Origin of the sequence: Flavobacterium sp. ABG (genome assembly GCF_001027725.1) — a bacterium.
In the GTDB taxonomy this organism is placed as follows: domain Bacteria; phylum Bacteroidota; class Bacteroidia; order Flavobacteriales; family Flavobacteriaceae; genus Flavobacterium; species Flavobacterium cupriresistens.
Map to the genome: position 1 here is coordinate 1 of NZ_LEKS01000030.1, position 40,750 is coordinate 40,750.

Consider the following 40,750-nt stretch of genomic DNA (forward strand, 5'->3'; position numbering starts at 1 on the left):
TCAAAGCGAGAAGTTGGAAAATTAGGTACTTAAAAAGCTGTGGCGAAAAAGTATAAGATCTGCTACTGCTAGCAAAAGAAATCTAAAAATTATTCCACAACTTTTGAACTTGATTCGAAATTACAGAACTACAAGATATTTGTTCCTCCACAACAATATGTCTTGATCCTTTTTGAAGTCCTTAACTTTTTGACTTAAAAAAAAAGGACTCGTAAAAACGGGTCCTTTTTTTATGAAATCAATTAATTAACTGATTGTTCTTCTTTCTTTTTTGCTCTCATTTCTTTGAACATTTCCCAGCTAGCACCCGTAACCCAATAAGATACGAATCCAACTAAGAAAAACATCAACCAAAACCCTATAGTTAGTATGGTTAAGAAAAGTAAAAAGCCTAAGTACTGTGAAAATTCAAACATGTTTTCCGGAATTTTTGAATGTAGGCACAAATGTAACTCTAATATTTTTCGTTGCCAATAAAAACCAAATCATTTTTTATAAAATAAGAATAATTAGTGTATTTAAAATCATTTTAAATAAGGATTTTTTTTTAAGTTTACAGACGCGGGAGTACGGGGTGGTTTTTAGTCTCAGTCTCGGTCTCAGTCTCAGACTACAGTTTACAAATGACATTTTACAAATACTGATATTACAATAAATAATTTTTTACATCAAGCAAATGAAATACAGAATAGAAAAAGACACCATGGGGGAAGTTCAAGTCCCAGCCGATAAATATTGGGGTGCTCAAACAGAACGTTCCAGAAATAATTTCAAAATCGGACCATCGGCCTCTATGCCAAAAGAAATTATAGAAGGTTTTGCTTACTTGAAAAAAGCTGCGGCTTATGCCAATCACGATTTAGGTGTTTTACCAATAGAAAAAAGAGATGCCATCGCAGCAGTTTGTGACGAAATCTTAGCCGGAAAGTTAGACGATCAGTTTCCGTTAGTAATCTGGCAAACAGGTTCCGGTACACAAAGTAACATGAACGTAAACGAAGTAATCGCTAACCGTGCTCAGGTACTCAAAGGTTTTGAAATTGGAGAAGGTGAGCAATTCATAAAAGCCAATGATGATGTCAATAAATCGCAATCATCAAACGATACTTTTCCAACCGGAATGCACATTGCAGCTTATAAAATGATTGTAGAAACGACAATTCCCGGTGTTGAGAAATTAAGAGATACATTGCACGCAAAAGCTGTAGCATATAAAGATGTCGTAAAAATTGGCCGTACCCACCTTATGGATGCTACCCCGCTTACTTTAGGACAGGAAATTTCCGGTTACGCTGCTCAATTAACATTCGGATTGAAAGCTTTAAAAAATACTTTAGCACACTTAGCTGAAATTGCTTTGGGCGGAACTGCAGTAGGAACAGGTCTTAACACTCCAAAAGGATACGATGTAAAAGTGGCTGCATACATTGCAGAATTCACCAATCACCCTTTTATAACTGCTGAGAACAAATTTGAAGCTTTGGCTGCGCATGATGCTATTGTTGAAACGCACGGAGCGCTAAAACAACTGGCTGTTTCTTTAAATAAAATTGCGAATGATATCAGAATGTTAGCTTCAGGACCTCGTTCGGGAATTGGAGAAATTCACATCCCTGAAAACGAACCGGGATCTTCTATTATGCCAGGAAAAGTAAATCCTACGCAATGTGAAGCCTTGACGATGGTTTGCGCACAAGTTATAGGAAATGATATGGCAATTGCTGTTGGTGGCATGCAAGGACATTACGAATTGAATGTTTTCAAACCCGTTATGGCCGCGAACTTCCTTCAATCTGCTCATTTATTAGGTGACGCTTGTATTTCTTTTGATGAACATTGCGCACAAGGCATCGAACCGAATCACAAACGTATCAAAGAACTGGTTGACAACTCCTTGATGTTGGTTACCGCTCTAAATACTAAAATCGGATACTACAAAGCTGCCGAAATCGCTCAAACCGCACACAAAAACGGAACAACTCTTAAAGACGAAGCCGTTCGTTTAGGCTATGTAACTCCTGAAGATTTTGACGCCTGGGTTAAGCCTGAGGAAATGGTATAAACTATAGGCTTGTTTCAGGTTTCAGGTTTCAGGTTTCAGGTTTCAGGTTTCAGGTTTCAGGTTTCAGGTTTCAGGTTTCAGGTTTCAGGTTTCAGGTTTCAGGTTTCAGGTTTCAGGTTTCAGGTTATAAAAAAAGGGAAAAGCTTAAAAGCTTTTCCCTTTTTTTATCTTTTTAATTATAGGCCTTGTTTTAAACTTGAAACCTGAAACTTAAACTCCCCCTACTTCCCATCTACATAATCTTGTAAATAACTAAATCTTGGTGTTAGTTTTCCGTTTTCCGTCATTTTTGCACGTTCTAAAATTCCGTCTTTATCTCCGTTGAAAAAAGCAGGAATTACGTATTCCATAAACTGTTCTCCAAAACCTTCACTGGCATCTTTTGGGATTTCGCATGGCAAATTATCAACTGCCATCACTACAATGGCACCGGGATGAAACACATCTACTTCTTTATCTTCACTTGGCCAATATCCGTAAATAGGTTCAGCAATCGTAGAAGAACGCAAGGTACACGCAATCGGCCCGTTCACATCACAAGAAATATCCGCAACTACTTTTATCTTGCAGTCACTTGCATTTAACATTTCTCTTGTCAAAATAGCCGGAGCTTCACTGGCATAAAAATGACCTGTAAAATAGATATCGGTCACTTTTGTAAATTTTTCGAAGTCCGAAACATAAGCTTCAGGATGTGCTACAAAATCATTAAAATCAAGGAGCTGACCGTCAATGCGTTTGTTATATTCTAAAACATCCAGTTGTACATAAACCGGTTGTGTGTAATTTTTAGTCAAATAATTCTCTACTGCTATTTCCTTTACTTTTATGGCATCCAGAATTTCTTTGGCTCCACTCCCAACCTTACCGGTTCCGGTGATTACAAATTTTAAAGGAGGTAAAGTAATGCGTTTTAAGTGCATAATTAACGCCTCTTTACCCGCAAGTGTTTCTGCTTTTGGCAATTTGAACAATTCGAATTTAATTCCGAATGCACGAATTCCGTTATACACACCAACCATTCCGGCATATTTTCCAAAACCGATTAGTCTGCGATTGTGACTGTCAACTATGGTCTCATGATCATACAGATCAATCTTCTTTTCCAAAATAGCTTGCAACAACTTTTTATTATAAGGTTGCTTTTTTATGGTATGTGAGAAAAAGAAGTACGCTTTATTTGGAATTAAATTCTCGACAGGAACTTCTTTTACGCCAAATAAAACATCACAGTCAGAAACATCCTCTGTAACCGTTATTCCCATACTTTTATATTGAACGTCAGAAAATATTCTAATATCTGAACTTTCAACCTCAACAGTAGCTTCATGATAAAGCTGTTTCAGTTTAGCCAATTCATTAGGAGCAAACACAACGCGTCTGTCCGGTGGGTTTTTTCGTTCTTTTATAATACCAAATTTCATTTATATCGGATTAAAGTGAATATTAATATAACTTTTTTGATTGAATTTGTTTCAAATATAACAAAATAAGTTAAATTTTTGTTGTAATTCTTTAATTTTAAACAAAATTATAACGCTAAAAGCTGATGTACAATCAACTAGAAAAAAAAGACGTTAAAAAAAAGTTAAAAACCAGATGTTGTAGATTTAAAAATGCTCAAACAAAAGTATTGAATTCTATATATTTGTTTTCAAAGAATGATGAAAATGAGCTTCCTTAAAAAAACAAATATAGCACAAATACTTCTCCTAATTTTAGTTTTAGGGTCGTGCGGAAAAAATAAAAACAATACAGATAAAGAGGTTACAACGGTCGAGGATACCTTGCCTAAAATGAAACCTTTAGGTCCTGAAAAAAAAATAAGTCAAGCTTATATAAATTCTGTTGCAGGAAGGATAAATCATTTTTACAACAAAAACTGGCCAAATAATAGCATGAATGGTAGCTTTTTGGTTGCCCGAAATGGTCAGATTATCTTTGAACGCTACAATGGATTTGCTAATAAAAATGAAGGCACTAAAATAACAGCAGATACTCCGGTACAAATTGCTTCTGTCAGTAAAGTTTTGACTGCTACTGCGGTTTTAAAATTGGTCAATGCCGGAAAATTAGATTTGGATCAAAAGGTAAATACGATTTTAAAAACATTTCCTTATCCGGAATGTACGGTTCGAATGTTATTAAGTCATCGTAGCGGAATGCGCAACTATGCTTATTTTACAGACCGAGACAAATCGGTTTGGGACCGACACAATCAGTTGACCAATAAAGACATACTCGAAATTCTTGCCACTAAAAATATTGGATTAGAGGCTACAACGGGTACGCGATTTGCTTATTGCAATACCAATTATGCCATGTTGGCGCTTATTATCGAAAAAATCACGGGTTTAACTTATAAGGAGGCAATGTCTCAAATGATTTTCAAACCGTTAGGAATGACCCATACGTATATTTTTGACGATGATAAAGAAAGAAAAACAATTGTCCCTTCCTATAAAGGTAATGGTGTAGAAATTGGTTTTGACTATTTAGATAATGTTTACGGGGACAAAAATGTATTTTCAACGGTACGAGATCTTTTAAAATTCGACAGAGCCAGAAATTCACCTGATTTTTTAAAGCCCGATTTATTGAAACAGGTATATACCGGTTACAGCAATGAGCGCAAAGGAACTAAAAACTATGGTTTGGGTATACGAATGATCAATTGGGAAACGGGACAGAATTTTTATTTCCACAATGGCTGGTGGCATGGTAATACCTCTTCTTATATTACTTTAAAGAAAGAAAATGTAACTATTATTGCCTTGTCGAACAAAATGACACGAAACACTTATGCGGTTCGTAAATTGGCTCCGATTTTTGGAGATTACCCGTTTAATTTTAAAGACGAAGAATAAAATCATTTTTCTGCAAAATTTATTACAGAAGTAACTTCAAATAGTATAAATTTGCAAACTCATTTTTGGGGTCGACTGGTTTTGACAGCAAGTCGAATTGAACAGTAAGCACGTCGAGCATTGAGACCTTGCTCGTAAATATAAGATCTTACAATTTTACACGGCGAAAATAACTACGCTTTAGCTGCATAATCTGAATTATAGTAAGATTAGCCACGTCCCTATCAGATAGGGAAGCTGGATTCTCCTTGAAAGCCTTGGTTTGTGGCGGTCAGTTTAGGGGAACCGTAAAAATAAACCTAGATATCCATGAGCTTCGGGTGGATTTCGAAATTAAGAAGATAAGTGTTGAGTGGTTGTTCCTGACCTAGCTTAACAACGAAAATCCAATCAGGAAATAAACGTGTAGAAAGCTCTTTAGTTGCTTGTTTGGACCCGGGTTCGATTCCCGGCGACTCCACAAAAAGCCTGTAAGCTATTTGTTTACAGGTTTTTTGTTTTTTAGTTAACAATTTCGTTGACACAAATCATACTAATAAAAACTTCGTACTCTACTACAAAGATTGAACAAAACAGGTAATTCTACCTAGTTGTTATTTTTTTTGAATCAATAGATTTGTCTTTGTTATTTTTTAAATTCGCTTATGGTTTTCCGTAAAATTAAAACTAAAGAAGCAATTACATTTGTGCATCAAATAAATTTCATTTCTAATAATACAATTCATTAAATCATTAATTAATGTTATAAAAAAACAGAATAACAAAAAAATCTAGCACACTATGGCAAACCCAAGAGCATTTATAAGTTTCGATTTTGATAATAATAGTTCGGAAAAATTATTATTTGTAGGACAAACAAAAAATTCAAAGACACCCTTTGATATCGAAGACTGGAGTTCTAAAACACATTTACCTCAAAATGAATGGGAGAAGATTATTCATGGGAAAATTAATAAATGTAATATTCTCATTGTTTTAATTGGAAAAAACATGTCATCTGCTACTGGTGTTAAGAAGGAAATTGATTTCGCCAGAGAGCATAATGTTCCAGTATTTGGAATTTATGTCGGAGGAGCTGATGAAAAATCAAACTTACCTTCAAATCTGCAAAGAAATAGAGTTATTCCTTGGGAATGGAACAGAATAAGTTCAGCAATCGATCAATTAATGAAAGAAGGTAAAAACAGTTAATAATGAGAAAAGCCTTAATAGTAGGAATTAACGATTATCCTACATCCCCTCTACATGGTTGCGAAAACGACGCATATGCTATTGGAAACGCATTAGAAACTAATGGGGATGGGTCTCCTAATTTTGCGGTTAAAATAGAAACAAATGTCACAAAAAGATCGAAGCTTAAAAAATTAATTGTTGATCTGTTTTCTGGAAATCCAGATACAGCTCTTTTATATTTTTCTGGACATGGTTTTCTAAATGAACTTGGAGGATACATAGTAACTCCTGATTATGAAAAATATGATGAAGGAATTCCCATGGATGATATACTTAAAATAGCAAATCAATCTAAAGCAGTAGACAAAATAATTATTCTAGATTGCTGTCACTCAGGAGCAATGGGCACACCTACACTTACTGATGGTTCTTCACATTTAAAAGAGGGTGTAACTATATTGACAGCAAGCAGAGGCAATGAAACATCCTTGGAAGTTAATGGACACGGTGTCTTTACCACGCTCTTAATAAGCGCATTACAAGGTGGCGCATCAGATTTGAGAGGACATATTTCTCCAGGAGGAGTATATGCTTACATTGATCAGGCACTTGGTCCGTGGAAACAAAGACCAGTTTTTAAAACGAACGTAACCAAATTTACATCTTTAAGGACTGTCAACCCACAAGTCTCTTCGGAAAACTTACGTAAAATTATTGATTATTTTCCTGAACCTCAAGAAACTTTTTCATTAGATCCTTCATTTGAATTCACAAATAGTAATGACATTGAGCACAATGTTATTGAACCGTACTCAAATACAGAAAATGTTGCAATATTTAAAAATTTACAAAAACTTCACAGTATTGGATTAATTGTTCCTGTCGATGCTGAGCATATGTATTTTGCTGCAATGAACTCAAAATCATGCAAACTTACTGCATTAGGATACCATTACTGGAGGCTCGTTAATGAAAAATTAATATAATTATGGCATTATTTACAAGTGAATATTTAAAAAGAAAATCGTCAATAACATCACTTAACGAAAGTGTCAAAATGTTTTCTGCCAAAAACACAAAAAATATGACTTTTGATATTTTTTTATCTCATAGCTTTTTGGACAAACAAGAAGTTTTTGGTCTATATAAAGAATTAACAGCATTAGGTTACACGGTTTATGTCGATTGGATAGTTGACTCAGATTTAGACAGAAGTAAGGTTACTAAACAAACTGCTGAACTAATTAAAGAAAGACTTAAAAATTCAAAAAGTTTGCTTTTGGCAATTTCAACAAATGCAACAATGTCAAAATGGATGCCTTGGGAATTAGGAATTGTTGATGGCAATACTGATAGATGTGCAATAGTACCTATCTCTCAAGATAATTCAAATTTATATACGTTTGATAGAGTTGAATATTTAAAATTATATCCATATTTGGATATCGCAACAGATAATTCCGGAGCAATGAGATTATGGATTAATGAAGATTCTACTACATATACGCAATTTGAAAGTTGGATAAATGGAAATAATCCAACGAAAAGAAGTTAATTAAAATTTGAAAACTTAAACAAATGAGACCACTTATTTTAGATTACGCCACTAACAGAACAGGAGAATATAATCCGATTTTTAAATATGATCATTTATTATCATTAAATGTTATAAAAACTGAAAAAGGTACAATACCATTTATGGACATTGAAAGTTCTGATTTAAGCTTAACAACAAAAACCCGAGTACTTGGAGAAGCCGATGATTATAATATTTGTTCTTTAGAATTAGAAACTAAAACAAAAGTATTACAAGAAAGAGATGATGATGATATTATGCAATTGTTACAACTAGAAACAAAAACCTTTACAAAACAAGAGACAGATGATTGATGTTTTATTGATTACAAATAAGGGAGATATCACAACCGATTTTGTGATAAAACAATTAACAACTTCTAAAGCAAAATTTTACAGGCTAAATACAGAAGACATTTTGACAAAAGTCTCACTCTCTTTTAACTTTCACAAAAACGAGTTTATTTTATCCGATAATGAACGACAAATAAAAATTGATTTACTCAAAATAAAGTCAGTATATTATAGACGTCCCAAATTACCGAATATTGACCATAATGATCTCACAAATGGAGAAAAAAAATTCATTTTGAACGAAATAAGCAATTATCTAGAAGGTCTATATAAAATTTTAAAGAATGCTTTTTGGATAAGTTCAGTTTTTTCAATAAGAGAAGCAGAGTCTAAAATTCATCAATTACAAGTTGCAAAAGAATTAGGCCTAAATATACCTCCCAGTTTAATTACAAATGAAAAAGATTTCGCAATTGAATTCGTTAATGAATTTGAATGCATAATAAAGCCCATTAAAACAGGTTTTATTGAAGATCAAGGAAACGAGAAAATAATTTTCACAACATTATTTACTGATAAGAAAGAGTTAGAAAGGGTAAAACATTGCCCTACTTACTTTCAGAAATTTGTAAATAAAACTACTGATATAAGGGTTACAGTAATTGGAAATAAAGTTTTTTCTGCACAAATATTATCACAAGAACATGCTGAAACTAAAGTTGATTGGAGAAAAGCAGAAACTATAAAGTTAAAGTACGAAAAAATAGAATTACCTGAGACATTAATAAATTTGTGTATTAAATTAACAAAAAGATTAAATCTTAATTTTGGTGCAATTGATTTTGTTAGAGATGAAGTTGGGAACTTTATCTTTTTAGAAATAAATCCAAATGGGCAGTGGGCTTGGATTGAAAAACAATTAAATTACAATCTTTCATATGAAATATCTAAACTTTTAATAGATGGAAAAATTTAGGGAGCTAATTTGGCCTTTATTAGAAAGAGCTGAAGTTCAAAATGCAATACCTTTAACTGTAGAAGAAATTACTATTAACGACGATAACATTTCAAAAGTTTTAGATTATGCTATGAAAATTTATGAATCTGAATTGAGTAGAAATTCGGCAATTGAAACAAAAGCTTCATTATTTATAAGTTCTTTGGCAATTATAACTTCTGTTGTTTTGGCCATCACAACTACTTTAATTGGACAAAACGGTTTTAGTTCAATATTATTTTTATTAATCTGTATGTTGTTCTTTTTAACAATATATGTTCTAAGAACAGTTTGGTTTGCTGTAAAAGTACATGAACGCAAACCTTTTAGTACATTCTATCATAATGATATACTCAAAGATGGCGATGAAAAAGAATTTTCTATACAATTAATATTATCAATTATAAATAAGACAAAAAAGAATTCTATAGTTATTAATTCAAAAATCGACAATATGGTTATGGCTCAAGAATATTTTAAAAGAGCCATAATTACACTTTCAATTTATTCATTTTTGTTAATATTTTTTTTCATAGATAAATGCAAATTTGGTATTAAAACTTCGGTGTTCAGAATCGTAAAAATTTTTAATGAAATTAGTCTAAGTACTTGGTTAGTTGCACTACTTATTTTAATAGCTATATCTTCAGTGATTATTAACTTCATCTTAATTAAAAGATTGGATAAAAAATCAACTGAGACGGTATAAATATTTAATTAATTACATTCCAATACTTTAGAGGCTTATTATTTCTACAATAATTTAGTGTGATTAAAGTCAGATGTTACTTTTTATAATTCTTGATTTAAAAAAGTTTTATACAAATCATTATACCTATAATCTGTCAGATATTGATCTTCTAATTCTTTCTCAAATTCAATGGCAAACCTTTCTAAAGTATTTTCAAAAAATATAGATTGATATTGCATTTTATAACGTTCATAATCTTCAGCTAAGCTTAGGTATATTTGAGTTAAAGATTGTTCATTCAATTGATTATCTCGTTTCAACTCCGACACAAAATTAGATATATTCAAAGAGACTGTTCTTGAAAATAACATTTTCAATTATGTAATTGACGGTTATCTTTTACAGAAGGAGTATTAAATATTATAATGATTTTGAAACTTTGTACAATGTTTTGAGCATTATTGGCAAAGTTTCTGTTAAAATATTATATATATCAGGTCATTATAGCGCCTGTTTATCGTCAGATAAGCAGGCGCTAATTATCAACTTTATTAAAGACTATCCAGAAGTGCAATATTTTACGTTTCAATATCAATCGGTAAAGTTTCTACCTACATATATCTTCGTTTTAAAATTTCAATATTTTATCCAATTTCATACAATCAATATTATAATTGTACCAGCAGTGGCATTTTACAATTATAGGGCTAGTATAAGCAGTTAATTATAAATTAAGAACAAATAAGATTTCTTTATTTAGATACTGTGGCTGTAGGCAGTGTACCAAATAAGGTTGCAAGCTGCTCAAAATCGATAGTTTTTGTAAGCGTTACGTTATAGAGAGGATCCGACCCACCCCTTAGAAAAGTTTCAAAACCAAGAGAAATTCCAGGATTAAGCACTGTTCCCTCAAAGCGGAAACGGAGGAAAGCAGTAGGATCACTTATATAACGTTCTCGGACTACAGCATCTCCATTGTACACTATATAATTGGGATAAATAAAATTATTCAACCCCACAATCATAGAAGTCTTTACATTAATTTTCTCTTCATCCAAAATATAAACGAATCCAACTCCTATACTCTTATTATTTTGTCTTAAATTAGTATTTCGATACATTGTCCCAAATCTAGAAGGTACATTAGTTCCTGCGGGATAAGTAATCGTGTCAGAAACAGTTACTGAATTCTTATAGGTAGTTTTAATACTCTGGGAATTCAGTGAAAACCCGGCAGTAACGAAAAGCTTAGAAGTCTCTGATGAAAAATCCGTAGCGTTCCACAAATAATAAATATCAACAAATGTATTATTTGTTTCTACTTTTTTTACCGTTTTGTATTCACCTACTACCTGACGAAGAGTGTCAGGATTCACAATAGGTAATCTTTGACTGAAACTCATTCCACTTAGAGAATCAATGTCATTAAAATACCGATTACGGCCGAAATCAATATTAATCCAGCTGCGGGTGCTTTTATTTCCCTTTGTTTTTATATTTGCCAAATAATTTGCCTTAAAATAAAGATCTTCTGCTTTTATTCCGTCTATTAAATCAAGGTTAGTTCCAGTATATAGCCAAAGTTCATATCCTTTCTTTTTTTTTAATGCGGAATCTTCAGAGGAAGGTTTAACAAATATTATGTATTCACTTGTAAGAGCCGGATCAATAGGAATCTCCGTACTTTCTTTTTTAGCAGTCAATTTTATTTTAATAATCCGGTCTCGAGTGTTTTTTCGTTGAAACTTGATGCTAAAAGGTATATCAAGATCTTTATCTTTTAAGACTATAATTTCCCTCTTTAAAGGAAAAAATATTTCAGTTTCATTAATGTAGGATCTACCGACCAAGTAACCTTTGTTCCTTCAAAAGCTGGCTGTTTAGGTACTTTAACATTAAAAGTGACTAAAATTTCCTTCTTATTGTCCGATTGAACAGTGTCAATTTTTTTTTCGAATTCAGCTTTTAACTGCTGTCCGAAAAATGTTGCTGAAGACAATAATAATGCAAAAATGAGCAATTTACTTTTCATAACTTTTTAATTTAATTGGTTGAACATAAAATATTTAATAGAATTATAATTTAATCATCTATATCACATGTCATAATCCTCTATATGGGGCAGAAAATACCCAATGGAAAATAACGTGCCCTATTTTAATATTTAACAGAGAATTATTTAAGTCTATGCTGCATGTATAGATTCACAGATTGAAATCTTATTACCGTTAGTAAAATACGTTTTACTATTTTTAACACGTAAGAATTATATATGTTCTTCCGCTTGTGTATGTTTATAAATGCTGAAGTAAATAGTTTGCATAATCGTTTTTAGACAATAGAGCTCTAAGATTATTGAACTAAATAATTTAATACGAAAACTTTACTTATAAATTTAGCGGGGCAGTTTTTTAAATATAATCTAGATATTTTTTAAAGCTGAAAACTACAATGAATAATACCGATCACTGATAAAATTAAAAAAGTTAAATGTAAAAAAAAACAAGACGTATAATTACCTGAAATTATTTTCGGTTAAAATTTGAGTTAAGAGTTACCTTATTGTTGCTTTGCTTATTTCTTTAAATATGGCTCCCAATGTTTTCCCTTCCTTTCAATGCAAGTGGTAGAGCATTTATTTTTACATTAATTCCTACCTGTATATCATAGATAAATTATTCAATTAATTCTAAATGACGGAGTTCAACTCTCGAACACCTTGAAATAATAATTTTGGATATTTTCAATTAAAAAAACAGCTACTATCTAGAAAGAATCCTAAATTAAACAAAACAGAAATGGGGCTTAAAAAAATATCAAAATAGAAAATATTCCATATTAAAAGGAGTTCAAGGCTTTTTTTCAAGCTTATCAATAAACATTAAAACAGGAATTAGGTGTTCGATTGTAATCCCGTCAAGTCCACAAAAAAAACCTGTAACCATTTAATTTACAGGTTTTTTTTATTTTTTTTTTATTGCCGTTTATTATATACTGTTAACTTTTTTTTCGTAAAAAATTATTACTGGCTTTTCATCCGGATTGCAATTTTAACGGAATTTTAATTTAGATAAATTTAAAAGGCAACCACATAGGTTGCCTTTTAAACTAAACTTACTTTTCAGTATCTTCTGATTCTTCATCAGGAATTAAACTTTTGATTGTTTCAATTGGCAGAAACATTTTTCCAGTACTTGGTATCAATATAAAACCATAGCCATTATAGAAATCAATTGCATCTTGGTCTAATGGGTCAACTACTACTGCTCGAATTGCCAAGATCTTTGAATGTACCACACATTTTTTTAATGCATCAAATAAAAGAATTTCTCCTAATCCTTTTCCCTGTTCCCTCTTATCCATAGCTATCCTGCCCAGTAAGGCTATAGGTATGCTATATGTTTTAGGCACTCTTTTAGTTAACTCAGCTGGAAAATCATCTAATGGAATTGAACTACTTGACAGCGTATAATATCCAAGTACCTTAGTTGCATCTGTATCTTTGTCTGTTAATACATGACAGACGGATAATAATTTTTGGGCATCCTGCCCCGCTTGTTTGTGAAAATAATCATCTAATAATTCTTTGCCACATTTAAACTCTTTCCTCTTGTGCTCCTTTGAAAGGATTTCAATCTTTAAATTCATTGTTACTGATAAATTTAGTATGGTTCGCTTGAGCCCTCTTAAGTTTATCATTAGCCTTCGGTGGATTTATAATCGCATCTATAAATATCTTTTTGTCCTCTATGGTCTTTAAAACGGTTTCATTGTCTTTAATGATCTTGTTTGCTTCTGTGTTTACACAATAGATTACAAATTCTGATAGATTTTTAAATCCTCTCAGGACTGATGCGTGCTTAATCAACTCCTTATGTTCTTTACTGATACGAACATCGATTCGGTCGTTAATGGTTACCGACATAATCATTCATGTTAAATATGGTTCTACAATTTTGCTATTTTCTTGGTTTAATTTGATTTGGATATTTAATAGTATCTGTTTCTTTATTATTCTTTTTAAAGTTAATTATTCTTTTAATGATAAGTTTTAAATTTGTCTAATGATGCTGTCTTTATTTCTCTTATGAATTTATAGTAATTTCTTTTTATACTACTTCTTTGTTATTTCCTGAGTTGATATTATTGACATTCATTAGACTTGTTTCCGAACCTCTTTAGTCTTTTAAAGAGTTAGAGTTCGTATCAGTTTTACAAATGTACGCTTTTTATACGTACAACGCAAGTACTGCAATTATTATTTATTCTTCATCTATTACTTTTCATGCTTTTTGCATCTATTCTATTGTTTGTTGTTATTATGTTCATTGTGTAATTTTTAATGCTATAAAAAAGTACAATAAGTTTAATTTAACTCTTAACTTCAGCTAAAAAATATCGATGAGCAAGCTTTATCTTAAGTAGCAACAACAATTACAAAGGTGTTCAACTGTGGAGCTCCTTGAATATTCTTAGACGGAAACTTTTAAAAAAAAGGTTAGTTTTCTTAAAAAAATATTCGAAATAGAAAAATGAGTACAAATTCCAAAACAACGTCAATTTCTAAAAAAGCCTTTAAACCTAGGGATTCAAGTTTTTTTTCAAGCTTATCTATAAACATTAATATAGGAGTTAGGTGTTCGATTGTAATCCCGGCGACTCCACAAGAAGCCTGTAAACATAAAATAGTTTACAGGCTTTTTTCTTGCTCTTACACCGCTCTCCGAGGAATTCTGCTGAAAAACTCGCGAATACCTCTGACTTTGCGCATTTTTTGCTAAGAACATAAATATCTCAAAAGCCCTAACTCTTCTAAATATCCGGCAGACACTACACAAATACGGACACACTTTCTCAATTTTTATCAGAAATCCTTCAAAAAGCAGCAAAGTAATTCACTATCTAAAAATATTCATTTTCTCATCATAAATTGGGCTCTGGACGTTTAGAAAATTTAAAACGCTATGAAATACATAATTTTGAGATACTGTTTTATTAGATTTGAGTTGCTTTTTACTATCAGATAACCAAACAATAAAAGGGATTTCGTATTGTTCTTTAGGTGCAATGCTTATCGGCAGTCCGTGCATATACAGATTTTTTTCTCCTAATGATTCTCCGTGATCTGAAACATAAATCATGGTGCTATTGTACTCTTTTAATTGTTTTAAGTCTTCAATTACTTTAGATAAGATGTAATCAGTATAAACAATGGTATTGTCGTAGGCATTAATCAATTCGTTATGAGAGCAATTTCCTAACTCAACACTCTTGCAAACCGGTTTAAATTTCTCAAATTCAATTGGGTATTTCTTGCTATATGTTGGTCCATGACTCGTACTGGTATGCAGTACTATCAATATTTTATTTTTGTTACTTGATACTATTTGTCCTTTTAGTCCGGTTAAAAGAATTTCATCGTAATTACAGCCTTCGCCTTTACAATTTAACTTTAAAGATTCTCTGTTTTGATAATTTTTAACATGAATTGGCGGTTCTCCCCAGTTTGTGGTTCTCCAAATTACTTCTACATTATTTCGATACAAATAATTGGGCAGAACTTCATAGAGATCGTCCGTTCTTTTATGTTCCAGAATAGATTTCACACCTGCAGTGGTATAAGTGGCTAAAGAAGTAGCGTTAAAATGATGTAAATTTGGTGTCTTAGAAAGTAAAGGATTGGTGTTTTTCGCATATCCGTATAAAGAAAAATTCTGGCTTCTTGCCGATTCTCCAATTACTAAAACCACGATTGCCTTTTTAGTATCTTTTATCGTCGCATTGGGCAATAAAATTTCTTTTTCGTTCTTTTTATGTTTATGAATATAAAAAAGCGAAACATTTACTGAATACGACCAAGGCATTACCAGTCCGCCTAATTTTTTTGAATTTTTATCAATCCACAACCAGTTGCTTGCGTTGACAAATACTAAAATTAATACCAACAGTAAGCTAAGTGAAGAAGTGATTAAAAATTTATTAAACGTTTCGTTTATAATTTTTGCTTTTACAATGTAAACACCGGGAATAACTCCAAGCACAATTACATAGAATACTAATTTTATTGAAAAAAAACTACCGGATTCTTCAAGATTGGTATTCAACACATTGCCAATCATACTTTCGTCAATTATTACACTGTACGTATTAACAAAATAAATGGCAATTGCATTGATAAAGAAAAACAACACCAAAAGGAGCTTTCCAACAAAATGTGACAAAAAAAGCAGTATATAAAAAATCATGAAGTTTACAAGTAAAACGGACAGTATTAAACTAATAATAATTATACTACCGTTAAAACTTTTAGAATCAAGATTATCAACAACAAAGGAAAAAAATGAAAAATGAAAGAATAAAAAGTTGATAAAACTCATTAACATGGCAAAATGAGACAGTCTTAAATTACTTTTTAGCATAGACAGTAGTAATTTTACAAATTGAAATAATTAAGCAAACTAAAGATAGACTAAAAATCATTAAATTTTCACGAATCTCTTTATATACAATTAAAAAACAGAAAGTTATAAACATTAAAATAAAAACAGGATAGTATTTTTTATTGTTAATCCAGGTCCAAATATTATATTTTTGGTTAATAAAAATTCCCAGAAGTCCCGAGATATAACCAATAATACTTCCCACAATAATATCAAGCGGATAATGTGCCCCAACCGCTACTCTGGCAAGGACGAGAATTAATCCCAACACAAGCACAAAACTGCACAATACAATTTTATGAATTGTTTTTTTCGGCATAAACGTAAGTAACAAAACCGTCAGTGTTGTAAAAACTGTTATGGAATGTCCCGAAGGTAAACTATTACAGCCACACAATGTTTTTCCAATGATTACAAAATTATCTGTATTAAATACCGCTGCGGGCCTTGGCACAGCAAATATCTTTTTTAATACTATCGAAAATAATAGCCCAACAAGCGACGCTGACAATAAATCTTCCCATACTTTTGGGGCGTATAGAACAAATAAACTTAAAAATGAAAAAGCAACCAACGTATCCCCTGTTTCGCTAAGGTTACTTTGAAGATCCGGATACTGAGATAACTTGCTATTAAGATAAAAGAAAGTATTCTTTTGGATTTGAGCATAAGAGTAGGCATCGAGACTATCTTGCGTGTAAAGATAGAGCGTAATACTAATTAACAGAAATAATGGTAAATAAAAAAAAGTCCCTTTGACTTTTGTATAATTGTAAATAATGCTACTATTCATCATTTTTTGCATCAATAGATTAATTCAACTTGTATCACTCTATTTCAAACAAAAAGTAAAAACGTTTCTCTTGCTTTAATTGTAATGCGATGTAAGTAATCAAGAAGAGTTTAATATTAAATACTTCCATTCATATTTACACTTTAAAAAGACCTATCACTGCTCCTAAAAACACCTATTCTCCTATTCAAAATATTTGACAAAAGAAGCCAGATGTATAGAAGTTTTATTAATCAGTTTACAATTGGTTTAATCTAATTAATATTTGAATGCTTAAATTCAAAATATCAATGATCTCGATGATCAGACTTTAAAAATTTAAAAGACATCTAATTTAATAAGGCATAAAAAAATGCGCAAAGTCAGAGACAGTTGCGCATTTTTTTTATTCCCCTCTTCAAAGTGAGGCAGAGTTAGCCTATAGAAAACTCCTTTCGTTCTTTGTTTGTCCCCGGGTTCGATTCCCGGCGACTCGGGCTGATTATGCTAAACCACTACCCAATTTTTATTGACATCATATTAAGTGATCCTGCAATGAGATAATCGTTAAAAAGACTTACCTCTTCATTTTTCTCTTGCAATGCAAGTGTATAAAGCAACGGAAGATAATGTTCCGGAGTGGGTATCGCTAAATCGAATGCTTTACCTTGCGAACGGTAATCAATCAGAGGCTGATGATCGCCATCTAAGATTAGTTTTTTCATTTTCTCATTCGCTTCGGTTGCCCAATCATAGGCGTATCCGGGTGCTTTCATCTGATCCCATGCCGCCATTCGGAGATTGTGAACCATATTACCACTACCGATAATTAAAATTCCTTTTCTTCTTAATGCGGCCAGTTCTTTTGCAAGTTCATAATGATAAGATGCCGGCTGTGAGTAATCGATACTCATCTGAATAATAGGAATATCCGCATTTGGATACAAATGTTTGACAACACTCCAGGAACCATGATCAAGTCCCCATTCGTAATCCAGTTCAATTTGAGTTTTAGTAATTAGCTGTTGGGTTCCCTTAGCCAATTCAAAACTCCCTTTGGCCGGATATTGTACATCAAATAAGGCCTGTGGAAAACCACCAAAATCATGAATGGTACGTGGCATCTCCATAGCGGTTACAAATGTGCCTTTTGTTTCCCAATGCGCCGATATACAAAGAATCGCTTTGGGATTGGCCAATGTTTTTGCGACATTTTTAAATCCTTCCACAAATACATTATCCTCGATAGCGTTCATCGGATTGCCATGCCCTAAAAATAATAGGGGCATTTTTTCGGTACTCTCTAATTGATCCGACAATTTACTTAATACATTTAGTTTGAGAGCGACTCCTGTAAGTGGTACTATTGCCATTGTTTTTAAAAATTTTTTCCTGTCCATTCCTTAGGTCAGATTATTTAAAATAAATAGAATTATATGTCCTTTTGTTGTAATTATTTACCAAGTCCAATTTGGTCCATATAGGATTTATTATCCCAAAAAAGATATTCTTCGGTCATGATTCCGTCTTTCCAGATTCCTATGGTCGCCATTGGTAATTTAAATTTCTTACCTGTTGGAGGTATAAACTTACCACCTCCTATTGGCATCGGTACGGTAAAAGTTCCTTCCATGGTACCAATAACAGCTGTTGTATTACCGGAGCCAATTCGGATAGGGTGCTCTTTGATTCGGGTGTCGGGCGCATACACAAACATGGCACTTAGTGTTTTGATGTGCTGCTCCAACCCTTTTTCGGTATGTCCGTCAGGAAAATGAACAAGGATGTCTTTTGCATGGCTTTCATGTAGTCGTTCCCATTGTTGATTACTGAATACCGTATAATCTAAGGTGTCAAATTTTGCGAGATTCTCAGTAATAACCTCGTTTGCGGCAGTTAATTCTTTTAGTTGCTTTAATGCTGTAGCGCTTTCTTCAGTTGGAAGCTCTTTTTTCTGTTCACAACTAACCATTGTGATGGCTATAATTAATACTGCTGCCGGAATAATTTTTCTTGAAATTGTTTTCATTGTATCTATAATTTTGGTTATTAAAAAATGATAGTACAAAGTTGTAAATTATCTAAAGGCCGGATATAACACTATTAGGAAGAAGTATGGTGTTTTTAGGAAATGAGTTTTTTCATTTCGCTTCTGAACTCGCTTGGAGTAAGTCCCGATTTTTTCTTAAAAACATGCGCGAAATAAGTGTTTTCGCTAAATCCTAATACAAAACCAATTTCGGAAATGGTCATATCTGTAGTCGTTAGCAGATTTTTGGCTTGTATCAGTTTTCTGGTTTCAATGATTTCCGAGACGCTTTGCTGTAATATCCGCTGACTGATCAGATTAAGATTTCTGCTGCTCATCGACAATTTGTCTGCATAAAAACTGGCACCTTCGGGTTTCGTATAATGTTGCTCCAATAATATCAAAAAGTTCTTAAAAGTCAGACTTTTTGTTTTTTCAATACTTTCATTTTCCAATTTTGATTTTCGTCTTTCCGATTCTATCATCGTAAATAAAGCGCCAAGCAATTGTCGTATAATTCCCAAATCAGGTTCTTCCTGAATACTTTCCATGTGCATCATTTCGCAGAGTGACAACAATCTCGAGAAACACATATCTCTTTGAAGCGAAATATTGGCCTCATTATGATAATAGGAATAAAGTTGAAAAACGGTTTCGGGTATAAACTCACTACTAAACCGAATGACCCATAAATCACATTTTCCGTCTTTTAAACCCGGTTTGGCTCTGTGTACTTTGCCTTTGGTCACAAAAGAAATAAAAGGGGCATTAAAAACAGTAGATTTAAAATCTATAAAATGATCAATCTGCCCTTCAATGCCAATAATTAACTCTTCGTAATTGTGACTGTGCGGCTCATTAAGCAATACTTCATTTTTTTCGACATCTTCGACTCCAAATTTGTATATTTTGAAAATTTCTGTCATTTTATTGTGTGTTACTTATCGGGATGGATGTCTAAATTTAGAAATAGTAAACGGTCTTTTTACTAGTATAAATATATAAAAATCCACGAAGACAAACCCCGAAATGGATGAAAATGTTAAAAAAGAAAAAGCCTATTCCTTTAGGTTTGGCCTTTATTGCGTTTGAATTTTTGCCTTATAACCAACCGCTATATTACGTCAATACTTCAATTTATTTTTTATCTTTGAAAAGCGAAAAAATGCCTTTTAATGTGATTTTAGGTGTATTTTATAGATAGCTAAGTTCCTGTATTTATTGATTTAAGATACGTTTAGATTACTATCCTTTTGGAATGCTAGTGCCGAATAGACATAAAAGCATTGATGATTATCGTTATGGGTTCCAAGGGCAGGAGAAAGATGATGAGATTAAGGGTGGTGAAGGGAATTCGTTGAATTATACTTTTAGGATGCATGACCCGAGGATTGGTAGGTTTTTTGCGGTGGATCCGTTATATAGAAATTATGCATGGAACAGCCCATATTCTTTTAGTTCGAATAGAGTAATCGATGCAACTGAACTAGAAGGTTTAGAAATGTTTAGGGGTGTTACTTTTTCTCCTGTAACTTATTATTGGTTGGGGAAAATTTTCAAAAACTCTAATCAAGTAGCTCTTGCACATCCAAAAGATAGCAATAAGCCAGTAAAACAGTTTATGCGTGTACTTGGATATTCTTCTATTGATGTAGCTGGTGATGTATTGCAGTTTACTGATGTTGATGATGCGATTGTACTTGTAACTTGGGGTACTAGAGGCGATAAAGCAATTAATACCAAAGGGAATAAAGCATCAAGTTTAGATAAAGGGTTTGCCGTAGCTGGAATTCTCTTACCAGTAATAAGCGGTTCATCTGTTGGCAAAGTATGGAAATTTGCAAGAAAAGGTGAAATGGAAGCTACTAAGGGAGTAATAAATATTACAGAAGATGCTCTTGAATTTGCGAATAAAAGTAAGAATGAATTAAAATCTTTAGAGCGATTGAAAGCTACTGCCGGAGAATTAAGTGAAAGAGGATTTGATGTTATAATAAAAGGAGAAGGTATAGCTAATGGAGGTGGCGAAATAACACTTAATGTATTAGGTAGAGAAGTTGCTGCAGAGAGCAAAAGATTATCGGTTAATACTCTTAATTCAATAAAACAGAATATAGGAGACGGAACAAAACAAGCTGGTACAAATGGATATACAATAATTGATGCAACCGGTGTTGGGACATCATTAGATGAGTTTATGGCAGGATTTAAGAATTTTACAAATTCGTCATTGAAAAGTAGAAAAGCTGAAGGTAAAGCTGGTACATCCGGTACAATTATGTTTTTGAGCGGTAACAACGAAACACATATAATAACATTTTAATTATATATTTATGCATTTAATTGTTTATGTAATAAAAAAAAAAAATTATGACTTATATGATATAATTCTTAAAAATTCAGATAAATTCAGTAGTCATAGTTTATATTACAATGATATGGGAGCTGATCCCGGATATTCTACCTTTGAAGGAGTTTTTAATGGAGAAGAAATAACGATTGATTTTGATGGTGAAATTAATTTCATAAAGCTTTTCATCAAGTACGGGCAATTTTTAAACCATAAATCCTATTATGAGAAAGTCATAAATTTTGAAAAAAAATTCGTCACTATTTTTGATGATCAAGTTGATTTATACAGAATAGATGAAATATTATTAGATGAAGTGGTAATTGATTATGGAGAATTTTGGTACAGAAAAGAAAATGCTTGTAAAATTTTTGAAAGTTGTATTTTAAATGAAGAAAAGCTGCACTGGTTAAAATTAGATAGACCGTATGTAACTATTAGTTATGAAGATTTTTTAAGAAGATAAACGGTAATGTGGTAATGTATCGGTAGTGTTTCAGAGTTAGTGATATAAGATTTTATATTTATAACGTATTGAAAAAGAATGATAATTAAAAATAATTTAGGAAAGGATGAGCAATAATTACTCATCCCCAGCTCTCCAAAGAGTTCTAATGAAAAGCTGCGCAAATGTCTCCGACTTTGCGCAATTTTTTTGTTAAGAACATAAATCTCTTAGGAGTCTCCAGGCTTTTTTTATTTATTTCATAGAAATATATTAAACATAAGTTAAATCTTATATTTTTGTTTGAAAAAATAATGAAAGAAGGATACATAATAAGAGATCAAACACTTCCACATTTTATAACGCCAACAGTTGTAGACTGGATAGATGTTTTTACACGCCAAAGTTATAGAGATATTGTAATTGAATCTTTAGATTATTGCATTGCAAATAAAGGAATGATTTTATACGGTTACGTTATTATGAGTAATCACATTCACATGATCGTACAATCTGAAGAGGGTAAATTATCTGATTTAATCAGAGATTTTAAAAAATATACAGCAAAAAGAATTCTTGAAAGTATTCAAGTCAATCCGGAAAGCAGAAGAGAATGGATTTTGGAACGATTTAAATTGGCTGCAAAAAAAACATACCAGAAATAAAATGTATCAGTTTTGGCAATACGGAAATCACGCAGAAGAAATTTATAGCAATAAATTTATGTGGACAAAATTAGATTATATCCATTTAAATCCCGTGAGAGCAGGTTATGTCAACAAAGCACCAGATTATGTTTATTCCAGTGCCAGTAATTATACAAATGATTCCGGATTACTAACTATTGAGAAAGCGGATAATCCAATAATTGATGTTTTGAATTTAAAATCTGTCTTTAGAAATAATCATTATTAAATTCAACGATATTAAGAAAACTTTTGATTATAAAAATATTCGCAAAAGCGCAAAGTCAGAAACATTTGCGTAGCTTTTCAGTAGAACTCTTCGGGAAACTGGAAAGTAGTTGTATTGTTTAATAACTCTCCAATTTACTATGTACTTTCTCAATTTCTTTATCCATATAAGCTTGTGCATAATGCACATAACGATTAAATGAGGTACTCGCATGACTGTGCCCGCTAATTTTGCGAACCAAATGTTCCGGCATTCCTAAAATAAGGAGCGTTGTTATAGCAGTACGTCGCATCATATGTGAACTCATTTTATCGCAAAACCGATTTCTAGAAGTATCCGTTTTTTTAGTGATACGTTGTGTTTTGCCTTGTTTTTCCCGCGAGACTTCTATTGGAGATGTAAAGCCGGCAAGTTCTCCGATATGTTTTAAACTTTTATTAAAATTGAATAAACTGGTATTTCCAAAAAGCGGCGTTTTATTATTTGTAGTACTGTAATGTTGAAAAATAGTTACCGCATAAGCAGAAAGTTTGATAAAACTAAACGTTTTCGTTTTTTTTGATTTGAGTTTTAAGTACCAATCGCCTTCCATTTTTTCAAAGTTTTTATTGTTCAATAAAAAGATATCCGAATAACGTAAACCTGTTGTACAACCAAAAACAAAAATATCTTTGATCCGTTTATAACTGGGAATAAGTGTTTGTTCGAATTCTTTGTCATGTATTAAAAACTTAAGTTGTTCCGGTGAAAGTACAAAGATTTCAATTTCTTCTTTTCGTACATAAAACAAACGCTGGAAATCTCCTGTATTTAAATCCTTGTCATTTTTTAAGTAATTAAAAAAAACTCTGATTACCTTAATATTAGCACCAACATAATTATCATGACAGCCTTTTTTGTATAGGAAATCTGTGAATTTTTGATAGAATTTTTTCCAGTAGTTTTTCTCAGATTGCAACTCCCGTTTATCCAGTTTTGTGGCATCACAAATGCGGAGCTCCATTTGTGTATCACTCGAAAATTGAACTAAATTCTGTAATACATATTTATAATTTTCTATGGAGCTTGCCTTAATTTTCTCTCCGTTTTTTTTGAGTCGTTTACCTGTTTCGGTCTCCCTTATAAATTGCTTAAATAATGGAATAACTAGACTCGTTTTTTTCATGTTTTAATTTTTGCCAAAAGTACAAACTATCAGAAGTAAAATCCGTTATTGACAAATAAAAAAGTTGGCAGATCTAAACTTAAAATAACTCCATTTGTTATTTGCAAAATGTCTTTGTTTGTGCACGTAGAAAGATTTTTTTGTCATCTGATTCATAAACAAATCATCCAATTAGAGCGATTTGTTTGTTTTATTAAATCTACGTTCTTAATAAAAAAAATTGCGCAAAGTCGGAGACATTTGCGCAGCTTTTCATTAGAACTCTTCGGAGAGCTGGGGAACTGTTAACCAACGAAAAGACACTCATAAAAAAGTATTGCAATGGTTTATTGATGAACAACACAACAAGACCCATGATGAAATTGAAGCCAAAACCTTTACAACACATCACAATAGTAAAACAGCAGGTCGAGTAATTGACCAAAAATATAATGATTAAGAATATCATTTCTTACTAACCAAAAGCCACTCCGTTAATGAAGTGGCTTTTTTGTTTGCTTTAGATTGTGGGTGCGAAGTCAGGAGACATTCGCACAGCTCGCAATTAGAACTCTTCGAAGAGCTGGGACATTTGCGCAGCTTTTCAGTAGAACTCTTAGGAGAGCTGGGGGTTATATAATACTAAATCTTTTCAAATCCGATAAATCTGGGTCTTTCATTTCAATAATCTCTTGAAATGCATCTGAACCATATTTTTTTATGTAATCAAACTCAGATTTAAATATAGGTAGCAACCAAATATATTTATCATTTTCTAATATACCTTCATAATAGCTTGGATGCAAAGTATAAAACCCTTCAAAATCTGTACCAGCTATTAATTTGAAATTATTTATATATAAAATATCACCAAAATCTATATGATAATCTTGTTTAAAATAATGCAAATCCAAATAGGTTGCAATTAAAGATATTAACTCAAAATTTACAGATTCACTGAATGTTGAATATATAAAAATAATATCTTTATCACAATTTGATAATTTTCTTATTCCTTGAGTAATAATTGAAGTAGCACCTAAAAACGGTCTATTGTTAAAAGTAAGGAAGTCAATTTCAAATTCATTTTCAAGAATAATTTTTTCAGATAATTCTGGTTTTTTTTCTAATAATTGTTCTATTTTTTTTAACATTTTTTGATTTTTCTATTTTCCTGAATTTTTTCGAGTATTCCCATATTTTCCCCCATCGGATGTATTGCAAGTTACACATTCAACTTTTACATTTTTTTGATATTCATCAATAACAGTACTTCTTGACGTTTTTATTCCTGTTTTCTTCCTTGCGCTATTATATTTATCTTTTTGCTTTGCCCACTCGTTGCCATCAGTATGTCCTAATTGAAAATCTCTTTTACCATTAGCTTGTTTCTTACCTGTCACCTCTGTCTTACATTTAACGCAGGTCATTTTACCATTTTTATCTGTTGCTTCTTTTACAGCATCATTAGTTGTCTTTTTTCTAAATTTAGGTCGTCTTTCCCAATTGCTAGAATCAGACTCATCTGAAGAATTCTGATTTGAATCACTACTTGGCTCAACCATACTAGTAATTTGAACAGAGGTCTTTAATAAATCAATTCCAGCTGTTCCACCTACTAAAGCACCATGCCCTGCTACAGCTAATCCAGGAAGAGCTCCAACTCCTCCACCTGCAAGACCTACTGCGGCACCTCCTAAACCACCTTCAACTTCAATACCTCCCTGAGCAATCGCAGCAACATCTCCAATAATCCTTCCTGCTGTATAAGCTCTCCTTTCGTCTAAAGATGTGTAATCATCTAAATTATCTCCTCCAAAAACATCAGAAAGTCCAATTGAATTTGCATTGTTGAATGCATCAGCAGTACCTCTTGCCGCAATCAAACTTAATCTTGAATTAAATGCAGATATAAGAGACGTGGCTCTTCTAGTAGCTGTTATCACTTGTGCTTTGGTAGGAGATTTTTCTAAACCTTCTAGTTCAATATAGTTTATAGGGTCGTTTTCAGAAAATGCATAAGGTGAATTATAAGGATACTCACTAGCTAAAGGATCTACCGCAAAAAACCTTCCAACCCTAGGATCATGCATCCTAAAAGTATAATTCAACGAATTCCCTTCACCACCCTTAATCTCATCATCTTTCTCCTGCCCTTGGAACCCATAACGATAATCATCAATGCTTTTATGTCTATTCGGCACTAGCATTCCAAAAGGATAGTAATCTGAATAACTAAAAACGTCCGGTGTAAAATGATTATTAATACTAAAAAGTTTACGATCTGAAATTACCGAAAGAACGTTACCTAAATGGTTCGCTAATTCATAACGTTTGTCTCCTACTGTACGGTAGAACGGTAATGGAGTTCCCGGAATGGCTTCTTCGCCTTTTCCTTGTGCTACTCCTTCGCAGACATCACCGATTCCGTTTTGGTTTACATCTTCTTGTAATGGGTTCGCTACTAATCTGCAATTGTCGCAAACGTCACCAACGTCGTCCTGATCGGTATCAACTTGATCAAAGTTAGGCATTTCTGTACAATTATCACAACCTACATCTCCGGGTTTATCACCGTCACCTCTTCCATCCTGATCTTTATCTATTTGAAGCGGGTTTGGATATTTGCAATTGTCACAAACATTTCCAACTCCATCCTTATCATCATCTTCCTGACCCGGATTAAAAATCTTCGGACAGTTATCTTTTATATCGATCCAACCGTCACCATCCCTATCACCATCTTTTGGACCGCAATAAGTTTTGCCAAAAGTAGTCCCTTTTAGAGTCATTGTTGGTCCGGTAACAGACTGAACTGTTGTGCCTTCTCCTTCATCAAAAGAATATTCGTTTGATACGACATCTTCAGGTAACTGCTCGTTTTTAACTGAATATGTAAAATCACAGATTTCAGACAGAAGAGCATTATACGTACTTCTTCCCCCCGGATCTCTTCTCATTGCAGGATAGTAATTAATCGTGGTACCCCCTAAAGAGTTTGCAGGTTTTATAATGTGAAGTTTATCTGAGCCTCTTCTTAGACCTTCTACCTTTATTCTTCCAGAGGCTGCTATAATTGGATCAGAAGCTATTGCCTGGTAAACGTTTCCATTTACCATTATTTCTACGGTATATGTACCATTCTTACCATCAGAGATTACTGCTTTAAGATCCCATTCATCTTCCGGAATTGCGGTTGATTTAATTTCGAAATTCGTTATGTATTTGTAATTTCTGAAACCAAATGTAGCTCCTTTCTGTTTATATTTATAATGTCCTCTTCTATAATTTACCAGTGAAACCGTTGGCAAATATCCTCCATCATTTGTTTTTGTAACCGATAATAGGACAGAGTTTAAATACGAATCTGTACGATCCTCAGGCCAATTGTCCCCTCTTATTGAAGCCCCGTGTAATGCGGCAACAAGACCAGTCGAGTTAAGCGCATTTGCCGGGTCAATCTTTAAATGTGCACTTAATGTTATTGACTTTGTTAATGGCAGAGAAGGATTAAATAAATTAATATCATTTTCCGCCTTTTCATCCCATACAACAGCATCTGTTACGGCATCAAATTTTAACCCTGACTGGGTAGGAACCGCTGTTGCAGTATTAGCTGTAATAGGCATTTCTGCTGCACTGGCAAGCGATTTACTACTCGCAACACTTTTTCGTAGTGCTGACGGAATGGTAGCTTCGCTGATTGATTTTCTGCCTTTCTCAATTCCAAGACGGCTACTTCCGTAAATATCATGTTCGATAAGATCGTAGGTTACCTGATTACCTGTTTTGTTCATTTCATAAGTAGCCAGGACATTGCCTTGGGCATCACGCTCATAAAAAGTAGTTGTGGTCTTGGTAGGTGTTTTGACAACTTTAGCAATTCGGTTTCCTAAACCATCGTATTCAAAACTAACAATAGTACCATTTTCTTTTGTAACCGATTTAACCTTTCCGTCAACACGCCAGTCAATTTTTATTTTTTCCTGATTATCGTGTGTTAGCTGACCGATATCATCGTATTCATAATTTTTATAATCGGGATTCTCCGGATTACGTTTGTCATATTGATTGTCAATATCCAATGAGGTGTCATCAGGATTGGTCTTACTATTAGAAAACTCTGCATTTGGTACAACATCATTTACCCTATTTAATCGATTTGTTCCTGCCTTATAGTGGTAGGTTAATTGATCCATAGGTTTTATACCTCCATTTTCAGTAGGTGCTGAACGGAAAAGGGTTTTTAAATTCCCGTTTTTGTCATAACTGTAATTAGATTCATAACTATCATACATCATGCTTCGAGCAAGCCACTTCGAAGTCATTTTCTTTATTCTATTCAACTGATCGTACTCGTAAGAATTGAATTGAGCCGGCAAAGGATGCTGGGTCTCATCCAACACCGAAGTCATCATTTCTTTGATATTTCCGTTGTATAAATTGTTGGTCACTTTTTCTATAGGGAAATGTTTCCTGTTATAGAAAAGTAAATTGTCTTTTTCAATACCGGCACGAGACTTATAATCGCCTGTGTAATAATTTAAAACAAAACTAAAGGCATCCTGCGCCACACTATATCCGTCGTTACCTGCATCTTGTGCGATATTAATCCTTTCTGAATTGACTCCTTTTAGCCAACCGTGTAAGGTATAGATATAATCAAGCCCCTGAACTTGTTTGTCCCCAAGTTCAATACGTGCCAAAGGACCGTGGTCATAGTAAAGATAGTTCGCTTCTTTTTCCCAGATGATATTGTCTTTACTGGTATATACTTGTTGAATTCTATTGTCTGCATCGTATTCATAACGGTGTATAAACTGATCATTAGAATCATTAGGCTGATAGGTTACCTTATTTACATTACCGCTAATTAAATCGTAATCGTACACCACTTTTTTAGTAGTTTTCTTCATTAGATTCAATCCTTCGCTATTGTTAATATGGTGTACCAATTCTTTCACATTTCCGTGAACATCATAGTCATAGAAAATACCGTTTGCATAACCTGCTACAGGTGATTGACTGCCAAGAGTATCAAAATATAAAACTGCGGTTACACGCTTATGACTATTATCAGAACCGTAAGCTGTAAACCATTTTTGAGTGTCTTTTAAAGGATTATCATAAATCGTTTTTGTTACTTGTTCTGTAAGGTCGGTAATATTATACGGATAATTGATTGTTTTAAGTACAGCATCAACTTCAACCAGTTGTTCTGCTGCATTTTCTAATCTTCCATTTTCGTTGATCTTTAGTGTAAGTCCTGTTTTTGTTTGCAACTGACCTGCTTCAAAGATTCGGCCAAGGGCATCATAACGTGTATAACTAAATTGCGATTGCAGTTTTTGTTTTGCATTCTGACTTGCGATGATTCGGCCTAACAGGTCGTAGGCAAAAACAGTCTCCCCTCCATCGGGAGTTTTCTGCCAAACCAATTGGTTCAATGAGTTGTAACGGTACTCGGTTTTCATGGAATGCGCCGGACTTACCGGTACACCATCTACAGCTGCTGTATCTACTTTTTCTGAATTCTTTTCTCTTACCTTATTAATCGTTTCGTCTGAAGCCGGCAAAAGTCTTTTTACTCCTTCCGGTGGAACGGTCTGCACTAAGTTTCCGGCCTGATCGTAATAATACAAGGTGTATTGATATTCTTTATCAACTGCTTCTTTTGTTACTACTTCTTTAATTCCTTCAAGGGCTGCTCTAAGATAATTTTGCTTAAAAGCCTCTTTTTTATCGGCATAAAACGCATCGGAAACTTGCTGTGCATTAGTCTGATTAATGGCATTTTGATAAACTTCACAAGGTGTTGTTTCTCCTTTATCTTTAGGTAAATCCAAACTAAACGAAGGTACCATCGTAGCAGGCGCACAAATTTTATTCGCTATTACGTATGAATTTGCAAAATCACTCCATGTTTGTATTTCTACTTCTCCGTTTACATTTATAGATTTAATGTAGGTATGATACGCATTGATGACAAAAGGAGTCTGGTCATTTCCGTACTTCAAGTTGGTGCTACCAAATTCAGCAATGGTTAAGAACAGAGGATCTTTAGCGGTCTTAACTTCAAACTTCGCTAAATAAGCAAGGTAATCTGAACTAATATATCCAAAATTAGCCTCGCAGAAGAAAGTTCCGTTGTCTTTTAATTTTTTTGGAATTTCATAAGTTGGCATTTGTGCCTGTAAACCTGTTTTGTATTCATTCCATTTGTCTCCACAAACTACCGGAGCTACTGTTGGAGGGATACATAGGGCGTTGCAGGTTGGTAAGCCTGTTTTTAATGTAATAGATGATTTTGCAACTGTTTTTGATGATTTAAAAGTGGTTCGTGGTTCACCTTTATCAAAAAAACGACATAGGTCAATACCCTGTCCACTCCAGGAAAATGGCCCATTCTTTATTATAAGAATACTAAAATCAAAACCGACATCCCTAATAACTACATTGTTATTATTATTATCTGTAAAATTAACATCAACTACACTACTAAAAGTCTGCGCACTATTAGGTCTAATATCAATCGAATTAATATGTTTTACATTATTGAAATTATCAGATTTGTTTTTAGATTCAATACGAATATCTCCATGGTAAGCATTGTCTTCTGCACCAGAATATGGGTCATTATTAAAAGATAACCACATTCCAGAAGATGAAACAAGTATACTGTACTCATCAAATAAAACAGGTGCTGTAAAATTTTTAGAAGGATAACCTTTTAATATGTTTTCCCATCGTTCTTTAATTTTAGAATCGCTTAGAAATTTCGATACTACCGGAATATTATACTTGAATGAAGCAGCTTGGCTCATTGCATTATTAGGTTCTTTCCCGAATGTAATCTTATTTCCATTTACTGTACCTCTATAACTTCCGGATAAAAACTCATTAAAGACATCCTTTAACCCATTTTCTAAAATTATCTCATCCAGAACGAAATTAGAACAGGAAACCGTTTTAACTGAGGCACTGGTTAAAAATTCACAAAGTTTCGCACTTGTACCGTGCGCACTACCACTAGAAGCTTCTGTTGTAATGGCAGCGTTTGTTATATTTCCTTCTTTAATCGCTGTTACTCCATTTTTATCAGTATAACTAATTCTTATATTTTTATTTGAATCAATGAAATCAAGTGAATTAATTACGTCTATTGACGAAAAATTATCTATTGTAATATTAATTACAGCTTCGTATTTACCATTATAATTTTTAAATACAATCTTAATACCTTTATCACCTATATTAGAATCAGCATTAAACTTATAAAGGTCAATAGTTCTATTTACCCCCGTAGGATCAGATATCAAATAATTATTTCTTATAACCTGAAAATTTTGAGTAAGATTTGATCCATTAATTAATTGAGTTATTTCATTATCTTGAGACGTTAGTTTATCCTGATAAATAAATCCAGTAGCTATTATTTTATTTATAAAGATTCTTAAATTTTCTTCATAATCAGTTTCCGCTTTATTACTAAGCTGACAAGCATTAACAACAGGCAAAACATTCGGATCCCCACATTTATCTCCATACCCATCACCATTAAAATCGTCTTCGCCACAAGGCGCACAACACGCAAAATACAAGGCGTTATTTTTTCCTGCTGTTATGGTCCATGATTTTGTTTCGGTTCTTTTTAGTAAACCATTTCCTCTGCTGGTAACTACTCTGACTATATTGCTTTTTCCGCCCTCTTTTAAATTGGTTATAAACAAATCTTTAATCGCAGGAATAGCAGTGCTAACGCTTCCGCCGTTTAATTTCATACGAAGCGTATCGTTTACACTGATAGAGAAAATTCTCTCGTCAGCTACTTCGTCATAATTCCATTTTACTACATCTGTGGCAGCGATTCCGAAATACGATTTTAAATAACCGGTCGTAAAAGCGGTATTATTTGTAATGATTTGTGTTGTTGCTAAACTGTTGCTTCTCTGAAGATCAAGCAATACATTTGTTAAGGCCGCACTAAACTGGTCTTTTTTGCTACACTGATTGTCTTCAAATGCAATTACTTCACCAACACCGGAACCTCCGGCAAAATGACATTCTCCAACGGCAGCTTTGGTATATCCTTCAATAATAACTTCTTCAGGTGTGATACAGGTAGGCGTAGTTCCTCTGCGCACTATAGTAGCAAGAATTCTAAACTTAAAAATTTTGCTTGCCGGTAAATACTCTACATAATGAAAATTCTTTACACCAACTACATCTTCCCACTTCGGCTTCTCTATGCCCTCTCCACATGGATTACGATATGTATTATCTTTAGGATTAAAACTTACAAATTTTAAAACAATAGAAGATGCAATACTATCTGTTGCGTTTTCAGTAAGGTGAAAACTGATGTTTAGATTGTCTCTGTCTTTTCTACCAATTACTCTTGGAGCGGCTGTTGATTTAGTCAAATCAAATTCCGGGTTTATGTGTGCTTTATAGATTCCTTCTGTTAAATAAGGCATGCTCGAAGCCGGTGTATTTACCAATAATCCATTTGGCTGAATCGTACGATCCATAAGTCCTTTTAAAAACATTTCCATGTCTAAGCCTAACGGACATTTTCCGGTTTCAAGGAATAAATTAGCATTTGCTTTTGCATCGGCACTTGCCATTGCTTCGACATCACTTAATCCCGAATCATACCCGTAATCTGAAGGCATAAAACGTTTTTTCTTGTCTGCATAATAAACTGCCGTTTCGCCCGTGCAGATTGGTTCCAAACCAGCAAAACCTGCCGGAATACTTGGTGCTGTGGCTAAGGACGACTCGATTATTCCAGGTATCGTTACACCATTATAATTTACATCGTATTTTTTTAAGAACGTAACATACGAATCGGTGTTTTTTACGTCCCCGATGCAACTGTTGTTCATTTGCTTTTTATTCGCATAAATATGTGCAAACACGGTACGTGTTTTTTCTTTAAGGGCAATATAATATGCTTTAAAGTTGGACCATATTCTTTGTTTTAAATAATTGTCCGGCAAGTTATTAATACCTTCCAGTAACCTATCGTTACTCTTGGTAAGTACATCCTCATACGCTGTTACAGGCGTAATTCCGTTAGAATAAGCGGCAAAGAAATAGGCGGTCTGCAGCATATTCATTTTTATTACAGCACCTCGAGAATTTCTAAATGTCATTCCGTCGAAATTCCCGCTTATAGTTGAATAATCTCCTAAACCTGCTACTATGATTTTCTTTCTTAAATTGTATTCTATATCGTCTTCAGCGGTATGAGCACCATTATAAAATGGGTCAGTAGTTCCGCCTGAACTCAATATCATAGACACCATTCCAGTGCCGTTAGAAAAAACATTGTTTTGTACCAAACCAGTTGCCGGGTCTAAGTATTCCAGATTTCTTAATTTGTCATCAAAACCATCCGAATTATTTCCATCTACTATTTTTTGGCAAACGGCCAGATTGTATAAATAATATTGGTATTCCGGGTGATACGGTACTAATGCTTTTCCCCAGCTTGGTTGCCAAAGCTCCAGAAAATCGGTCACACTGTTTAAGTGCTGCGGTTCTACCAAAAATACATTAGGATCATCATTTAAAGGGTCCTTTGTAACAGGAACAACTTCATCCTCATTAAAAGGTCTTAAAGCGGGGGTGAATGTTCCATCCTCATTTTTTATAACCGTAACCTTTACAGTTTCATTGTTTTCATCTTTGTAAGAACCTCCGAAAGGATGTCTCCAGTTGTATTCTGAAACTTTTGTCGGGATATCAATATCAACATCGTTAGGATCGGGATAGGTTGTATCTTTGTAACCTCCGTACCATAATTTATTGTTTTCATTAAAAACACTTAAAATTTCTCCATCATCCTCCAGTTCTGGAATTGGCTGAGCATCTTTATCTATAGGAGCACTTCTTTCCAGCCCCGCAACAGAACCATATTGCCCATTTGGACTGACATCTGCCAGTAAAGTTTCCTCATTAATAGCGCAAAGATTTGCCGGCTGCTGACAGATCTCTCTACAATTGGCTAATAAAGCTCTAAATTCGATAGCTAAATGCTTTTTATATGCATTTAATTCTTCTACATTAAGCTCAATAGCAGGAATATTGGCACTTACATACTTTGCTTCTGCAAGTACAATAAACGATTCTCTACTACCTGTATCTCCAAGACTGCTTTCATCTAAAGGAAATTTAGCTTTATAAGCATTCTTAGTTAACTCATTCTCTAAATTAGCCGTAACCAGAGCTTCCTCGCAACTTCTGCAAGTTACATTACAATCAAATTCCTGGATAACTTTTTGAAACTCGACCAAAACAGGTTTACATGCTGTCCCCTTCTTTAATTCATTAACATAATCGTCAGCATATTTATTTAAAACGGCTGTATCAATCTGAAGATTTTTGGTAAAACTGTATGTCCCTACTCCCAAACGATCAAATCCATTGTCTGAATTCTTTCTTTTACCTTCAAATAATACCGACGTCTTTTCTAAAGTAACAGGAGCATAAGCACTTATATTATAACTACCAATTTTAGCAGAAAGATCAGCTCCGTTTTCGCCAATCAATAACTCGTTGGCACAATCATCGGTCATACTTATCGACCAATCGTATACAAAAGGGTAATATTTATTACTTAAACAACTGTCATTATAACTTCCTATAATCTTATCAAAACTGTAGGTATATCCAACAATGTCTTCTTTCCCAAGATTAACAGAATTATCTAATTTAAATCCATCTTGCGTTATACTATTGTTACCCGAAGCGTATTTGACATTTTTATCCAGCAGACTTTCTTTTATTCTTTCATGTAAAGTACTATCTCCTTCGTCTTGCAACGCAATTAAGTTTCCTTTTTTGTCACCGGCAAGAGCAGTAGCAATGGTTCTGCCTTGTGGATCTAAGTAACTCACACTTACTTGTCCATTTGGATCAATAACCATATTTTTTTTGTAATGTGTTGCATCACCTACCTTATAACCAAATAGTCGGTTAAGTTCTGCTTGGCTTGGAGTTGAATAGAAATATTTCATTTCATGACCCGATCCGATTTGATGCTCTTTTCCTACTCCACCTTTACTTTTAATACGGCCTGTATTATCAGGTGTATATTCAATTTGAGAAAAAGGGCGTAAATCTGCCTTAGGAACTAAATCCTGATGGTTGTCCTGAAGAAGGTTTTTCTCCGAATAATACTTACTGGCACCACTTGCATCAGACATTCCATCGATCAGCTTTGGAGTACATTCTTTATCATTTTCGTTTTCCCAATCAAAGTCATTATGGGTAAAAATGGATGTGCCCAGCTGGTTTTTATTTAAATCGGAATAAAAGTGTATACCTGATGATTCTACAGGAACCGGTAATACTTCAATAGCCGGACGGCCTTGATTATCGTAAATAACTTCGCCGACAACTGCTTTATTAGTAGAGTTGATCTTAGTAACGGTCTGACGATTACGCAAAGAACCATCAAAGTAACTTACTACTTCTTTCTTCTTTCCATCTTCAGCAAAAGAAGATTGGTATTGCCAGTTTTTCTTTCCCTCCTCGTGGTTTTGATCTATTGTTATGTAATGAGACCAGTCCCCAACTTTTTCTTGTGATGTCGCAACTCCCGAAGTCCAGTTTCCGTAATAATTTTTAGTGATATTGTCCAAAAATCGTCCAACTGGCCTCACTCTGTATACAATATATCCTTTCGAATAAACAATCGGAATTTTATAAGAGGTGTCTTTGGTTTGAATTCTCGTACTGTTTAATTTGAAGTCCTGATTGCTTAACGGAATTTGATTAACAGCTAATGTTCCGCCATCGGCAGCAAAATTATCAATCCAGGTCCATTCCAATTCATACTCTACAGCAGGTGCCACGGGATCCTTGTGCCACGAAATAACAATCTCCTCCGCACCGTTACTGACGTTATTGACAGAGGTTCCGTCAGATTTTAAAAATTGATATTGTAAAGGAAGTACAGAGCTGGTTTGTGTACTGCTAAACTGCAGATTGTAGTAACGATCTGTAGTAAACATGAGCTCCAAATATGCCGATGAGTTAGCTACAGCAATGCTTACATTATCTTTATCGTAGTACTTAATTGATTTTATTGTTGCATTAGCATAATGAACTCCGGGAAGATTATAGACAACATAATCGTTAAACTCAATTCCCTTAGTCATATTATCGTGTTTTATCCTTAGTTTAATTTCTTTAGGATAGTTGACACGATCTCCGTTGCCGGTAGTATAACTTGCGATTTTACGATTAGAGTTATCATAAGGGTTTATTGTTAACTCGACCTCACAGGAGTATATTTTTTGATATTCTGCTGTATTGCTTTTATCGTCTATAAAACCAAAATGCACCGATACATTTGGATTTACAGAAGTAAACAGATTTTGTTTTTTAATGTCGGCGAACTTCGAATCTTTTACATAGATACTATCCTGTACCTGAAGTTGATTTCCAATTTTTTTAAGGCTTAAAGTTGTCTCCTGTTGTGCAAAAGTCAATAACGAAAACAGAGCAAATGCAAGTGTTATTAAATATTTGTTGATATACATCTGTTTTAATTTATTTATTGGAACTATTTCTTTGATCAATTACTTCGTAATTCTTTAATCTTTCTGCCGGTACCGGTTTGTTTTTATTTACTGCTACAAAATAGTTTTTGGTTGTAAATAATGTGTTGTTAACCGCTTTCCTGTTAAAGTTGGTATTTATAACTTCTAATCTTGGATAATAGGATTTTGGACTACGATAATCTTTAGAAAAATTGACGGCTGTGCTATAATAAAAAATAGATTTTTCTATGAAATACTTTTTTGATATGTGCACGACTATCTTCGAATAGGGAAGATTTGAATAATTTTTGGCTTTCAAAGTAATCTCCCAATAGGTTTTAAAATCTTTAATAGCTTCTATTTTGCATAAATCCAACAGGGGTTTAATGTCAAAACTTCCAAAATAGCTTTTAACCGGATCTGCAATTTGAATTGCTTTTTCGGAATGACTTATTTTTACATTTATAGTTTTAGAATTCAAGATCTCGGTTTGATCGATTTTCATATAAACCTCATTAGCAACATTTTTTATAAAGATTCCTTTATAGGCCTGCTCTATTGTTTTAGATTCGGCCGTTTTATATAAAACATAATTTGAATTGTATTGCAGGGGTTCAGTCCTACTATACTGTTTCGACATTTGTTGCAAAACTTCGTTTGCAGTTTGGCTGTATCCAGTTGTAGCAATTGTTAGAAAACTGATAAACAGCATCATTTTATAAAACATAACTTTCATCTACTTGTTAATAATGTTACCTGAACGGGTTTCCTGAATGGTCTTAACTCCTTTTGCGGTTTCCTTTTTTACGCGAACTAAACCACCCTCATTATCATATTCATAAAAAGTAGAATAATTGTTTTCGTCAAGTTCAGACATCAGTTTGAAGGTTTCGGCATCATATACAAATGTTTTTACGCTTCCATCAAGCGGATGTATTCGGATATCATCAAAATAAACAGGGATCCCGGCACTTTTATTTTCAAGCTCGATTCCTATGGTTTTTGTTTCTTCAGGGATTAAAAATTTGCTTGTAATTCTTTGCCATCCGTCAATAATATCTCCTTTAGCGGTAAAGCTTTCCATTCCTATTTTGTATCTGATATCGTTAGTGTCGACATTGCTAAAAAAGACTACATTGATTACCGCATTTTCGTAGTTTTTTAATTGAATGGCGGTTTCTTCTTTAACCCATGCACTTAACAGATATTCTTTATTAGGTTTTGGCTGAAAAGAAAGACAGTCCGAACAATAATTTTTGTCGGTAGGAAGTCCACAAGAGAATTCACTCATCTTTAAGTTATCAGAAAAAAAAGCTTCATTCTCAAGAGTTCCCAGTGCGTCAAAATTTTCGTAACCATAAAAATCATAGCGAAAATCTTCTTTTTTATCCATCGGAAATTCCGTTTTATCAAAACTTAACAGATATTGCAACGATGTTCTTAAGACCGGAGCCACTCTTGATTCGGTAGTTTCAGCAGGTACTATCTGAACATAATTTGGGTCTTCATTTCGGTTTACAGCAGCTGTAGTTGTGCCACCATCTACATAAAATCCGTTTTCAAGACCTACTACGTATAAGTGTGGCTTATCCGGATTGTTAAAAAGAGCACTTTTAGAATTGCTGAATCGAGCCATGGTCTGATCTCTTAATGCTTTTACATCATTAGTCTGGCAACCATCTGTAATCATCATTACAACATTTGGTTTCATCGGAGCGTTTAATGCCACATCTAAAGCCGTTTTCCAATAATCCGAAGAAGCACTTATCCCTTTTCCGCTGCGGCTACGATAGTTTTCAATCCAATCATTAAATTTTCGTAAAGTAACCGGGTCATAATTAGACAGCCTTGTAGCTTCAATATTATCTGTTCTGGTAAAAGTGTCACTATCGGACATTCCGGTCATCGAAACATAAATATTCGATTGCAGCTTGTCATTATCGTCTGCCTGTTGTTGTATGTATTTTTTTAATTGTTTTTTAATTTTAGCCGCCTGATCCTCACTTATAGAACCTGATTCGTCCAGAACAAAAGCAATGTGATCCACACAATATAAAGACGAGCAAAAATTAATATGATTTACCGAACTTTCAAATGCTGAAGCCGGAGTAGTAATCAGATTAGTTGCCTTTTCATTTGATTCATAATTAGCCAAACTAAAATCTGCAATACGATCCCCATTTGTCGCAATCCTCACATCATAACCGGAACGATCTGAAAAAGAGAATGCAATGAAACCTTGTTGTTTATCGTGTACAAAATTGTATATAGCGGGTTTCTCGTCTTTTATATAGAAAGCCAGTGCTTTTAGTTCATCACATGTATATCCGTTTCCTATTTCCGCTGCCGGAAGATTGACCAGTTTATTGGCCAAAGTGGTAAAAATAGCTTTAATAGTAGCCGTGTTTGGATTGTCTTTAGTACAGGATACAAAATCTTCGCAAGTATTAACTGTTACTTTTTTAGTAAATTCAAACGTACATTGCTCCTTCTCGTATGTCTTTAGATAAATAGTATAATTACCCGAAGTTAGAGGAGTAAAAGTATACAAACCTGTTGTGTTTGTAACGGGATTTAAAAGTTGTGTGTCACCTTCCTTAATGACATACCAACTAAAGCTACTATTTACAGAAGCCGTTTCAAAAGATAAATCTATCGCTTTGTTCACACAAGACGTTTCTTCCGTACAATCTACTACGAAAATCTTTTTTGTAAATGTCTTGCTGCAATTTTCAGCGTCGGTTACAATTAATTTAACCGTATAACTTCCGGGAGCTGTAAAAGTATACGAATAGTCTCCACTCGCACTTGCAGTAGAACGATTTACAACTTGTCCGGAAACAGTTGCCGTTGACCAAACATAGCTCATATTAACTCCTGTAGTCTCAAATGTGAAATTAACTTTTTCGTTCAGGCAATGGGTCTCAGAAATTCCATCAACGTCAATTCCGGAGGAAAAACCAGAGAAAGCGGTTCCAAAAATTGAGTTTATTACAGGCTCTTTATATTCTTTAGCCGAAGAAGAAAAAGAACAAAATACTACACTCAAAATCAAAAACCAGTATTTTTCTATTTTTAAATAATTCATCATGTTTATTATATATTACTGCCGTGCATCAACGCTTATCACATCCCTCTTTCAGGAGGGCCTTATTCACCTCCGCCGGGCTCAACTTCTTCACCTCCGGAGCATGCTGAACCATTAAAAATCTTTATAATACTTACAGCTACTATAGCACCACAAGGCCCCACTCCCCAGTTACTTAATTCACTCGTTACCTCGTCTCCATAACGATCAATATAAACGATATAACTTCCCTGACCATTTCCTCTAAAATGGAACACCTGTGTCTCAAGCTCACATTTACCACGAATATTTGCAAAATTTTGCCCGTTGTTATTTACATCTGCCCATGCTTTTGCATCTGCATCTGCCTGCGAAATATTGGAGGTTGCTGTTGCCGAATACTCTACACTTGATCCCATTCCTCCAGCGGTATCACAATTGTTTCTTACGAAATAACTACTTTTTGTACTCTTATAAGTACAACTGCCATTGGTACCCGCATTGGCATATGCCTGCCCGTTTTTGTTGACATCATCCTGAGCCAAAGCATCTGCTGCTGCCTGTGTAGAGGCTGTATATTTTCCTGCAGCTACCGTATAGATAACCACCGAGCCTGTCCCTCCCACTCCACAATTATTTTTGGTAAAAGAACCGCTTTTCGCTACGTTCTTAAAACTACAACTGCCATTGGTACCCGCATTGGCATACGCCTGCCCGTTTTTGTTGACATCGTCCTGAGCCGAAGCATCTGCTACTGCCTGTGTAGCGGCTGTATATGTTCCTGCAGCTACCGTATAGATAACCACCGAGCCTGTACCTCCCACTCCACAATTGTTTTTGGTAAAAGAACCGCTTTTCGCTACGTTCTTAAAACTACAACTGCCATTGGTACCCGCATTGGCATACGCCTGCCCGTTTTTGTTGACATCGTCCTGAGCCAAAGCATCTGCTACTGCCTGTGTAGCGGCTGTATATGTTCCTACAGCTACCGTATAGATAACCACCGAGCCTGTGCCTCCCACTCCACAATTGTTTTTGGTAAAAGAAAAAAATTGGCATTGGCATAGGCCTGGCCGTCATTTTGTGCTAACAAGTCGGCGGCGGCCTGAGTAGCTGCTGTATATTTTCCTGCTGCTACTGTATACACTACTGCTGATCCCGTTCCGCCTGCAGCGCAATTGTTTCTTACAAAGCCACTTTTAGCAACGTTCTTAAAACTACAGCTGCCGTTAGTACCGGCATTGGCATACGCCTGCCCGTTAGCATTTACATCATTTTGTGCTATAGTATCCGCATCCGCCTGAGAAATAATAGACGTAATCGTTTTTGAATATACAACCACTGATCCCGTTCCGCCTGCACCACAGTTGTTCTT

General features: G+C 33.9%; 30 protein-coding genes and 1 other RNA gene. 13 read left to right on the forward strand and 18 right to left on the reverse strand.

Annotated elements, in window-relative coordinates; translation table 11 throughout:
- Window positions 1–676: 676 nt before the first annotated feature.
- A complete protein-coding gene (fumC, locus tag AB674_RS20945; protein ID WP_047779242.1) occupies window positions 677–2,062 on the forward strand; it encodes a class II fumarate hydratase in 1,386 nt (461 codons plus the stop codon).
- A gap of 221 nt (window positions 2,063–2,283) precedes the next feature.
- Here fumC and AB674_RS20950 read toward each other — a convergent pair whose 3' ends face one another.
- Entirely contained in the window at window positions 2,284–3,486 is a 1,203-nt protein-coding gene (locus AB674_RS20950) for an NAD(P)-dependent oxidoreductase (protein WP_047779243.1), read from the reverse strand.
- Window positions 3,487–3,726: 240 nt separating this feature from the next.
- On the opposite strand from AB674_RS20950, the gene AB674_RS20955 reads away from it, so the two are divergent.
- The 8 genes from AB674_RS20955 to AB674_RS20990 all read left to right on the forward strand — a co-directional run bounded on the left by AB674_RS20955 (window position 3,727) and on the right by AB674_RS20990 (window position 9,677).
- A complete protein-coding gene (locus AB674_RS20955) occupies window positions 3,727–4,929 on the forward strand; it encodes a serine hydrolase domain-containing protein (RefSeq protein WP_047779244.1) in 1,203 nt (400 codons plus the stop codon).
- Between the two features lie 67 nt (window positions 4,930–4,996).
- Window positions 4,997–5,392: a transfer-messenger RNA gene (gene ssrA / locus AB674_RS22465) on the forward strand.
- A gap of 317 nt (window positions 5,393–5,709) precedes the next feature.
- Window positions 5,710–6,120 (forward strand): TIR domain-containing protein, encoded by a 411-nt coding sequence (locus AB674_RS20965; RefSeq protein WP_047779246.1) that lies wholly within the window; start codon window positions 5,710–5,712, stop codon window positions 6,118–6,120.
- Window positions 6,121–6,122: 2 nt separating this feature from the next.
- Window positions 6,123–7,088 (forward strand): caspase domain-containing protein, encoded by a 966-nt coding sequence (locus tag AB674_RS20970; protein WP_047779247.1) that lies wholly within the window; start codon window positions 6,123–6,125, stop codon window positions 7,086–7,088.
- Between the two features lie 2 nt (window positions 7,089–7,090).
- Complete coding sequence (locus AB674_RS20975) at window positions 7,091–7,657, forward strand: TIR domain-containing protein (RefSeq protein WP_047779248.1); 567 nt, start codon at window positions 7,091–7,093, stop codon at window positions 7,655–7,657.
- Window positions 7,658–7,680: 23 nt separating this feature from the next.
- A complete protein-coding gene (locus tag AB674_RS20980) occupies window positions 7,681–7,992 on the forward strand; it encodes a hypothetical protein (protein WP_047779249.1) in 312 nt (103 codons plus the stop codon).
- Window positions 7,985–8,947: an MvdC/MvdD family ATP grasp protein gene (locus AB674_RS20985; RefSeq protein WP_047779250.1), complete on the forward strand. Its 963-nt coding sequence runs from the start codon at window positions 7,985–7,987 to the stop codon at window positions 8,945–8,947. Before AB674_RS20980 ends, AB674_RS20985 begins: the two co-directional genes overlap by 8 nt.
- The gene (locus tag AB674_RS20990; RefSeq protein ID WP_047779251.1) at window positions 8,934–9,677 is read left to right on the forward strand and encodes a hypothetical protein; all 744 of its coding nucleotides are present in this window, start codon (window positions 8,934–8,936) and stop codon (window positions 9,675–9,677) included. The genes AB674_RS20985 and AB674_RS20990 overlap by 14 nt, the downstream gene beginning before the upstream one ends.
- 83 nt (window positions 9,678–9,760) lie before the next feature.
- On the opposite strand, the gene AB674_RS20995 is transcribed toward AB674_RS20990, so the two are convergent.
- The 10 genes from AB674_RS20995 to AB674_RS21040 form a co-directional block, all read right to left on the reverse strand.
- Window positions 9,761–10,030 (reverse strand): hypothetical protein, encoded by a 270-nt coding sequence (locus tag AB674_RS20995; RefSeq protein ID WP_047779252.1) that lies wholly within the window; start codon window positions 10,028–10,030, stop codon window positions 9,761–9,763.
- 381 nt (window positions 10,031–10,411) lie between these two features.
- Window positions 10,412–11,362 carry a hypothetical protein gene (locus AB674_RS21000; protein ID WP_131701567.1) on the reverse strand — a complete coding sequence of 317 codons (951 nt, stop codon included), beginning with the start codon at window positions 11,360–11,362 and terminating at the stop codon, window positions 10,412–10,414.
- A 98-nt stretch (window positions 11,363–11,460) separates the two neighbouring features.
- Complete coding sequence (locus tag AB674_RS21005) at window positions 11,461–11,691, reverse strand: hypothetical protein (protein ID WP_047779254.1); 231 nt, start codon at window positions 11,689–11,691, stop codon at window positions 11,461–11,463.
- A 1,082-nt stretch (window positions 11,692–12,773) separates the two neighbouring features.
- Window positions 12,774–13,307, reverse strand: coding sequence for a GNAT family N-acetyltransferase (locus tag AB674_RS21010; protein WP_047779255.1), 534 nt, complete (start codon window positions 13,305–13,307; stop codon window positions 12,774–12,776).
- The gene (locus AB674_RS21015) at window positions 13,291–13,584 is read right to left on the reverse strand and encodes a DUF1778 domain-containing protein (RefSeq protein WP_047779266.1); all 294 of its coding nucleotides are present in this window, start codon (window positions 13,582–13,584) and stop codon (window positions 13,291–13,293) included. Before AB674_RS21015 ends, AB674_RS21010 begins: the two co-directional genes overlap by 17 nt.
- Window positions 13,585–14,557: 973 nt before the next feature.
- Window positions 14,558–16,078 carry a phosphoethanolamine--lipid A transferase EptA gene (gene eptA, locus AB674_RS21020; RefSeq protein ID WP_047779256.1) on the reverse strand — a complete coding sequence of 507 codons (1,521 nt, stop codon included), beginning with the start codon at window positions 16,076–16,078 and terminating at the stop codon, window positions 14,558–14,560.
- Complete coding sequence (locus AB674_RS21025) at window positions 16,065–16,895, reverse strand: phosphatase PAP2 family protein (protein WP_240478114.1); 831 nt, start codon at window positions 16,893–16,895, stop codon at window positions 16,065–16,067. Before AB674_RS21025 ends, eptA begins: the two co-directional genes overlap by 14 nt.
- A 491-nt stretch (window positions 16,896–17,386) precedes the next feature.
- Window positions 17,387–18,244: a 4,5-DOPA dioxygenase extradiol gene (ygiD, locus tag AB674_RS21030; RefSeq protein ID WP_047779268.1), complete on the reverse strand. Its 858-nt coding sequence runs from the start codon at window positions 18,242–18,244 to the stop codon at window positions 17,387–17,389.
- A gap of 80 nt (window positions 18,245–18,324) precedes the next feature.
- Window positions 18,325–18,900 carry an ester cyclase gene (locus tag AB674_RS21035; RefSeq protein WP_053004349.1) on the reverse strand — a complete coding sequence of 192 codons (576 nt, stop codon included), beginning with the start codon at window positions 18,898–18,900 and terminating at the stop codon, window positions 18,325–18,327.
- Between the two features lie 95 nt (window positions 18,901–18,995).
- Complete coding sequence (locus AB674_RS21040; protein ID WP_047779257.1) at window positions 18,996–19,826, reverse strand: response regulator transcription factor; 831 nt, start codon at window positions 19,824–19,826, stop codon at window positions 18,996–18,998.
- Window positions 19,827–20,131: 305 nt separating this feature from the next.
- Here AB674_RS21040 and AB674_RS22070 point away from each other — a divergent pair, with 305 nt between their 5' ends.
- From AB674_RS22070 to AB674_RS23260, 4 genes are all read left to right on the forward strand, one after another.
- Window positions 20,132–21,223: an RHS repeat-associated core domain-containing protein gene (locus AB674_RS22070; RefSeq protein ID WP_262487217.1), complete on the forward strand. Its 1,092-nt coding sequence runs from the start codon at window positions 20,132–20,134 to the stop codon at window positions 21,221–21,223.
- A gap of 10 nt (window positions 21,224–21,233) precedes the next feature.
- A complete protein-coding gene (locus tag AB674_RS21050) occupies window positions 21,234–21,716 on the forward strand; it encodes a hypothetical protein (protein ID WP_047779258.1) in 483 nt (160 codons plus the stop codon).
- Window positions 21,717–22,009: 293 nt separating this feature from the next.
- A complete protein-coding gene (locus AB674_RS23255; protein ID WP_410471214.1) occupies window positions 22,010–22,360 on the forward strand; it encodes a transposase in 351 nt (116 codons plus the stop codon).
- Window position 22,361: 1 nt separating this feature from the next.
- Window positions 22,362–22,610, forward strand: a complete 249-nt coding sequence (locus AB674_RS23260; RefSeq protein ID WP_410471215.1) for a hypothetical protein — start codon at window positions 22,362–22,364, stop codon at window positions 22,608–22,610.
- Window positions 22,611–22,728: 118 nt separating this feature from the next.
- Here the strand turns inward: AB674_RS23260 and AB674_RS21060 are convergent, their stop codons facing one another.
- The 7 genes from AB674_RS21060 to AB674_RS22915 all read right to left on the reverse strand — a co-directional run.
- Entirely contained in the window at window positions 22,729–23,775 is a 1,047-nt protein-coding gene (locus AB674_RS21060) for a tyrosine-type recombinase/integrase (RefSeq protein ID WP_047779259.1), read from the reverse strand.
- Between the two features lie 611 nt (window positions 23,776–24,386).
- The gene (locus tag AB674_RS21065; RefSeq protein WP_047779260.1) at window positions 24,387–24,908 is read right to left on the reverse strand and encodes a suppressor of fused domain protein; all 522 of its coding nucleotides are present in this window, start codon (window positions 24,906–24,908) and stop codon (window positions 24,387–24,389) included.
- A gap of 12 nt (window positions 24,909–24,920) precedes the next feature.
- Entirely contained in the window at window positions 24,921–36,308 is an 11,388-nt protein-coding gene (locus AB674_RS21070; RefSeq protein WP_131701568.1) for an RHS repeat-associated core domain-containing protein, read from the reverse strand.
- A gap of 10 nt (window positions 36,309–36,318) precedes the next feature.
- Window positions 36,319–37,044 (reverse strand): hypothetical protein, encoded by a 726-nt coding sequence (locus tag AB674_RS21075; protein WP_047779262.1) that lies wholly within the window; start codon window positions 37,042–37,044, stop codon window positions 36,319–36,321.
- On the reverse strand, window positions 37,045–39,399 hold the full coding sequence (locus AB674_RS21080; protein WP_082210690.1) for a VWA domain-containing protein: 2,355 nt from the start codon (window positions 39,397–39,399) through the stop codon (window positions 37,045–37,047).
- A 59-nt stretch (window positions 39,400–39,458) separates the two neighbouring features.
- The gene (locus tag AB674_RS21085; RefSeq protein ID WP_131701569.1) at window positions 39,459–40,397 is read right to left on the reverse strand and encodes a DUF5977 domain-containing protein; all 939 of its coding nucleotides are present in this window, start codon (window positions 40,395–40,397) and stop codon (window positions 39,459–39,461) included.
- Window positions 40,361–40,750 (reverse strand): DUF5977 domain-containing protein (locus AB674_RS22915; protein WP_047779265.1); only part of this gene is annotated, 390 nt, incomplete at its 5' end. The genes AB674_RS21085 and AB674_RS22915, both read right to left, overlap by 37 nt.

Excerpts from the sequence above, each read along its gene's own strand:
- AB674_RS21050 (WP_047779258.1), top strand. The coding sequence starts at position 21,234 with ATGCATTTAATTGTTTATGTAATAAAAAAAAAAAATTATGACTTATAT.
- ygiD (WP_047779268.1), bottom strand. The coding sequence starts at position 18,244 with ATGGCAATAGTACCACTTACAGGAGTCGCTCTCAAACTAAATGTATTA.
- AB674_RS21015 (WP_047779266.1), bottom strand. The coding sequence starts at position 13,584 with ATGTCGGTAACCATTAACGACCGAATCGATGTTCGTATCAGTAAAGAA.
- AB674_RS21040 (WP_047779257.1), bottom strand. The coding sequence starts at position 19,826 with ATGACAGAAATTTTCAAAATATACAAATTTGGAGTCGAAGATGTCGAA.
- AB674_RS20990 (WP_047779251.1), top strand. The coding sequence starts at position 8,934 with ATGGAAAAATTTAGGGAGCTAATTTGGCCTTTATTAGAAAGAGCTGAA.
- fumC (WP_047779242.1), top strand. The coding sequence starts at position 677 with ATGAAATACAGAATAGAAAAAGACACCATGGGGGAAGTTCAAGTCCCA.
- AB674_RS20950 (WP_047779243.1), bottom strand. The coding sequence starts at position 3,486 with ATGAAATTTGGTATTATAAAAGAACGAAAAAACCCACCGGACAGACGC.
- AB674_RS20965 (WP_047779246.1), top strand. The coding sequence starts at position 5,710 with ATGGCAAACCCAAGAGCATTTATAAGTTTCGATTTTGATAATAATAGT.
- AB674_RS21080 (WP_082210690.1), bottom strand. The coding sequence starts at position 39,399 with ATGATGAATTATTTAAAAATAGAAAAATACTGGTTTTTGATTTTGAGT.
- AB674_RS21010 (WP_047779255.1), bottom strand. The coding sequence starts at position 13,307 with ATGAATTTAAAGATTGAAATCCTTTCAAAGGAGCACAAGAGGAAAGAG.
- AB674_RS21075 (WP_047779262.1), bottom strand. The coding sequence starts at position 37,044 with ATGAAAGTTATGTTTTATAAAATGATGCTGTTTATCAGTTTTCTAACA.
- AB674_RS21065 (WP_047779260.1), bottom strand. The coding sequence starts at position 24,908 with ATGTTAAAAAAAATAGAACAATTATTAGAAAAAAAACCAGAATTATCT.
- AB674_RS21035 (WP_053004349.1), bottom strand. The coding sequence starts at position 18,900 with ATGAAAACAATTTCAAGAAAAATTATTCCGGCAGCAGTATTAATTATA.
- AB674_RS21025 (WP_240478114.1), bottom strand. The coding sequence starts at position 16,895 with ATGATGAATAGTAGCATTATTTACAATTATACAAAAGTCAAAGGGACT.
- AB674_RS20955 (WP_047779244.1), top strand. The coding sequence starts at position 3,727 with ATGAAAATGAGCTTCCTTAAAAAAACAAATATAGCACAAATACTTCTC.
- AB674_RS20995 (WP_047779252.1), bottom strand. The coding sequence starts at position 10,030 with ATGTTATTTTCAAGAACAGTCTCTTTGAATATATCTAATTTTGTGTCG.
- AB674_RS21060 (WP_047779259.1), bottom strand. The coding sequence starts at position 23,775 with ATGAAAAAAACGAGTCTAGTTATTCCATTATTTAAGCAATTTATAAGG.
- eptA (WP_047779256.1), bottom strand. The coding sequence starts at position 16,078 with ATGCTAAAAAGTAATTTAAGACTGTCTCATTTTGCCATGTTAATGAGT.
- AB674_RS20980 (WP_047779249.1), top strand. The coding sequence starts at position 7,681 with ATGAGACCACTTATTTTAGATTACGCCACTAACAGAACAGGAGAATAT.
- AB674_RS21070 (WP_131701568.1), bottom strand. The coding sequence starts at position 36,308 with ATGTATATCAACAAATATTTAATAACACTTGCATTTGCTCTGTTTTCG.
- AB674_RS20975 (WP_047779248.1), top strand. The coding sequence starts at position 7,091 with ATGGCATTATTTACAAGTGAATATTTAAAAAGAAAATCGTCAATAACA.
- AB674_RS21005 (WP_047779254.1), bottom strand. The coding sequence starts at position 11,691 with ATGAAAAGTAAATTGCTCATTTTTGCATTATTATTGTCTTCAGCAACA.
- AB674_RS23260 (WP_410471215.1), top strand. The coding sequence starts at position 22,362 with ATGTATCAGTTTTGGCAATACGGAAATCACGCAGAAGAAATTTATAGC.
- AB674_RS23255 (WP_410471214.1), top strand. The coding sequence starts at position 22,010 with ATGAAAGAAGGATACATAATAAGAGATCAAACACTTCCACATTTTATA.
- AB674_RS20970 (WP_047779247.1), top strand. The coding sequence starts at position 6,123 with ATGAGAAAAGCCTTAATAGTAGGAATTAACGATTATCCTACATCCCCT.
- AB674_RS20985 (WP_047779250.1), top strand. The coding sequence starts at position 7,985 with ATGATTGATGTTTTATTGATTACAAATAAGGGAGATATCACAACCGAT.